The organism is Rathayibacter sp. PhB186 (assembly GCF_003751825.1).
GTDB lineage: Bacteria > Actinomycetota > Actinomycetes > Actinomycetales > Microbacteriaceae > Rathayibacter > Rathayibacter festucae.
The window spans coordinates 1-54,322 of the sequence record NZ_RJKO01000010.1; the positions used below are offsets into that span (position 1 = coordinate 1).

Here is a 54,322-nt window from a genome sequence, read left to right on the forward strand (position 1 = left end):
GGGAGCGTAGCGACCGCGTCCGGAATGGGTGGCACGGAGCCGGTGGAGCGAAATAGGTTGAGACCGCGGAGAGGTGAAGAAAACGGGTAATCGGGCCGCGTAGCGGCTTCCTTTTGGCGGTGCTCCGTCGCCGCTGCGCGGGCGGAGCTCGTGCCCCCGGAACGGGGAGGCCGGGGAGTGTGAGGGGGTCGCCCCTCACGGGCCGGCCCGAAGGCCGGCCCTCGCCCCCTCAGCTCGCCGCGGCCGTCTGCGCGACTGCCTCGCGGGCCGCGTCGAGTTCCGCGGCGGTGCGGTGTCCCTGCACGTCGGCGTAGGCGACGGAGTAGGCGCGCGTTCCGGCGTTCCAGTCCAGGGCGACGGTCACGGTCTTGGGGTTCACGCGGGTGACGAGGCTCCACCCGAACTTGTGCTTGATCGCGTCGCCCTTGGCGATCGTGTCGCGGCTGTGGATCGTGACTTGTCCGGCGGCGGCCTGCGCCTCGCGGACGTCCGACCAGTAGTCGCGCTGGTCCTCGAGCTGCGCCCGCTGGGTGAGCAGCCGCTCCCGGTAAGCGCCAGTCGCGGGGGCGGTCGTCTCGACGTAGCCGCCGCCGAAGTTGTGCGAGCTGCCCTCGATCTTCCGCGTGTAGCCGCGAATGTCGGTGTCGAGCCGGTCGATCCGGCGGGCGACCATCCCCGGCGCGTAACGGTGTTCGGTGGTGTGGGCGGCGACGTCCGCGCGGGCTCGGGCGCGGGTCGCCTCGCGGTCGGCCTCGACGCTGCGGCCCATCGCGTTGTGGGCCTTCTCGATCGCGTTGCGGTGCCGAGTCTCGGAGTGGTGGCCGATCTTGATCGGCTCGCCACCCTCCGGGAGCCGGTCGAACGCGCGGCGCGCGGCCGCGTCGGCGGTGTCGGCGTCGACGGCGCGGCGGTCGGCCTTCGCGTCGAGTGCGTCGACGCGGGCGGCCTGGCGCTCGAGGGTCGCCGCCTCGGCCTCGGCGGTCGGGCGGAACGTCTCTTCCGCCTCGATGGTGACCTCGTGTCCGGCATCGCGCAGGGCCGTCGCCGCGCGGTTGATGGTCCACCACTTCGGCAGGCGGTCCCGGGACTGCGGGACGTACCAGGCGCCGATGGAGCGGCCCCAGCGCCAGCCGGACGCCTTGAGGATCTCGGCGGTGCCGTCGCCGCGGCTGGTGCCCTCGATGATCGTTCCGGCTTCGGGGGTGTGGGTGATGGTGAGCATGCTCTGTCTCCTTCTCGCGTCGGGGGGGGTCAGTCGTTGGTGGAGTAGTCGGCGGGGGTCTCGCTGCGGTCGTGCAGCGCATACGCGGCCGGGAACAGGTCCAGCGCCCGCGCGACCGCGACCGGAACGACGACGTAGGCGCCGGAGGCCATGTAGCCGACGCGATCCGCCGGCACCGGGTCGACCGGCTCGAAGTGCTGCAGCGTCACCCCAGGAAGCCCCGCGCGGCCCTCGCGGGTGACCAGGTGCACGGCCGGGGTCTGCTCGGTCACGGGGTCGCGGCCACCGGCGCCGACGATGACCACCTGACGCGCGGTCCGGCTGATGCCCTCCACGCCGGGGCTGTGGGTGGTCGTGGTGATGACTTCGGTACGGGTGCCGCGCTGCTGGCTCATGGTGTGTCTCCCTCTGGCTGATCGTTTTTCTTTGCCTCTCCGGCGGGAAGAACCGTTTGAGTGAAGGCGGCGGAGTGACGCCGATTCCGGGCGAAATAAGCCCGTAGGGCGCGTCCGGGATCGGTGGCACGCAGCCGCCGGAGCGAAATAGGTTGAGACCGCGGAGAGGTGAAGAAAACGGGTGGAATGGGCCGCGCAGTGGCCTCCGACCTGCGGCGCTCCGTCGCCGCTGCGCGAGTGCAGCTCGCGCCCCGGAACGGGACGCTGGGGAGCGTGAGGGGCCGCCCCTCACGAGCCGGCGCCGCCGGCTCACCTGCCACTCCCCCGCGCAGGTCCCGCTGATCAAATACTCATGGCGTCATTCACTCATTTGAGCTAATGAGTAAATGAGTTAGTCTGTATCAGCCACTGGGACGATGGAGGCATGTGGGAGCTGGCACACCGGACGCGCGCGGAATCGGCATCAACGGTGGTGCGCAGCAGCGCGGCGACGAGCGCCGCGGCGATCGCGGAAGTGCGCGCCGCGATCCCGGAAGATCACGTCATCCTCTACGTGCTTCGCATTGAGAACTGAGCGGGCGGTCTACTCCGCCGCGGTCGCCGCGGCGCGGCGGTTCGCGGTCGTGGTGACGACGGCGGTCGCGCGGGTGAGGTTGGGACCGACGGCGTCAGCTTCGAGGACACGGCCGGTGCGGCGGCTCTCTCCTTCACCCCAGGCGACGGTGCGCTCGTAGCCGACGACGATCACGCCGTCACCCTTGTGGAGGGATGCGAGCACGTGCTCGCCAAGCTCGAACTTCGCTTCCACGAAGTGCGTCGTCGGCGCCTCGTGCGCGGTCCACTCTCCCCCGCGGAACTCTCCGGTGTTCTCGATGACGCGTAGCTTCACGATCTGCAGGCGACCCGCCTGTACCGCCTCGGGGTCGGCGGCGAGGTTGCCGGTGATGGTCCTGGTGCTCATCTGTCGTCTCCTGCTCGTGCGGTTCGTTCGTCCCGTCGACGTCGACGGGATCTCCCCCGCGGCGTCAGCCGCAGGGGTGTCGATGGGGGCCGGCTCGATGCCCCAGGACGCCAGAGCGTCGCGCCGGGTGACCTCGACCGGCGGCTCGGACAGCGCTCTGCGCTGTTCGAGCTCGGCGCGCGTCGAGACGTAGGCCGGAAGGCGTCGCTCGTCGCCGTAGGCGGCACGGTAGAGCCGGTCGGCCAGGAAGTCGAGCGCGTCGATTTCTCCCTGCCGATCGGCCTGCCCAGCGAGATACCCGGCCCGGTACTCGTCGCTCGAGGCGTCCGGTCCGGTCATGCCGCGTGCTTTTCGATGAGGTCAGGGCGGAAGCCCGACCAGTGGTCCTGGTCGCTCGCGACGACCACGGGGGCGGCGGAGTAGCCCAGCTCCTCCGTGACGTAGGCGAGCGCTGCGGGATTGGTCGTGATGTCCACGACGGTGTATTCGATGCCCTTCTTCTCGAGCACCCGGTAGGTCATGGTGCACTGCACGCACGACGGCTTCGAGTAGACGGTCAGCGCCATGAGTCTCACTCTCCTTCCGGGTGGTGGGCGTCGCCCTCGTCGTCGTCGGTCGCGTGCTCCCTGATCCACAGGTCCGCGGCCTCGTCTCGTCCGAATGCTCGCAGGAGTCCAGCCAGCGCGTCGACCTCACCGCAGGTCAGCCGCGGGGCCAGCTCTTCGGCCAGCTCCCCGTGCGAGAACACGGACACGAACTCGGCCAGCGCCTCGGGAAGGGTCGGCGTCTGCATCGTGGTGGTGGTGGTGGTGGTGGCGCTCATGGTCTGTCCTCTCTTCGCCTCTCCCCCACGTTTTTTTGCCGTGATTCTCAATCAGATTTGTCAAGCCAGCGGGGGTGGTCTTGCTCGTCTGTTCTTCCTTCTCTCCCAGCGTTTTTTTGCCTGGAAGGCACGTAGTGCCGAGCAGGGTCGGAGGCGGGAGCGCAACCCGGAGGGCGGAGGAGGAGATGTTGTCGGCGCGATGTGAGGGAGCGCAGCGACCGCGTGCCGAGAACGTCGGAGGAGCCGGCCGCGCAGCGGCTTGCGTGGACGCCGCAGGCCCGTACGCTGCCGAAGGCTTCCAGGCAAAATGCGCGCAGCGCTCAGCACCGCCGCCGACGGAGGTCGGCGTCCGCTCGTGTCCGTGAACCGCGACGCTCGTCGCGGCGGCTCTCAGTGGTCTTCGGTGAGGTGGCGGTAGATGGTGCCGCGGGAGACGCCGAAGGTCTCGGCGATCTGCTGGACCGTGTACGTCTTCTCTTCGTACATCGCGCGCGCCTGCTTCGCCTTCGTGGGCGTCATCTTGAAGCGTCCGCCGCCCTTGCGACCGCGGGCTCGAGCGGCGGCGAGGCCGTCGTGGGTGCGCTCCACGATGAGGTCGTGCTCGAACTCGGCGATCGCGGCGAGCATGTGAAAGAACAGCCGCCCGCCCGGAGTGGTGGTGTCGATGCCCTGGGAGAGAGCCTTCAGTCCGACGCCGCGCTGTTGGAGGCCGTCGGCCACCTCTTTCAGGTTCCGCACGGACCGTCCGAGGCGGTCGAGCTTGGTCACGACGAGGGAGTCGCCCTCGCGGAGGTAGTCGAGAGCGTCCTCGAGCGCGGGACGCTTCGCGAGCACTCCGGAGGCGTGCTCCACGAAGACCTTCTCGCAGCCGGCGGCCGTGAGCGCGTCGGTCTGAGCGTCAGGGTTCTGGTCTCTGGTCGAGACGCGCGCGTATCCGATCGCAGCCATGAGCTGACTGTACTGCGAACGTAGGTCACGGGTCATAGGTCTCGGACACGAGTTGTGGAACACGACGCGCCGATCGCGGCGGTGCGCTGCCCGGCCGTCTCGTGAACGATCGTTCGCGAACACCTCGGCAGTGGTCGCTCAAATCGATTTCTGTCGATAACATCGGTGCATGCCGATTGATCACGTGCGGGGCACCTCTGCCGCCGTCTCCCTCTTTCACTCTTTGGCCGACCCGAAGCGTCTCCAGATCGTGCGGCGACTTCAGCACGGTGAGGCTCGGGTCAGTGATCTAGTGGCGGAGCTGGGCGTGGCGCAGTCGACGGCTTCTGAGCACATGAGCTGCCTGCGCGAGTGCGGCCTGGTCGTGGGGCGTGCAGAGGGACGGCAGGTGTTCTACTCGTTGGCCCGTCCGGAGCTGATCGATCTTCTCGAGTCCGCTGAGGCACTTTTGGAGGCGACGGGGTTCCAAGCGGATCTGTGCGGCACGTTCGGGGCGGAAGCACGGAGCGCACGTGACGTGGACGCTGCCGCATCGGAGGTCCGTCGGGGCGTGGAAGTGGCGCCGTGATCGGCACTATCGCGGCGGCAATCGGACTGTTCGCTGCGACGAACATCGATGACATCGTGGTTCTGACGGTGCTGTTCCTCGCGTCCGCCCGTGGCTCGCTGCCGGGCTGGAAGGTTGTGGCGGGGCAGTACCTCGGCTTCGCGACTCTCGTCGCGATCAGCGTCGTTGCCGCCGCCGGGTTGACGATCATCCCGGATGAGTGGGTGGGGCTTTTGGGCCTGATCCCGCTGGCGATCGGTCTGTACGGGCTCATCCGCACCCTGCGCAGCAGGGGCGATGATGACGACGACGATGACGAGAGTTCGATCAGTGCGGTCGGGCTGCTGGGCGTTGCGGGGATCACGATCGCGAACGGCGCGGACAACATCTCCCTCTACACGCCCGTATTCCGCACGAGCCCGATCGCGGACACGGTGGTCACGATCATCGTGTTCTTCCTCCTCGTCGCGGTGTGGTGCCTGATCGCTCGCGTCGTCGGCACGAACAAGACGGTGACCGAGCTGTTGGAGAGGGTCGAGCACTGGCTCGTGCCTGCCGTATTCATCGGCCTGGGTCTGTTCATCCTGATCGAGTCGGGTGTTCTGCCTCGACTCCTCGAGCTGTTCTGATGCCCGCCACGCGCAGGCTCGTCCTCCGAGTGGCTTTCATCGCTGCGCTGATTGCGGCCGCGTTCGGTCTTGATCAGCTCACGAAGAGCTGGGCCCTGACAGCGCTGGAAGACGGACGCACGATCGAGCTCGCTCTCGGAGCGCGGTTCGAGTTGATCTTCAACCCCGGCGTCGCCTTCGGGATGGGCTCCGAGCTGGGACCTGCACTGGCGGTCGGACTGATCGTCATTCTTGTGACCCTCACGGTGTGGGTGTTCGTGCGGACCATCCGCGGGGCTCCGCTGGGTGGACCGGCACTTCTCGCTCTCGCCGCCGGCGGTGGCGCAGGGAACATCTGGGACCGCATCAGCCGAGCCGCGGACACGCCGCTGGGCGGAGAGGTCGTCGACTTCATCGCGGTCGACTGGTTCGCGATCTTCAACGTCGCCGACATCTTCACCACCTGCGGCATCGCCGGCTGGGCCCTCCTGCAGGTCTTCGGCAGAGCGGACGCGCCCCAACCACAGACGAGCGAAACCTGATCGAGGCGCAGCCCTGAGCCTCACCGTTCGCCGGATCACGGCGCCGTCCCCTTGTTTCTGCCGACCACCGGCCTGACAGAAAGCACCACCCGTGAAAACCAGCACCAAGGTCAACCTGATCGCCATCGCCGCGGCTGTCTTCGTCGTCGCGGTCATCGCCGCGATCGCGATCTTCCGGCCCTTCTCCGCCTCCCGCGAAGAGGTCGCCGCCGCGACGCCCGTCCTCGAGCAGAACACCCACATGCTCGATCAGGCGGAGGACGGGAAGGTGACGCTGGTCGAGTTCCTCGACTTCGAGTGCGAGGTCTGCGCGGCCGTCTACCCGACCATCGAGCAGCTGCGTGAGGAGTACGCAGGCCGGGTCACCTTCGCGACCCGCTACTTCCCGATTCCCTCGCATCGCAACTCCGAGAATGCCGCTCTCGCCGTCGAGGCAGCAGCGCGGCAGGACCGGTTCGAGGAGATGTACGACCGGATGTTCCAGACGCAGGCGAGCTGGGGCGAGAGCCAAGACTCCAAGGCCGACGTGTTCCGCGGCTTCGCGGAGGAGATCGGCCTCGACCTGGAGCAGTACGACGCGGATGTGGCCGACCCGTCGACGCTCGAGCGGGTGCGCTTTGATTTCGAGGCGGGCAAGGACCTGGGGGTGCAGGGCACGCCGACGATCTTCGTCAACGACGAGGCGATCCAGCTCGAACGCCTCGAAGACATCCAGGCCGCTCTCGACGCCGCTCTCGCCTCGTGAGCGCCCTCAGCCGCCGCGCCCTGCTGGCCCTTCCCCCGCTCGCGATGATCGGCATCGGGACCAGCGGATGCGCGCGGGACGACCTCGCGGAGCAGTACCGCGGCGGGTCGAACAAGAACTACGTCGCCGGTGACGGCACCGTCATCGAATGGCCTGTCGGCAGCCGCGGCGAGCCGGTCGACTTCGCCGGAACGAGCGAAACGGGCGACGCGATCAGCTCCGAGGATTACCGCGGGCAGGTGCTCGTCGTGAACTTCTGGTACGCCGCCTGCGCCCCCTGCCGCGCCGAAGCACCCGACCTGCAAGCGCTGCACGAGCAGTACGACGGGAACGGAGCGGCGTTTCTCGGTGTCAACGTTCGCGACCAAGCCGACACCGCCACCTCGTTCGCGAACACCTACGGCATCACCTACCCCTCGATCATCGATACCGACGCCGCCGTGGCCCTCGCGTTCTCTGGGAAGTTCGCCGCGAACGCCGTCCCTACCACCCTCGTGCTCGACGTCGACGGCCGACCCGCCGCGCGGATCCTCGGCCGGGTCACCGCCCGCTCCATCCTCGACACCCTCATCGCGGACACCATCGCGGAGGCGGCCTCGTGAACTGGGGAGAGGCTGTGTTCAGCGGCCAACTCCTGCTCGCCGCGCCCATCGCGGTCCTCGCCGGCCTCGTCTCGTTCGCGTCCCCGTGCGTGCTCCCCCTCGTCCCCGGCTACCTCGCCTACATCGGCGGAAACCCCGACCTCGCCACAGGCAGCCGGCGCCGCCTCGTCGCCGGAGTGGGCCTGTTCATCGCCGGTTTCGCCGTCGTCTTCATCGCCTACGGCGCCGCGTTCGGCGCCCTCGGGACATGGCTGCTCGAATGGCAGGACACCGTCACCCGCATCCTCGGAGTGCTCGTGATCCTCATGGGCGTCGTGTTCATCGGGCAGGTCCGGTTCCTGCAACGCACCATCCGCCCCCGCTGGAAACCCGCGACCGGACTCGCCGGAGCACCCCTGCTCGGTGTCGTGTTCGGGCTCGGCTGGACACCCTGCTTCGGGCCCACCCTCGCCGCGATCTCCGCGCTGAGCCTGGACGGCGCCTCCGCCGGCCGCGGCGCGTTCCTCGGCCTGCTGTACTGCCTGGGCCTGGGACTGCCGTTCCTGCTGATCGCCCTCGGATTCTCCTGGGCCGCCACCGCGACCAGCTTCCTCAAACGCCACATCCGCACCATCAACCTCCTCGGCGGAGGGCTACTCATCCTCATCGGCACCGCCATGGTCAGCGGCCTGTGGACCCAGTTGATCTACCGCCTCCAGAACCTGATCAACGGATTCGTCCTCCCCATCTGACCCGTCACCCCCGCCCCGAGAGGACCACCGAATGAGCGCACTCACCCCCGCCGAGACCGAACAGCTGACCCGACGCGGGCTGCGCCTGGCGCAGTTCACCGTCGCCTACAACGTCATCGAGGGCATCGTCGCGATCGCGGCCGGTATCGCCGCGGGACTCGTGTCCGTGATCGGGTTCGGCATCGACTCCGGCATCGAGTCGATCGCCGCCGTGCTGGTAGGGCTGCGCCTGGCGGCGCGGCTGCGGCATGGTGAGGCGGACGAAGCGAAGGAGCGGCGCACGTTGAAGTTCGTCGCCGTGACGTTCTTCCTCCTCGCCGCCTACGTGAGCATCGAGGGCATCCGCAGCCTGATCGCGGGTGACGCTCCCGAGTCCTCCCCGGTCAGCATCGTGCTCCTGATCCTCTCGATCATCGTCATGCCGGTCCTTGCGGCGGTGAAAACGCGTGTCGGGAAGAGGCTCGGAGACCCCCTGATCCTCGCGGACGCAGCGGAGACTCGGATCTGCGTGCTGTTGAGCGTCTCCACCCTCGTCGGGCTCGTCCTCTACGCCCTCACTGGAGCCGCGTGGCTTGACCCGGTTGCAGGGTTCGTCATCGCTCTCTTCGCCATTCACGAGGGACGCGAGGCCTGGGAAGGCGAGCTCGTAGAAGACGACGATGACGATGACTAGAGCGGGCGCCGACAGGCGAGCCACGAGCGGGCTGACGATCGATGTTCCGGGGCAGACACCCTCAACCTCAGAAGTGCTCTCCTCGGGTGCGACGCGCACGGCGGGAGGATGATCGGAGAATGATGATCGAGGTTCTTCACATCGACGACTGCCCGAACTGGAAGGACGTCGGCCCTCGCCTGGACCAGGCGCTGAAGTCCACCGGCCACTCCGACATCCCCGTCACCTACCGGCTTCTGGCGACACCGGAGGACGCCGCCGGCGTCGCTTTCGCGGGTTCCCCGACGATCACCCTCGACGGGGAAGACCTGTTCCCGTCGGGCGGGCGGACCACGGATCTTGCCTGTCGGATCTACTTCACGCCGAGCGGGCTGGCGGGTCTTCCGACGACGGAGCAGCTCGTGGAAGCGATCGCTGCCCGTGAACCCTGATTCCTCCGTCACCTGTTCCTGCTGCGGACGGGCCCGCCGTCGACGTCAGGTTCACGCACTCAACGATGGCGCCGCGTACGTGTGCCGGCGGTGCGGGCTCTGGATAGCGCTGCGCCCGGGCAGCGATCACCCCCGCGCCTCCTCATTGTCTCGGCGCTGACACGCCGGAACTCAACGCCGGTCAGGTCGTTCGGGTTGCTCTCAGCCCGAGCCGGGTGCGGCCGCGAGGCTTGAGGACGGACAGGGCGGTGATAACCACGAGAACGACGGCGCCGCCGGCGGTCGCGACGACCAGTTGCGTGCGGGTTCCCTCGAGCGTGGAGGGAATGAGCCCGTGGCGGGCGGCGAGGGACATCGTCTCGATGAGGCGCGTGTGCAGCAGGAGGACTGCGGTTGCGAAGACACTCAGCCACAGCTTGATCGCCACCCAGTAGTGGCGCACCAGTCCCCAGTGCGTTCCGAGGCCTTGCAGGATTCCGGTGGCGAGGGAGGCGAGGGCGAACGGGATGATGACGAACGTCCCCAGCGGGTCCAACGCCAAGTAGGCGCTTCGGACCGTGAAGGGGTCGCTGCTGGTCGCTCCGACGAGCGCGATCGCGAGGAACGCGCCCACCGCGCCGAACCAGCCCACGGACACCAGGACGTGGACGGTGAGGGCGACTCGGCGAGCTCGCGGGCCGAGCATCATCAGTGATTCATCATCTGCGCCCCGCCGCCGGTGAGCAGGTGCACGACGATGAAGCCGATCGCGAGGACGACGACGACGACCATGAACACCTTCACCCAGCGGGGGCGCTCCGGGACGGGCGACGGCGTGCCAGACGGGTTGGAGTCACTCATGCGCTCAGCCTAGGCACCCGCCCAACCCATCCCGTATCGATGTGGTGCGTTGCCCCTGCCCCGACATCTTCGGTCAAGTCGGGAATCTTCCGCCCGATCACCCCGTTGTCTGATACCCCCGGGGGGTATACCGTCGGATCAGGCCGGAAGCGGCCGGAAGGAGTCATGATGGCGCAGCACCACCTGCACGATGACGAGCACGAGAGTGCTCACCGCACCGTCGAAGCACGCGACGTCGACGCGGGAAGGACAGGTCATCACGTGAGTACGGCCCCTGACGGGCACGCCGGGCACCAGATGCGCGGAGCGCCTGATCCTCACGCAGGCCACAACATGACGGCGGGCGCTGCCGGCCACGGCGGCCACGGCGGCCACGGCGGCCACGGCGGCCACGGCGATCATGTCGGCCAGTTCCGGCGGTTGTTCTGGATCATGCTGGTGTTCGCGGTGCCGGTGGTCGTGTTCAGCGGCATGTTCTCGATGATCCTGGGCTACTCCCTCCCCGACGTTGCGGGGGTCGGCTGGATCTCGCCGGTGCTCGGGACGGTGATGTACGTCTGGGGCGGCCGGCCCTTCCTGCAGGGGGCGGTGTCGGAGCTGCGCTCGAGGACGCCGGGGATGATGCTGCTGATCGCTCTGGCGATCACGGTCGCGTTCCTCGCGTCGTGGGGTGCGAGCGCGGGGCTGCTGGATCACGAGCTGGACTTCTGGTGGGAGCTGGCGCTGCTGATCGTGATCATGCTGCTCGGGCACTGGATCGAGATGCGCTCTCTCGCGCAGACGTCCTCGGCGCTGGACTCTCTCGCGGCGCTGCTGCCGGATGAGGCGGAGCGGGTGCGCGAGGGTGAGGTGGAGAAGGTGTCTCCCGCGGACCTGGTGCAGGGGGATGTCGTGGTCGTGCGTCCCGGCGGCCGGGTGCCGGCGGACGGCCGGGTGCTGGAGGGCACCGCGGACGTGGATGAGTCGATGATCACCGGGGAGTCCCGCCCGGTCAGTCGCGGCCCGGGATCGATGGTCGTGGCCGGCACGGTCGCCACGGACACGGCGTTGCGGGTGGAGGTGACGGCCGTCGGAGACGACACCGCTCTCGCCGGCATCCAGCGCCTGGTCACGGAGGCGCAGAACTCGTCCTCCCGGGCGCAGCGCATCGCTGATGTTGCCGCCGGGTGGTTGTTCTGGTTCGCGTTGGGCGCGGGAGTGATCACCGCGATCGTGTGGTCGCTGCTGGGCAGTCCCGACGAGGCGGTGATCCGCACCATCACGGTTCTGGTCATCGCGTGCCCGCACGCGCTGGGACTCGCGATCCCGCTGGTGGTGTCCATCGCGACCGAGCGGGCCGCGAAGGGCGGCGTCCTCGTCAAGGACCGTCTCGCGTTGGAGAGCATGCGCACGGTGACCACGGTCCTGTTCGACAAGACGGGCACCCTGACCAAGGGCGAGCCGACGCTCGCCGCCGTGCACACTGTCGACGGGGTGAACGAGGAGCAGCTGCTCGCGGTCGCTGCGGCGGTCGAGGCGGACAGTGAGCACCCTCTCGCTCGGGCGATCGTGGCAGCCGCGAACAGCCGCGGCGTGCGGGTGCCGGCAGCGACCGGTTTCCAGGCGTCGACCGCTGTCGGCGTCACGGCGCAGGTCGAGGGGCGTGCGGTGAGCGTGGGCGGTCCGTCGATGCTGCGCGCGCACGACGCTGCCGCGCTCGAGCAGACGCGCGCGTGGGAGGCGGAGGGGATGATCATCCTCCACGTCCTCGCCGGCGGTCGGGTCATCGGGGCTCTCGGGCTCGCGGATGAGGTGCGGGAGGAGTCCCGGCAGGCTGTCGACGCGCTGCACGCGATCGGCGTGCAGGTGGTCATGATCACCGGCGACGCGGAAGCGGTCGCCCGCACCGTGGGCGAGGAGCTCGGCATCGACCGGGTGTTCGCCGGCGTGAAGCCGGAGGACAAGGCCGCGAAGGTCATCGAGTTGCAGCGCGAGGGCCGACGGGTCGCGATGGTCGGTGACGGCGTCAACGACGCTCCCGCTCTCGCGCAGGCCGACGTGGGAATCGCGATCGGCGCAGGCACCGATGTCGCGATCGCATCCGCCGGGGTGATCCTGGCCTCCGATGACCCCCGGTCGGTGCTGTCCGTGATCGAGCTGTCCCGGGCCAGCTACCGGAAGATGAAGCAGAACCTGTGGTGGGCGGCCGGCTACAACCTCCTCTCCGTCCCCCTGGCCGCGGGAGTGCTCGCGCCGATCGGGTTCGTGCTGCCGATGTCGGTCGGGGCTCTGCTGATGTCCGCGTCCACGGTCGTCGTCGCCGTGAACGCGCAGCTGCTGCGCCGCCTGGAGCTGTCCCCGCAGGCCAGCACCCGCGCCGCGCGCGAACGCGACACCAGCCCAGTCCGTCACGAGGAGGGCCGCAGTACCGTCCAGGTGCGCCCGTAGTCGCCGGAGGCGACCACTCCGCGCTCGTCGGCGGCAAGGACCCACTGTTCTTCGCCGTCGACGAGCGCGAACGCCTCCGGCTGCCCCTCGAGGGTTCCGTGGCTCTGCCAGGAGCCCTCGAGAGTTCCCGTCCACAACGTCCCGTCGACGTCGACACCGACCAGCTGCCCGCCGGCACTGCCGTCCACGAGGAACAGGGCGGGCGCGCCGGAGACGGGCCGGAACGTGACCGCGGCGTCCTCGCTGACCTGTAAGCCCGTCTCGGTCGTCGCGAACACCCGGTCGGGACGCTCGGGGTCCACGGTCAGATCGCGCAGCGGCAGTTGCGCAGACGGGGTCCATGCGGCGCCGGAGTCGTCGCTGCGGAGGATGACGCCGCGGCTCGCGTCGTACCCGTACACGCGGGTCGCCGCATCGGTGAGAGCGACGGTCGCGAGGTCGTGGAAATCCGTCTCCCCACTCAGGGACACCGGCTCCCAGGTCGCGGCCGCATCGATGCTGCGGATCAGACCCAGGTTGGGTCCTGGCGCGGACCTGTCGGCGGGGTCGGGATGCCCGGAGGCGTAGAACACTCCCTCCGGGGTGATCGTGAACCCCATCGTGTCCTGCGCCCGGCCGGCGACCGGCCCTCCGCCCGCTTCGTCGTCGGTCGGGGTGGGGCTGGCCGGGTAGGTGTCCGGGAGGGTGTCGGTGGGGATCACCCACACTCCCGAGTGCGCAGCCGCGTAGGTGAGCCCGGTCACCGGATCCCAGCCCAGCCCGTGCACGTGCTCCAACCCTGCCGGCGCGGCCACGAGCGCGCCCGTCTCCACGCGGCCTGACGAAACGCAGCCGGTGAGCAGCGCCACCGTCACGGCGGCGCCGACGATGACGGCGAGACGCCGCGTGCGGCGCGAGCGGTGCCCGCAATGCTCAGCCAAGGCCGACACCCAGATCGCTCATGAAGCCTTCCGGGTCCACGGGGCTCCCGTCCACGCGCGTTTCAAAGTGCAGGTGACAGCCGGAGGAGGCGCCGGTGGAGCCCACGAGAGCGATCAGGTCGCCGGCGGCGACCGTGTCACCCACGTCCACGAGCAGGTCGCTGTTGTGCGCGTAGCCGGTCTCGATGCCGTCGCTGCTCGCCAGCAGGATCCAGTTGCCGTAGCTGCCGGCGTAGCCGGCTTCCTCGACCGTGCCGCCAGTCGCTGCGACCACCGGGGTTCCGCAGGGGGCGGCGAGGTCGGTGCCCTTGTGGAACGCGCTCACGCCCGCGACCGGGGCATCCGGGCGAGGACCGAACGTGCTCGAGATGCGCCCCGCGACCGGCACCCGCCAGGTAGCGGACGCGACCTCGCTGTCCTCAGTGGATGCGGCGGACTCTTCTGATGCGTCGTCCACGAGTTCCGTGGCGACGGCGGCGGTCACCAGCACCTCGGGTTTGGCTTCCGCGCCGAACGTGTCCCGGGTGACGGTGAGCTGCACCGCGCCGGCCGCGACGAACGTCTGCGGCTGCGCCTCGCTGACGGCCAGGGTCGTGGTCTTGGTCGGGGTGCCGTCGACGGCGAACGCGGGCATGGAGGAGGTCACCGCGATCATCGTGACGAGAGTCATCGCGGACATCCCAGCCAGGCGCGGCCGCATCGTGGCCGTGCCCGGCGGGGCCGGGCGCGGGCGGGCCGCGACGCGGGCGGCGTGCTGCAACGCCTGCGCGTCGGCTCGCGAGGGCGCCGTGTACGTCACCCGGCGTCCGAGCGTGAGCGCAGCCTGCCGCGGGGAGGCATCGCGGGTGCGGGTTCGGGTGCGGTGCACGTCGCGGCGGCGCGGGTCGCTCGTCGGCGTCGACGCGGCGCTCACCGGGCGACTCCCGAGCGAAGCGGACGGGGGTGAAGAGGAAGGCGGTGCATAGGGGGACGTTTCTGGTTCGAGCGCCCTCAGAGGGCGCGAAGAAGTAGAGGGTGGGGATCGCCAGGTACGGCGACCCCCACCGGGGCGCGGCGGTAGCGCGCACGGGCGCGACGCAGCAGCGCTCCGCCTGCCCAGGAGGGGGAAGGGGCGTCAGAAAGACGGGTCAGCGGGACGCGAGGAGATCCTGCATGGTTGCGATCTCCTCGGTCTGGGTCTGCACGATCGTGTTCGCCATGTCGATGGCGTCCGCGTTCTGGCCCTCGTCGACCTCGGTCTGCGCCATCTCCACGGCGCCCTCGTGGTGCATCATCATCTGCTCGAGGAACAGCGTCTCCGCCTCGGCGCCGGTCGCGCTCTCCAGCGAGGACATGTCCTCGTCGGACATCATCCCGTCCATGCTGTGATCCATGCCCGACATCGAGTCCTCAGCGCCCCACGCGCTGATCCACTCCTCGAGCTGCGCGATCTCCGGACCCTGCGCTTCCTTGATCTGGGTCGCGAGGTCGGTGACGTCGGTGCTGATGCCGTCCTTCGCGAGGATCATGTCGGCCATCTCCACCGCCTGCTCGTGGTGGGGCTTCATCATCTGCGCGAACATCACGTCCTGATCGTTGAAGTCCGCCTCCGCCGCAGCAGTCGAAGACGGCGACGCGGACGCGGACGAGGAGGAGCTGCTGTGGTCCATCCCCTCCATGCCGCCCGTGCCGGAGCTGTCCGAGCAGGCGGCCAGAGTAATTGCGGTCGCCAGAGCGAGAGTCGAGGCGAGAAGAGTGCGCTTGGTGTTCATGAGTGTCGTATCCGTTCAGTCGGTAGCAGGAATCGCCGGAACCGCGCCCTGCGGGCGCGGTGATGAGGTCGCAGCGGACGCTGCGACGACAGGCGAATCAGGTGCGACTGATCGACAACACCGTCAACGACGGCAGATACACATGGAACTTCGCGCGCGGAACGAGCAGCAGAAGACGCGGACCCGCGTCGAGCACGCGCGCGAACAGCGCCGGCACCCGGGCCAGGAGGATCAGGGACGCGAGGAAGAAGACGATGACGCACGTCGCCGCCATCAGAGCGCACCCCATCGCGCAACTGTCATCACACGGCACCATCGGCACGACCGCGCCCTGATCGGCGCCAGCCACGAGAGCCATCCCGCCTGTCGACGCAGCTACCGGGTCGGCGTGAGCATCGGTCTGCGCATGCGTGTGTCCTGCGGACACAGACGCGTCGGAATGGCTGCCCATCATCGAGTGCATCGCGAACACGCCCAGCAGCAGAGCCGCCAACGTCAGCACCACGACCACCGCGCGCATCAGCGGCGCGGACAGCTTAGAAACGACGCTGTCGCTCATGATCCACACCTCCGACACTGCTCGTCACTCGTCCGAGGGCATCAGAAGGGACGCCCATGCATACCCCCCTAGAGTATGCAGAAAGCAGCCGGAGCGGCTGAAAACCCCCTCCGTACCCGTCCGCCCCGCGCAGCAGCGGACGAGCTGCACCAGCACCCGGGGGATGAGGACACCGTGACCGAGCAGACGAGCGAGCAGACCGACATCACCGGCGCCCACGGCTACATCTCCGACAAGGACCAGTACCTCCGCCGCCTTCGCCGCATCGAGGGGCAGGCTCGCGGCCTGCAGAACATGGTTGAAGACGAGCAGTACTGCATCAAGATCCTCACCCAGATCTCCGCGATGACCAGCGCCCTCGAGTCCGTCGCGCTCGGTCTCCTGAACGACCACCTGAACCACTGCGTCCTCGAGGCCGCCGCAGCCGGCGGCGACGAAGCGAAGATCAAGCTGCAAGAAGCCTCCGACGCCATCGCGCGGCTCGTCCGCTCCTGACGTTCAAGTGCGCAACCCGCCCTGAATGACGCCGGCGGTCCTCGACGCAGCGGGATACCGGCGCCCTGGCTAAGCGTTCCCGCTTGTCCTTCGACGGCTTCACGGCAGTTCGATCCGCTGCGATCCGTGGGATGAGGCGAACGAACACGACCGCAGTAGCGCCGCAGCCTGGCGCAGGCGTGCCGAGGTGAGCGATGACATCGGCTATCGGGGCAGCAGTTCGGTTCGTAGGGTCGGACTTATGGAACCGTCTCGACAGCTACCCGCCATCGGCGCCCCGGCCTCCCGCGCGCTCGAGGAAGCGGGCGTGCACGATGCGGACGACCTGCGGCGGGTGGGCCTGGACCACCTCGCGACCCTCCATGGGGTAGGACCTAAGGCTCTCCGACTTCTCCAGCAGACCCTCGACGCCGACGCGCGCAAGCGGTGACAGCCGATCGATCGGGTGCTCTCCATGCACCCCGAGCATGTGTGTTCCTGCGACATGCTCGCGCCTTTGAGCTGTCCGGAGCGGCCCGTCCGGGCTGTTCTGCCGCCAGTGGTGGCGGGGGTCGCTGACATGATGACGGGGTGCTGATCGCGTACCTGGACGAGTCCTACACACAGGACTTCTACTTCATCGGCGCTGCCGTGACGACACAGGAGAAGTGGGAGCAGCTCGAGCACGGCTACGCCGCTCTCCGGGAGCAGATCGCCGCGGATCACGGGGTGCCGGCGGATGTCGAGTTTCACGGGCACGAGCTGATGGGCGGCGCCGGCGAGTGGGCTCCTCTGCGCGGGAAGCATCGTGAGGCGGCGGGCATCTACGCGGCCGCGCTGCGCATCGCGCAGGAGGCAGAAGTCCGCTACCTGTTCCGGGGCGTGGACGTGAAGCGCCTGAACGCCCGGTACCGGTACCCGGAGCAGCCGCACAAGATCGTGCTGCAGCACCTGCTCGAGCGGGTGAACGAGTACCGCCGTGACGTCTTCTCCTTCGATACCGAGGAGGTGATCGTCGTCGCCGACGAGATCGCGACGCAGGAGGAGCACCGGCGGCAGTTCGAGAGCTACCGGTCACTGGGCACGCCGGGCTACCTGACGAGCCGCCTTAACCTGATTTCCTCCCCGATCCAGTTCGCGTCCTCGAGGAACGCCGCCGGGGTGCAGGCGGCCGACCTCGCGATCTACCTGCACCGGCGTCGGCAGACGGTGACGGAGACGCACCCGAAGTCCGCGGCGACGATGACGCGCCTGGGCGCTCTGATCGACGCGTCGACGTCGCACGACCGGATCTGGACGCCTTAAAAACGAAGACCCCGCTAGGCGGGGTCTTCGGCTGGCAACGTTCCGGGAACCGGCCCGTTGTGACGATCACGATACACGCGGATCCTGGACGAGTCACGGCGTCACGGGCGCCGCCGCTCGATGAGGATCGTGTCGCGCCAGCGGCCAGCCTCCGGCCCGTACGTCATCTGCGCGATGCGCTCCCGGATGCCCACACGCCGGAATCCAGCGCGGTCGTGGAGGGCGAGACTGGCGGTGTTCTCGGGGAAGATGCTCGACTGGATCGTCCACAGGTCCGCGTCGTCCGCCGCGGCGATGAGCGCGGCCAGCAGCCTCGATCCGACGCCGCGGCCACGTGCAGCGGCGGCGATGTAGACGGAGTGCTCGACCACGCCCCGGTAGACGGGGCGGGCCGAGACCTTCGACAACGCGGCCCAGCCGAGGATCTGTTCTCCGTCGACGGCGACCAGGCGCCCGACGTCGAGCTTCCCCGCGTCGAACGCCTCCCGCGTGGGCGGTTCGGCCTCGAAGGTGGCGTGCCCGGTCGCGATCCCCTCGCGGTAGATCGTCTCGACCGCCGCCCAGTCTCCGGGGGTCATCGGCCGGATCGCGGTCATGAGCAGCAGCTCCCTCCGGCGGATCCGATGTCGGTGGAGCAGACGCCGGTTTCGGGGAGCACGAGCTGGACGCGCCGGGCGGCGGCGTGATCGCCGGCGAGTTCGTCCGCGATGGAGCGGACCTGCTCGTAGCCGGTGGCGAGCAGGAAGGTCGGCGCACGGCCGTACGACTTCATCCCGGCGATGAAGAAGTTCGGCTCGGGGTGGGCGAGTTCCGCGACGCCGTGGGGGTCGACGGTGCCGCAGGAGTGCAGGTTCGGGTCGATGAGCGAGGCGAGGGCGCGGGGTGCTTCCACGATCTCGTCCAGGGAGACGCGGATCTCGCGCAGCATGTCGAGGTCGGGCCGGAACCCGGTGGCCTGCACCACGACATCGACTTCCACGCTCTCGCGCTCCTTCCGGCGGCGCCCCATCACCGTGACGCCGCCGGAGGGGGTCTTCTCGAGGCGGTCGATTTCGAAGCGGTCCAGGAGGGTGATCGCGCCGTCGCGGACGAGCTGGTGGACGGTGCCGCCGAGCTTGCCGCGCTCCTCGAGCTCGTCGTCGCCGGAGCCGAAGACGCGCACCGGGCTCGTGCCGCGGATCGCCCACGTGATCCTCGTCTCCGGTTCCTCGCGGGCGAGTCGAGCGAGCTTGATCAGGGTGTTCGCGGCGGAGTGGCCGGCGCCGACGACGAGGACGCTTTTCCCGGCGAACCGGGCACGGTCCGCACCGAGCACGTCCGGCAGTGCGTGGCTGAGGTGCTCCGCGACATCAAGGACACCGATTGGGTCAAGGCCCGCGGAGGCGAGCGCGTTGGGCGTGGAGTAGGTGCCGGAGGTGTCGATGACCGCGCGCGCGGTGACGTCGACGGCGCCCTCCGGAGTGTCCAGGCGCAGCAGGAACGGGGTCGCAGCGCGGCCGGTGGAGCGGGTGCGATCCATGCCCTCACGAGAGACGGCGGTGACACGGGAGCGGTAGCGGATGACCGGGGCGAGCTCCGGGGTCGCGGCGAGAGGAGCGAGGTAGTCGCGGACGAACTCGTGCCCGGTGGGCAGCTTCTTCGCTGCGGGGGCCTCCCAGCCGGCGGCGTCGAGCAGGCGCCCGGCGGCCGCGTCGACCAGGAACTCCCACGGGGAGAACAAGCGAGTGTGACCCCACTGCTGCACAGCGGCACCTGCGCTCTCACCCGCCTCGTAGACGATGACGTCGAGGCCGCGCTCGAGCAGCTGCGCGGCGGCGGCGAGACCCACGGGGCCGGCGCCGATGACGGCGACGGGCAGGCCGGTGAGGCGGCGCTCGTCGGTGCGGGGCGGGACGGTCAGCAGCAGGGTCATCAGGTGCACTCCTCAACATCGACGGTCATCGATGGATCGAGTCTGCCCCGGCATATCGATGGCTGTCAATGTGTGGGAGGGTGGAGGCATGGCGACGACCGAGCTGACTCTCACCGCGGCGGCGGCCGCGTGCTGCGCGCCGCTCGCGCGCGAGCCGCTGAGCGCCGAGGGCGCGGAGCTGCTGGCGCGAGCGTTGAAGGCGATGGCGGATCCGGCGAGGCTCCGCCTGGTGTCGATCGTGGCGTCGAGCAGCTCGGGCGAGGTGTGCGTGTGCGACTTCACGGAGCCGGTCGGGCTGAGTCAGCCGACCGTGTCGCACCACTTGAAGATCCTCGTGGACGCCGGGATCCTGGCCCGCGAGAAGCGCGGCACGTGGGCGTACTTCTCCCTCGTCCCCGGCGCGCTCGACTCCCTCGCCGGGATGCTCACCCGCGTCTGATCAGGCGGCCGTGACCCTCGCCGCGAGAGCGTCGACGCGCGCGGCGAGCTCGTCGTAGGCCGCATCGAACGCGGCATCCGTGCCGGCAGGTACCGGGTCGGGGATCGACCAGTGCAGCGCGTCCGAGCCGAGTTCCTCGTGCGCGGCGTCGCAGACGGTGATCACGAGGTCTGTGTCGGCGGCGACGTCCGCGAGCTGCTGCGGGGCTCCTTCGGGTAGCGGGAGGCCGTGGCGTTCGGCGGTCGCAATCGCTCCGGCGGCCACCGCGGCGGCCGGGTGGGTGCCGGCGGAGGCGACGGGGATGGGGCTGCGCTGCGCCCAGAGCTGCGCGGCGAGCTTGGAGCGGGCGGAGTTCGCGGTGCACACGAACAGCACTCGCCGCGCTGCGGCGGTGGTCGAGGGCCCGAGCTGGTCGAACGCCCCGGGGATCAGATGGACGTAGCTGCGGCGCCGGTCCGCCTCCGAGCGGCGACGGAGGATCATGCCTTCGCGCTCGAGGACGGCGAGGTGGTGCGCGACGAGGTTCGAGGGCATCCCAAGACGGTCCTGCAGCTCCCGCGGCGCGAGGTCTCCGAGGGTGAGCAGGTCGGTGATCCGCAGGCGCGCGGGGTCGCTGAGGGCGGCGTGCCGGGCGGCGCGCGCTTCGAGTTCGGTTCGCTCGGTGTTCATTGACTCAATCTTGACTGAGTGATCGTGAGCGGTCAAGATGGCCGACGACATGGACACCACTTCCCCTCCTCCGCTCGCTCGTCGGGCCGTGGCCGAGTTCCTCGGCACCGGTCTGCTCGTGGCGATCGTCGTCGGCTCCGGCATCGCCGCTCAGACGCTCTCCCCGGACGACGTCGGTCTGCAACTGCTGGAGAACTCCCTCGCGACCGCGCTGGGGCTGGCGGTGCTGATCCTCACTCTCGGCCCGGTGTCGGGGGCGCACTTCAATCCGCTCGTCTCCGCCGTGGACGCGGTCCTCGGTCGTCGCGACCGCACCGGCCTGCTGGGGCGGGAGCTGGCGGTGTTCGTGGGCGCGCAGCTGCTCGGAGGCATCGGCGGCGCGGTCCTCGCGAATGCGATGTTCGAAATCCCGTCCTCGATCGCGACGACGGAGCGGGTCACTGCCGGGCACCTGCTCGGGGAGGTCGTCGCCACCGCGGGCCTGGTCCTCGTGATCCTCTCCCTCGCCCGTACGCACCGAGGCCCGCTCGCGGCGGCCGCGGTCGGCGCGTACATCGGTGCCGCGTACTGGTTCACGTCCTCGACCTCGTTCGCGAATCCCGCCGTGACTCTCGGCCGCGTCTTCACCGACACCTTCGCCGGCATCGCCCCCGCCTCCGTCCTGCCGTTCGTCGCTGCGCAGCTCGTCGGCGCCGCGATCGGCGTCGGCATCGCCGTGTTCCTCTTCCCGGGCGCCGCCCGGGCCGCCGGGGACCTTGTGGTCCCGGCCACCTCGACCTCTTCACACGTCTGATTCGAAAGGCCCATCTGATGCATCTCGTCGCTATCGGCGGCAGCGACGCGGGGATCTCCGCCGCGCTGCGCGCCCGCGAGCTCGACCCGTCCGTCGACGTGACCGTCGTCGTCGCCGACTCGTACCCGAACTTCTCCATCTGCGGGATCCCGTACTACTTCTCCCGCGAGGTGCAGCCATGGCAGTCGCTTGCGCACCGCAGCCACGCCGATCTCGAAGCCACCGGCATGACCCTGCGCCTGGACACCTTCGCGACGGACATCGACGTCGCCGGGCAGCAGCTCACCGTCCGCACCCCCGACTGCTCGCTCGACCGGATCGGGTACGACGAGCTGATCGTCGGCACCGGCGCCCTCGCCTCCTCCGCCGGCATCGCGGGAGTGGACGCACTGGGGCCGGAGGACGGAGTGCACGTGCTGCACTCGATGGGCGACACCTTCGCGCTCGAGCGGTTCCTCGACAGTCGAGACCCGCAGACCGCGATCATCGTCGGCGCCGGCTACGTCGGCCTCGAGATGGCCGAAGCCCTCACCGTCCGCGGCCTCCGAGTCACCCAGCTCCAGCGCGGCCCGGAAGTGCTCTCCACCCTCGACCCCGAACTCGGCGCCCTCGTCCACACCGAACTGACCGAGCGCGGCGTCGAGGTTCTCACCCGCACCACCGTCGCCTCGATCGAGAAGACCGCCACCGGCCTCGCCGTGCACGCCGACCACGACGGCACACCTCTCACCCGCACCGCTGACGTCGTCCTCCTCGTCGTCGGCGTGAAGCCGAACACCGACCTGCTCGCCCGCGCCGGAGCGTCTCTCGGCGCCGGCCGCGCGGTCGTCGTCGACGAGGCGATGCGCACGGGCCTGCCGCACGTGTTCGCGGCAGGCGACGGAGTGACCACGCACCACCGTCTGCTCGGCAGCACCTACCTGCCGCTGGGCACCACGGCCCACAAGCAGGGACGGGTGGCCGGCGAGAACGCTCTCGGCGGCGATGCCCGGTTCGCCGGCTCGGTCGGCACGCAGGTCGTGAAGGTCTTCGACCTCGTCGCCTCCCGCACCGGCCTTCGCGAGCACGAGGCCCTCGCCGCGGGCTTCGCGCCGGCGACGACGAGCGCGGTCGCGGACGACCACAAGCGCTACTACCCGGGCGCGCAGCCCATCACGATCCGCATCACCGGCGACACCCGCGACGGACGTCTGCTCGGCGCGCAGCTCGTCGGACGCCTCGGCACCGAGACCGCCAAGCGCGTCGACACGTACGCGACCGCCCTGTTCGCCGGGCTCACCGTCGAGCAGGTCTCCGACCTCGACCTCTCCTACACACCCCCGCTCGGCTCCCCCTGGGACGCCGTGCAGATCGCCACCCAGACCTGGACCCGCACCACCACCGGAAGCAGCATCCCCGCATGACCGAGAAGCCCACCGTCCTCTTCCTCTGCCAGCACAACGCCGGCCGCTCCCAACTCGGCGCAGGCCTGCTCGAAGTCCTCGCCGGCGACCGCTACACCGCCACCTCCGCCGGTCTCTCCCCCGCCGAGACGGTGAACCCCGCGATCGCTGCGACCGTCGCCGAGCTCGGCCTCGACATCAGGAACCACATCCCCCGCGCCGTCACCGTCGAGGACCTCGAGAACGCGGACATCGTCATCACCATGAAGCCCGGCCTCACCCTCCCCGCAACGCCGACCGGCCGATTCCTGGAGTGGAAGTTCCCCGACCCGACCGACTGGAGCACCGAGAACGTCCGCCCCCTCCGCGAGGCCGTCGCCGCCCGGATCCAGACCGAACTCCTCACCTAGACGCGTCAGGCGGCCGCAAGGGCGATGGTGGGTCTGCTCCTCGATGGCGACTCTGGACCGTGCTGCAGAAGCGGGGTGACGGGATCGTTCGGCCGGGGCGGGGTGGGGTTGAAGGTCGTCTGGTCACGGAAGATCGCCCAGATGACGTTCATACGGCGCCGGGCGAGAGCGATCAGAGCCTGCTTGTGCGACTTCCCCTCCTGGCGTTTCCGATCGTAGAACGAGCGCGAGACCGGGCAGTTCCTCGACGCGATGAACGCCGCCTGGAAGCAGGCGTTCAACAGCCGCCGGTCATAGCGACGTGGCCGGTGATGGTTGCCGGAGATCTTCCCGGAGTCCCGCGGCACGGGAGCGAGACCCGCGAAGCTGGCCAACCGGTCGGGCGTCTCGAACGCGGCGAGGTCAGTACCGGTCGCGGCAAGGAAATCCGCGGCGAGCCTGCGCCCGAACCCAGGAATCGACACCAGAAGATCCGCGGATCTGCTGTCCTGCAAAGCGGCTTCGATCTCCCCGTCGAGCTCGGCGACCTCGTCGCGGATGCGGAGGAGATCACGCGCGGACCGGCTCACCAGCCGAGCCGCTGCCCCCTCCCCCACGACGACCGATGTCTGCTCGCGCGCGGCTTCCACCGCCGTCTTCGCGACCGCCGCGGATTTCCAGCAGCCCTGTCCCTTCAACCACGCCGCCAGCCGGCTCTCCCCCATGCGCCGGATCGCACCGGGGGTCGCGTACCGGGTGAGCAGCACCAGAGGTCCCCTGGTCGTCGCGTAGTTGAATGCCCCCTCGAGCGACGGAAAGTAGTGGACCAGGATGGCGCGCAGGCGATTCACGGCGCGGGTGCGATCGTGCACCAGGTCTTCTCGTCGCGCCGAGAGCAGGCGCAGTTCCGCCGTGACCTCGTCGGCCTGGCGCATCAGCGTCACGTCTCGCCGGGTCCGCGCTTGGTCGGCGATGATGACCGCGTCCTTCGCGTCTGTTTTGGCTTCGCCGCGGTAGGCGCCCGAGGCGTGATGCACGACGCGGCCTGAGATGTAGAACAGCGGCTGCGCATGCGAGTGCAGGAGCGTCTGCAGCAGCCCTGTCCCGCCGTGGTTGAGGTCCGTTGCCCAGGCGACGTCGGTGCCGCCTGGCAGGGAGGCGACGTCTCCCATCAGGGTCAGGATCGCCGTTTCTCGGTTCTTGAACCGTTGGGAGAGCAGCTTGGTTCCGTTGGCGTCGATGACGACGCAGTGGTGTTCGGTCTTGCCGGCGTCGATACCGGCCCAGAGTTGGGGCACGCAGGGTCCTTCCGTTGAGGGTGCGGTGCGCCGTGAACGACCTTGCCGGCATGTCCTTACGGGGCGATCTGGTCGCGTTTCTCAATGAGCGGTCCTGCCGTTGCGGGGTCCCGGGCGGCTAATCACGGCGTGCCATCAGTCGGCTGAAGGCGGTCAGCCATACCCGGGACCCCTGGCGCGTTCCGGAGCCTACAACTGCCCCGGATCCACGGAAATAACGGTAAGGAAGGCGGTTCTCCGCCTGAGCAACCGGAGGGCGCAGTGCAACCCGCAGGGCGGCGGTGGAGAAAGTTTCGGCGCGATGTGAGGGAGCGCAGCGACCGCGTGCCGAAAGTCTCGGAGGAGCCGGTGGCGCAGCCACTTGAACGGAGCCCGTAGGTAGCTACGACCGCAGCGAAGCGGAGGGAGCCGCCGAAGGCTTCACGGCAAAAAAGGGTGTGAGCCCGTAGGGCGACCAACGGCGGCCGGCGCAGCCGGGCGACCTTTAGGCGGTGCTCCGTCGCCGCTGCACGAGCGCAGCTCGCGCCTCCCGGAACGGGATCCCCGGGGAGCGTGAGGGGCCCGCCCCTCACGGGCCGGCCCGCAGGCCGGCCCTCGCTCGATCAGCTCGCGGCGGCCGTCTCGGTGGCGGCGGTACGGGCTGCCTCGACCTCGGCGGCGGTGTGGTGTCCCTGCACGTCGGCGTAGGCGACTTTGTAGGGGCGGGTTCCGTCGTTCCAGTCGAGCGCGACGGTCACGCTCTTGGGGTTCACGCGGGTCACGACGTGCCAGCCGAAGCGGTGCTTGATCATGTCGCCCTTGGCGATCGTGTCGCGGCTGTGGATCGTGACCTGTCCGGCGGCGGCCTGCGCCTCGCGAACGGCGGTCCAGTAGTCGCGCTGGTCTTCGAGCTGCGCGCGCTGGGTGAGCAGCCGCTCCCGGTAGGCGCCGGTGGCAGGGGCGGTCGTCTCGATGTAGCCGCCGCCGAAGTTGTGCGAGCTGCCCTCTATCTTCCGCGTGCAGCCGCGAATGTCGGTATCGAGCCGGTCGATCCGGCGGGCAACCATTCCCGGCGCGTAGCGGGATTCGGTGGTCCCGGCGGCGACGTCGGCGCGGGCGCGGGCGCGGGTGGCCTCGCGGTCGGCCTCGACGCTACGGCCCATTGCGTTGTGGGCCTTCTCGATCGCGTTGCGGTGCCGCGTCTCGGAATGGTGGCCGATCTTGATCGGCTCGCCACCCTCCGGGAGCCGATCGAACGCGCGGCGCGCGACCTCGTCGGCGGTGTCGGCGTCCGCGGCTCGGCGGTCGGCCGTCGCGTCGAGCGCGTCGACCCGGGCGGCCTGGCGTTCGATGGTCGCCGCCTCCGCCTCGATGGTCGGGCGGAACGTCTCGTCGGCTTCGATGGTGACCTCGTGTCCGGCGTCGCGCATGGCGGTCGCGGCGCGGTTGATGGTCCACCACTTCGGCAGGCGGTCGCGGGACTGCGGGACATACCAGGCGCCGATGGAGCGGCCCCAGCGCCAGCCGGACGCCTTCAGGATCTCGGCGGTGCCGTCCCCGCGGCTGGTGCCCTCGATGACCGTTCCGGCTTCGGGGGTGTGGGTGATGGTGAGCATGTCGGTTCTCCTTCTCGGTTCGGGGGGTCAGTCGTTGTCGCGGTAGTCGGCGGGCGTCTCGCTGCGGTCGTGCAGCGCGTAGGCAGCCGGGTACAGGTCGAGCGCTCGCGCGACGTCGACCGGAACGACGACGTAGGCGCCGGAGGCCATGTAGCCGACGCGATCCGCGGGCAGGGCCTCCACGGGCTCGAAGTGCTGCAACGTCACCCCGGGAAGCCCCGCGCGGCCCTCGCGGGTGACCAGGTGCACGGCCGGGGTCTGCTCGGTCACCGGGTCGCGACCACCGGCGCCGACGATGACGACCTGACGGGCGGTCCGGCTGATGCCCTCCACCCCGGGTCCGTGGTGCTCGCTCGTGATGACCTCGGTACGGGTGCCGCGCTGCTGGCTCATGGTGTGTCTCCCTCTGGCTGATCGTTTTTCTTTGCCTCTCCGGCGGGGAAGACCGTTTGAGTGGAGGCGGCGGAGTGACGCCGATCACGAGCGATGTGAGGGAGCGCAGCGACCGCGTTCAGGATCGGTGGCACGCAGGCGGTGGAGCGAAATAGGTTGAAACCGCGGAGAGGTGAAGAAAACGCGCAAGAACGGGCCGCGCAGCGGCCTTCGTCCCCCGGCTTCGCCGGTGCCGCGTCTCGCGGCCCCCGGAACGGGTAGAGGAGGGCGCGAGCTGGTGACGTGCGCCGCCGGCGGTGGGTCTAGCGGCTTCGGTCGCCGCGGTCCGGCGCCTGCGCCGGCGTCGTGGGGAAGCTGCGGGTGACGGTCGCTCGTGCTTGCGCGAGGGCCGTGACGATCAGGGGTTCTCCGAACGCGGTGCGCGACTTGTCGACGTCGAGCGTGCGCGGCTGTCCTTCGGCGGGCGTGCTGTAGCGCCGGTAGCGCATGACCGTCGGGCCGGTGTGGGCCAGCTGCTCGGCGGCGACCTCGGGGAGGGAACGGCCGACCGGGCCGGCGTAGACGCCGCGGGCGTACTCGCTGGGCACCCATCGGCCGCCGAGCTCGTCGGCGCCGTCGAGGGCGCGTTCGTAGGACTGCTGCCAGCGGCCCGCGATTCGCGATTCCGACAGCTCGAACGGGACCTCCACGTCGATGACCTCGACGCCGTAGCCGACGGATCCGAGTCGCTGCCCCAGCTCGACGGCTTTCTCGGGTGAGGAGAGCACGGTGTCGATCACGAGGTTCAGCCCGTCCCGCACCGCTTCGTTGCGGAGGCGGATCGCGAGCTGGGAGGACTCCTCGTGAACGAGGGAGGCCAGCTCGAGCGGGAAGAACCGCTCCCCCGCCGCCTCGGCGGCGCGGACCTCGGGCGGCATGATCGCGCGGTCGTAGCTGCCGTCCTTGATCGCCTCGGTGAGCAGGGCGCGCTTGAACTCGTCCGCGTCGACGGTGATCCAAGCGCCGCGGTCGGCGCCGAGTACGTCCGCGAGGACGGTCGACTTCCCGGCCCCGGGCGGGCCGGCGAGGATGATCGCCTTCCGCTCTGCACGGACGTCGGGGAACTCGTCGCGGTAGGAGGCGACCAGGCGGTCGTGCAGCTGCCGGCGCGCAGCTCGCGGCCGGTCCACGCCGTCAGGGCCGCGGACGAACCAGTCTCGGTTGTTGACCGTCGCCCGCTCGCTGGCAGGGCTCAGCGGGCCGCCCGCCCGAGCCCACTCGCGCACCGTCTCGCGGTGCGCGGCGATCGCTGACGAGTCCTCGCCCGTCACCGACCTTGCTCGCTGTAGCGGGTCAGGATCTCGTCGTACATGTCCGCGTCGATCAGGTGCTCGCTCAAGGCGCGCTCGACGTCCTCGAACTCCCCCGCGTCCGCGGTCGTCCAGTCGAAGCCGTCGCTGGGCGATCCGGGCCGGTAGGACCAGCGGCCGAGCTCGTCGATGGTCTGCTCGCGCGTCAGCTCGCCGGCGTCGTAACGCTGGGCGATTTCGTAGGTGGTGGCGCCGGAGAAGCCGGGGCGCACGTCCGGCACGGCGGCCGCGGACTTCAAGGCACTGTTCACGGAGGGCTGAGAGATACCGATCAGACGCGCGAGCTGCCTCTGCGTGGTGTCCTGCGCGGCCCGGCGCAGCTCCCGGAGGTACGACACTCTCGTCACGACCTGACGGCTGCGTAGCCGGCGAACGGTGTCCCCATCGGGCCTCTGAGCGATCGCCATGGCAACCACCTCCTATAGATCATTCTATCGAAGGACCGTCACGGTCAGTGAAAATACCCGAGCGGAGGGCACGCTCAAGGAAGGCGGCCCTGGAGGTCTCTCCCCAAGTCTGTTACTTACAGACCAACAGACTTCCGAATCTCGGCCTCCGACCCGCCCGCGATCTGTTCACTTCTCTCGAGAAGAAGATCGATCGCCACTCGGATGAGGGTGTTCTCCGTGATTCGCTCGGTCCCGGCGGGCCTGGTTCGCGTGAGTCGACGCGCGTGCGCAGTCAGCGCGGTGTACTGATCGTCTCGGATCTTCGCTTCTTTCCTGGCGAAGGACCGGTAGCCGGCTCCCTCAGCCGGATCCTGTCGAGTTGCAGAGGCGTCGTCTTCCACTCCCGGCGACTTCGACGGCTGAAGAGGCTTCACCACCTCTGGGGATGCTTCGGGAGGAGTGAGAGACAGATCCGCCTGAGACGGCGTAGACAGCATTGCGCTGAGGTCCTGACGGGCCATTAGGAGCTCCTCGTGGTCGAGTGCGCCCAGATGGAGGTGAGCTCCAGGGCGACTGCGTTGTAGTCGTAGATCGCATTGGCGGTTTGCCTGGTGTCGGGGTACTGCGTCACAACGTCTCCGGTGAGCGGCGAATCGCTGATCGATTTGTACTGTCGGATGTGCTGCTTGAAGCGAGGGAGCTTGAGGCTTACATCTACGAGATTGACCCAGTCTTCGAGGAGGTTCGGTACACGCATGTCCACCTTGCCGAGCAGGACTCGGTACGGAACATCTCGCGGCTCGATGAGCTTGCTGATCGTGTTGCGCGTCGGATCGACAGCAAGCGCTTCTGGAACCATCGGCACGATCGCGAAGTCGGAGACATCGAGAACGGCACCGAGGATCGCCGTATCAGTCAGGTTCCCTGGTGTATCTACGAAGACCACGTCGTACGGCAGCTCCCGCAGGCGTGTGAGCGTGTTGGGGTCGGTATTCTCCGCGAAGTCGAAGGGCAGCCGCTCCCCCGCCCGAGCCGCCCACATGGTGGTCGACTGTTGGGGGTCGACGTCGACCACGAGCACTCGCGCGTTCTTGGCGGCGACGGCCGCAAGGTTCATCAGACTCGTCGTCTTCCCGACCCCGCCCTTCTGATTTGCCAGGGACACGATGCGCATGGATGCTCCTCTCAATTCCGTAGTTACAGACTACCGAAGTTCGGCTCCAGATCCCAAACTTCGAAAGTCTGTAACTTACGAAGTACGTGGTCGACCGCTACCCTCGACGATCCGAGTTGCACCTGGCCGCCCTCCGAGCAGCGCTGGGCCATCGACGGATGCTTGCGACGCAGGTCTCTTCTAACGCTTGAGCTCGGTTCGTTCCACTAGGTCCAGGCGGCACGCGGAACTTCCCCGCTGCCGCTACCGGCAACTTCGGTCGTCAGCTAACCCTGTAATATACAGAATTACAGAGTCTGTAACTCTGGAGATGGTTCCTCCTCCGTCTCCCTGACACACTGAGCTCCCGTCTTACGAAGTGACTTACAGAGTTCGTGATTCTGAAACTTACAGACGACGGCATAGCAGCGTGAGAACAAAGTTACAGACTTTGGATTTCTGGATCTTCCGAAGTTCGGAACTCACTCCGCAACGTGGTTCGCGTCTCCGTACGCCTGCAGCTGCGGTCAGTGCGCGAACGCCGTCGCCAGTTCGCCCCAAGAGGTTGTGGAGCGTCGGGAGAGCGCGCCGCGCTTCATCGTCCGGACGGGTCCCTTGGGGATCCCGGCGAGTCCGAGGCCGACAGCGGAGCGGCCGTGGCGCTTGGTCACGGCATCGATGGTCGCGCCGAGGCCCTTGGTGTCGAGGGCGGTGTCGAAGACGTCGAGGAAGGCGTGGGAGTTCTTGGGGGAGAGATTGGTGAGAATGACGCTTGCGCTGTTCAGAGCGCACGGTGGAGGTGGTGGAGGCAGACGGTGACGACGCCCCAGATCTGGAGGTCGCTGAGCTCGGGGACGAGGATCGGCGGGTACTCGGAGTTCTCGGCGCGCAGGATGACGCCGCCGGGGGAGAGTTCGAGGCGTTTGACGGTGAGTTCGCCGTCGAGGATCGCGACGACGACGTTGCCGTGCTTGGGGGAGAGGGAGCGATCGACCACCAGTTCGTCGCCGTCGCTGATGCCGGCGCCGATCATGCTCTCCCCGGAGACGCGGACGATGAAGGTCGACGTCTTGTCGCGGATGAGGTGGTCGTTGAGGTCGAGGGAGCCGTCGAAGTAGTCCTGCGCGGGGGAGGGGAACCCAGCGGCTACCGCGTCGCCGGCGACGAGGAACGCGATCGCCACGGCGTCCAGCGCCGGAGTCGAGATCCGCTCCACGATCGTCACAGTCATCCCGATACCTCCTGACGCGTTCGAACGTATGTTCTATGAAGGTCGAGTGTAGGTCGGAGGGTCCGACAGCGCTCGTGTGCGCCAGTCGTTCGGCCGGTCAGCCGAGCCATCTCGGGCGCGTCGAGCTCATCGGGGATCCGCGCCGACCTCGAGAGTCAGCGTCGGCGCTAGGCAGCGGTGGAGGACCACCAGAGCGATCCGGGGGCGAGCATGCCGGTGCGTCCCCAGTGCAGCGCTTCTCGGTGATCGCCGCGGCCGGCGGCGTCGCGGGGGTAGAGCGGCCAGACGCGCTCACCGGGAGTGGTGTCCTCGAACAGGGGTCGGCTCGTGACGTGTCGGCGTCGAGGGCGTTGCCTGGGGGAGGAGGAGCGGTGGGTCAGCTCGGCTTGCCACCAGGCCCACACCTCGCGCTCGACGTCGTAGCGGTGGGCTCGATCTGCAAGGGCTCCGTAGACACCGAGGGTGCGAGCTGCGGCAGTGCGGAGGTCGCGCTTGGCGCGGGTCCACCCGGTCGTGTGCTTGATGATCAGCCGGTGTGTGCGCAGGCGGGAAAGTGCGGTGGCGGCGGTGCGGGTGGTGACTCCGAGCAGCGTGGCGGCGGCGTCGAGGGCGAGGGTCCCTTCGCGGCGCAACAGCGCGTAGGTCTTCCCTGCCAGGTGTCCCAGGCCGGCGCGGGTGAAGAGGTCGTGCCGGGTGTCGGTGAGGTCGGCTTCGAGCATGGTGAGGAGCATGGTTCGTTCGGTGAAGAGCGGCCCGGGGGGGCGGGGGTTATTAGTGGTTGTGACCGGACCTTGCAGTGAACCTGTGGAAAAGTGCTCGGACAGTCGCCATTCGCTGGCGTTCGAGCCGTCCGCGCGGACGACGAGCTGCACGTAGCCGTCCTCACGCAGCGTCCGCAGGGCGCTGGCCGCGGTCGTTCGGCCCAGGCCCGCGAGGAGGGCGAGGTCGCGGATGGACGCGGCGACGGTGCGCTTGCCGGTGTGCAGGGTGAGGTAGGCCAGAGCGGTGAGGATCGTCTTCTCCGACGTCGCCCGCTCACTGCAACCCCACCGGCCCGGGCTGACCCGGAACCGCTCGAGGAGGGCGCTGACGGAGCCGACAAGGCTCTCCAGCTCCACCAGGTCACCGGGCTCGCGCGCGGACGGGAGAACCGCGTGCAACGCCGCGTACTGAAGCGCCTTCTCCCACTGCCGTGTCAGGCGCTCGGCCGCTTCGTCGCGCGAGCGCGGGCGGCGGTGACCGCGACCGGTGTTCTTGGTCCGGTAGTGCTCCATCCCGGGAGCGGTCCGGGCGGCGTGCTCGACGTCGGTCAGGGACCAGCCGGCGTGAGCCGCGGAGAGCAGACACATGAACGCCGTCCACGACGGATTCGCGCCGCCACCCGCCGTCGCCATGTGCCCGGCGCCGGCAGCGCTGAGCTGGCGGTGCGCCCGATGCGCAGTCGTCGCGGCGACCGGGGGAGCGGCGTCGACAGACCGGGGCGGGCGGGACGCTTGCAGCGCAGTAGTCACGGACTCGACCGCGGCCACGGTGACGGTCGCATCCAGCAGCTCCTCCACGCGACCGCGCAGAACGCTCGAGAAACTGCCGTCGCGGTGCGGGGACAGCGGCGGTCGAGCGGCGCCGGTGCGGGGATTGCAGAGCATCCCGTGATCCAGCGTGCGGAAGTTCGCGCGAGCGGCGATCGCCAGCCGAGCCACCAACTCGGCCGGAGCACCCTCGGCGAGTGCGATCCACAGGTGCCGGCCGCCAGTCCCGGAGGACTGGCACACCAGGTGGGCCACCTGGTGTGCGTCCAGAACGGCGGAGAGAGCGTCACAGTCGTCCGCAGCCTGCTCCATGAGGTCCGCGTCGACGCCGTGGGAGTCCTTGCCGTCGAAGTCGAAGCACAGCAGCCGGAACAAGCCGGCGTGATCTGCGAGGTAGATCGCCCAGGGTGCGGTTGGCGCGACAGGGGAGACGAGGAACCCGGCTGGGTAGGAGTTCTCAGGCAGGCGCCCGTAGGCGTCTCGGCGCATCGTCCGCACGTGGTCACGCGGGCTCAGCCGACGCGACAATGACCATGCCTCGCCCGCCATCGTCGGCGTGATTTGGCGCGCCGGGCCTGTTGGTGCAGATTCGGCAAAATTGGGTACTATGAGGTCACCTCCTCCTCGCGGGGGTGGGTACAACAGAGGGCCGGCTGGTAACCGGATCGCTGTTGGAACTAGCTCGAACCTCTGGGCCTGGCAGCTGTGAGGGTTTGAGCTACGGAACTTGATGGGCCCGCCTAACGGCGGGCCCTTTTCGTTTAAGCGACTTGGGCGATCGGCCACTCCTGCTGCTCGTAGTCGTGATCCGGGGCGATCTCAACCGGGGCAAGTTCAGGCGCGCCAAGGGCATGGCACAGGTACGCCGCGGCAAGATCCCCGTACGGAATCCCCCTGCGGTCAGCTTCTGCCCGGATACGTGCACCGACAGTCATCGGTGGACGCACCTTCATCGTGTCGCGATCGCCCTTCGACGGTCGTCCGATCTTCGCGCTTGCCATGGACCCATTAACACCGAAGTTCCGGGAACCGAAAGGATTGACGAGGGCGTGTCGCATCAAGACTCCCCTCCCGGCTCGCTCACGCGACCTCGTTCGGCGCGCAGGGACGATTCTAGCCATGCCTAGCCTCGGGGATCTAGCGAAACAGCTGACGCACGGATGCCACGCCCACGACCACCGAGGAGCCCGTGTGAGAGCGCAGGTTGGGCGGTCGCTCCGCCCCAATTTGGCTCAGTGCCTCATGGTGGTGGCCTCAGCCGGCGCGGTGAGCGGCCCAACACACAGCTATCCGCGCGAAAGAAGCGCCACGGCTCGGCGTAACAAGCCGTGGCGGAACGCGCGCGCAAGGCTCGTCTCGCCGTTGCAGAACCGGAAAAAGTAGTTGGCTCCGAGTCTCGAGTGAGCGGTGACGAGGTGGACGAGCGCGGAGCGCTTCTCGAAGAAACGGAGAAGCGACGATCCTGCACTGATCTCCGGTTCGAGCTCTCGGGTGATCTGCACGGAGTAGTCGGCCAGGGCAGCACCGTCGCCGGCCGCTGCGGCCGCGGCCGCTGTGCCGGCCCAGGTCCCGGAGCGCAGAGCAAAGCTGATGCCTTCCCGAGTCCACGGCTCGAGGAGACCTGCCGTCTCTCCGGCCACGAGGACGTGACCACGGTAGGACGGCGTTCCCACCTTGCGCCATTGAGTCAGGTGCCCGCTCTCGTGCAGCGGGGGAGTGGTCGCCATGCCGAGCCGAGAGAGCCACTGGTTGAGGTACTCGCGGGTGTGCGGAGCAGTGCCTTTGGCCTCGATGACGCCGACCGTGAGGGAGTCCTTTTTGGGGAACACCCAGGCATAGGTGCCCGGGCGAGGACCCCAGTCGAGCAGAGCGGTGTTGCGCCAGTGCTCGCCCTTGGGCATCGGGATTTCAGCTTCAAGGCCGAGGTCGGCCTGTTCAATCTCGACCCCCACGTATCGGCCGATTCGACCGCCGGAGCCGTCTGCGCCGACAACTATGTTGGCCGTGAAAGTGCCCTTGTCCGATGTGAGCGTGACGAGGCTGTCCGCCTCGCTGATCGAGCGGACATTGACACCATCACGGAACTCGGCGCCGGCCGCAATGGCGGCATCGACGTTCTGCTGGTCGAACGTCTCCCGCTGGACCATCACGAGCGCGGCGTCCGGGCCAGAACGTCGAGTGATGCGGCCCATGTGTCGTGAGAACCCGACTGCGCCGATGCGGCGGTCGAAGTCGTAGGAGACACCCGGCGCGAGGTAGTTGCGGGAGACCCCGATGAGACCGCCTCCGCATGTCTTGTAGCGAGGAAAGCGGGCCTTGTCGAGGAGGAGCACCCGTGCTCCATGATCGGCGGCGACGCGTGCTGCGCTGGCGCCTGCCGGCCCTGCACCGACGACGACGACGTCCCAGTGATTGTCGGCGGTCTCGTGTGTCATGGGGCAGAAGTCTATGGCGGCGAGCTTCCAGGCTTCGGTCAACTCCACCGTTGACCTAGGCATGGCTATAAAGTTGCAGCTTGCTCGTTACCGAGACGTGATGAGCGACGAACCAAGCGGGGAGTGTCAGATGAACCACCGGCAGCGCAGAGCAGAGGTCCAGCAGCTCGTCAGGGATCGTGGCATCCCGGAGGCAGTGAGCTTCGAGGAGCTGGTGAAGCACGTCGAGCGGTACCGAGGGACAAAGATCCGTTTCAAGCAGGACCCTCGCCTCAACGGCGAGCGAGTGTGTGGCGCGTGGACCGGCGATCCGACAACTCGCATCGACACAGTGCATGTTCCGGCTGACGCGAAGACCGAAGTGCAGCTCTTCATCGCTGGTCACGAACTCGGTCACATGCTGGCTGAGACGCCTGGCGCCGAAACTAGGCTCGGTGACGATCCGCGTGTGCAGGAGTTCCTCGCATCTGTGCTCAACCCGGGCAGAGTGGTCCCCTATGCATTCCACGGCATCGACGACCTCACGAACGAGCGCGAAGCGCGGGCTGAGGCGATCGGGGATCTGCTGGTGCTGCGCATCCTTCGTGGGCGTCGACGGCACGCGAATCGCGACTTCAAGTTCGAGCAAGTCTTCGCCGGATGAGCGTTGTCGACGCCGCAACGAGCGTTGCGACGTGGCTTGGCCGGATGAGCTTTATCGACGCCGCGACGATCGCGGTCACCTGGGTGGCCGCTGCTTCGACCCTTCGGAAGAAGATGCGCGAGAAGCGCTCCATGCTGCCGTCGGGCGTCGTGCTGTGGACCATCGCCTGCACCTTGCAGGTCGACGTTGTCTACGACTCTGTTGACACCTGGCTCGGCGGATCGAACATTACGAACCTGATCTACCGAGCACTCGTCATCATGGCTCTGGGGTGCCTCGAGGTGATGGTGATCCGAGCGACGCGAGGACGCGGAACCCCTTGGGAAGCGCTCGTCGCAGCAGTGGTCGTGGCGATGGTCGCCCTACAGAGCCTTCTCTTCGTTCTCAGCTCTTGGCCGATCACCGACACTTACCTGTCTGCGTACGGCGGGGAGATCGGCCGCGAGCTGTTCTGGAACGTGATGCCTATCTGCATCGGTGCTTTCTCCGTCCACGTGATCCTCACCGTGGGAGCCGAGTGGCGGGCGCATTCGATCCGGGCGACACGCTGGGGGCTGGCGCTGATCGGCGTCGCAGCGGCCCTCGACCTGCTGTGGCTCGCGGAGAACCTGGCAACAAGCGCGTACCGCGTAGTGGGGGATCCGGGGTTCTTCCTCGGCCCGAACGGCGATGTTGTCGGCGCATGGCTCGTCGGTACGATGATCGCCTGTACAGGGTTAGGAGTGGCCGTCGCATCCGCGGAGACCCTCGTAGATCACCTGTGGATGCGTCTACTACTGGTTCGGGCCACTCCGGTCTGGCGCCGGGCCATCAAGTCGGCACCCGAGCTGACAATGACGGGTAGTGCGGGACTGGCGAGCTCGATCTTCACCCTGGAAGTCGAGCACGTCCTCTATCGAAGGTGGAAAGAGATGCTCGACTGCGAAAGAGCGGGAAAATTCGTTCCGACGAGCGCGGAGCGCGAACTCATAAACGAGATTGCGCGGACGCTCGGTGGCACCACCGAACGGACTCCGCAGCGCGAGCACGCTGGCATCAGCGGGCTTCTGAGCGTAGGGCGAGCGTGATGAGCGACACCGACTGGTACTCGCCAGAGCAGCGGCACGAGAGAGCAGAGCTCGCTCGTAAGCTGAATCTGCTCATGGACGTCATCGTTGCGGACGACGGCAAGCCGACGAGCTATCGCGCTCTCGCCACGTTCCTAGAGGCACGCGGCATCAAGCTGAGCCGCGCGCGCTGGACGTACATGACGAGCGGCAACCGCTACGTCGTCAACGACACGAAGCTACTGAGCGGCATCGCGGAGTTCTTCGAGGTCGACCCGAGCTACCTGATCGGGTCGGACAACGACGAGATCCCGGCGAAGGTGGAGGCTGCGTTGCAGTTCGTGCGCGCGGAACGTCTCGGTGCCGTGCGTCTGTTCGCTGCGCGCAAGCTCGGTGAGGTGTCCCCGGAGACGTTGGCGAAACTGACAGCGATTCTGGACGAGGCAGCTCAGGGAACCGAACGGGCACCCTCCGTCGATTAACTTCAAAAGTGTTTGCTAGGCATGCCTAGAAGGCGCCCTAGGCATGGCTAGGAGCTGTTAAGCTCACTCCCGTAGGCCGACAGCAGGGGACCCTCCCGCGCCGCGCCCACAGCGATGGGAGCGGCAGCCGATGGTCCGACTGAGCCTGAATTCGCGTGCGACGGCGGGGGCCGTCCTCGGGCTCGTCTCGGTACTGGCGCTGTCGGGCTGCACCATCGCACCTACCCCCGTCGACGCGGCTGACCCGAACGCGCCCGCGTCGACGGGGACGACCCCAACCTTGTCAGCGGTGAACGCTCCGACGTCGACACCGGAGACGCCGATAGGCGGCGATCACGACGAGTCGGCGCCCCACGATCACGACGTTCCCACTGACCACTCCGCAGAAGCGGACACGACGGCACTCGCGACGCGAGCGACGTCGCTGTACTGCCGGCCTGGACTCGACTACGACACCTGGATCAACGAGCTGTATCCGGTGCTCTCGCAGCAGGCGGCCGTTGCCTACGAAACGGTCGACCCGGCGAACGTGCCCTGCACGAGCCTCACGGGCGCTGCAACAGTTCGAGACGGTGACGGTGCGTTCACGATGCGCATTCTCGTTCCTACCGACGCGGGGGAGTACTCCGTGTACGTCCACCGCCCCACGGAGAGCACTCCCTGGGCCGTCGAGCAGATCACCCCCTTGGGCTCGGACTAATCCGGTGGCGAAGGGGGGAATGGGAGTTCTTGCAGCGGTCCTGGCACCGCTTCTCGCGATCGCGCTACTGCTGTGGCTGCTGTTCTTCGGCGCTGCTGAGGACGCTGCAGCAGCCTGCCTGCCCGGAGGAGGGCCGGTGAACGTGTCCGCCATCCCTGCGAATGCGCGGGTCGGCGCCTACGGTCACGACCAGCTCGTGAACGCTGCACTGATCGTGAACGCGGGAGCGGCGAAGGGGCTCGGCGCGGACGGGCAGACGCTCGGCGTGCAAACGGCGATCGGGGAGTCCTCCCTGGTGAACATCAGCTACGGAGACGGTGCGATCAACCCGGACGGGTCGGTCGCTGACTCGATCGGCCTGTTCCAGCAGCAGTCGAGCTGGGGCACCGTCGAGCAGCGCATGGACCCGACGACCTCGGCGGGCTTCTTCTACGACCGCCTCGCGGCCATCGAGGGCTGGCAGTCGATGGAGCCCTCCATCGCGATCAACAAGGTGCAGCGCAACGCCGACCCGAACCACTACACGAAGTACCGCGCCGACGCCGTGGCGATCATGACCTACCTGGGCAGCCTCGGCAGCAGCACCACCGCCCCCACGACGGCCACCGCACCGGTTAGCGTCCCATCGACACTGACCAGCACCACGCCAACGACGGCGGCGCCGATCGGTGGATGCGTCGCCGTGTCCGGCGACGCGCAGGCCCTCGCAGCCGCACTCGTCACGGCGATGGAGGAGGGCCGGCTGCGCCTGCTCGATGACCGCTACGCGCAGCAGATCCGCGACATGGCCGCCGGAACCGCCAAGGAGAACTGCGGCATCGACGTCCGCATCCTCCAGATCATCACGATCGCGCTGAACACGTTCGGGAAGGTCGGCGTTTCCGACCTCAACCGACAGTGCACCGGCTCACTGCTGGGCGCCGGCACCGGCTCTTCTCACTGGATGAACGGTGGCGGGAACGCGGTCGACTTCTTCTCCTTCGACGGCACGGCCACTACCGGCTGCGACGCGAACGCCCTGCAACTGCTGACGGTCCTGGACCCGCAGGTGCCTCAGGGCTCTCGCGCCGGCCAGATCCAATGCCGCTCGACCACGTATCAGCACATCACTCAGTTCGGTGACACCCCGAACCATCTGCACTTCGACGTCGCCTACGCCGACGGCCCCCTCACCACCGGATAACCGGACCCTTTCGACGTCGCGACCGCGGCGCCGATCACCCCGCACCACTCACCACGAAACGGAGCACACACCATGTCTTTCCTCATCTCGGCTACTGCCGACATCCTCACCACCGCAGGTGCGCTCGGCGCCGTCGTCCCCGACCCGGGCCCCGGGGGCATGCCCCCCGGATTCGAGGCCTTCACCACCGTCATGGGCTGGGCCAAGTGGGTCGGCCTCGGCGTCGCCGTCGTCGGCCTGATCATCCTCGGCGTCACCATGACCGTCTCCGCCCGCCGCGGCGAAGGCGGAGAGATCGGCGGCTGGCTCGGCCGACTGCTCGTCGGCGTGATCATCGTGTCCGCCGCGTTCACCATCGTCGGCTTCCTGATGGGCGCCTAGCGTCCCCGGGAAACCGACATCACCAACAGGAAGGCAAGGGACGTCATGAACGACTCCGAACCGCGTAACCCGTTCACCACGAAGGGCTTCATCATCGGAGCGAGCGTCGTCGCAGCACTCGCCCTCGCAGGCATCGTGCTCGGCGTGACGTCCCTGGGAGCCGGGGGAGGCGACACCACCGCCGCCACCCCCGGCACTCCTACCCCTTCCTCCACCGTCTCCGCCGATGCCGAGAGCGTGTGCGGGCTTTCCGGCTACGAGGAGAGCGGCGCCCTCACCGCACCGCCGACGACCGGGTGGACCATCGTCGGCACCATGGCCGCTCCTAGCTCCGCTGAGGCCGGCCCTGGGGAAACGGACAGTGACGGAGTGCGCACGTGCTATTCGCACACCGTCGAAGGTGCTCTCTTCGCTGTCTCGAACCTGTGGGCCATGGGATCGGACGCTCGGCTCGCACCGCTCGCAGTGGAACAGCTCACGGCACCGGGACCTGGACGCGATGCCGCTATCGCCGCCGATACGCAGCAGAGCAATACCGGCACGAGCGTGCAGATTGCGGGCTTCAAGGTGCTGTCGTACGACGGAGAGAACGCGACGATCGACACCGCGTTCGAGCTGAACACAGGCTCGCTGATCAGCTTCCCGTCCGCGGTGAAGTGGATCGACGGCGACTGGAAACTCGTCGTCACCGACGAGGGACAGCCGCCCTTCCGCCCCACCACGTTGCAGAACCTCGGCGGCTACATCGTCTGGGCGGGTGTCCAATGATCGCGACCGCCACAACCGGCGGTGGAGAGGCGTGCCTCCCCATCGACGTCCCCTGCTGGACCGGTGTCGCGGTCGGCAACGTCGTCTCGAAGGCATCGAACGATGCGCTGCAGCAGTTCGTCAACAACATCCTCGAGGGCTACGGCAAGGCCATCGCCTCTCTCGGCACCGTCTGGATGAACGTGCCCTCCCCGGTCACGGTCGTGGACCAGGGCGGCGGCGTCAACGGTGGCGGCACACCGCCGCTACCGGAGGCGTTCGAGACGATCCTCGGCTACGTGACGTGGGTCTCCGCGGGCCTGGCCGTGATGTCCCTGATCGTCTCTGGCGTGATGATGGCGAGCCGTCGTCGGCACGGGGACGGCGAAGCTCACATGGGCCGCATCGGCGTCATCCTCCTGGCCGTACTGCTGCTCTCGTCCGCCTCGGCGCTCGTGACCGGGTTCCTGCCTCTGGCGATGCACCTGAACGAGTCCTCCTCGGTGGTCGGCTGGGTGCAGGGGCAGTTGCAGTGGTACACCGGGGGCCTGGCGATCCTCGCGATTCTCGTCGCCGCTGGCCGGATGGTGTGGACGCAGCGCGCGCTGCCGCTGCGCGAGCTCGCGGGATCGGTCCTGACGCTGATCGCCGTGGCCGGCGCAGGGCTCGTCGTCATCCGCCTGGCGACCCAAGCGGGCGATGCGTTCTCGATCTGGATCCTGAACAACTCGACCGACTGCGACGTGTCCCAGCAGGGCGAGAGCAACTGCTTCGGCACCAACATCTTCGCGATGATCAGCCTCACCGCGACCTCCGGAATCGGCCTGATCGGTCTCTTTCTGCTGGGGATGCTCGCGGTGTTCATGACCTACGTGCAGATCGCGCTGATGGTCTTCCGCGGCGCGATGCTCGTCGTCCTGGCCGGCATCTTCCCCCTGGCAGCTTCGTTCACGAACACCGAGATCGGTCGGCAGTGGTTCAAGAAGGCGATGGCCTGGACGATCGCCTTCATCCTCTACAAGCCCGCGGCCGCGATCGTGTACGCGATCGCCTTCCGAATGACCGGCACCGACCTGTTCAAGTCGGACGGCACCGGGCTCTTCCAGATCGTCACGGGCCTCGCGCTGATGCTCATCGCGCTCGTGGCCCTGCCCGCGCTGATGCGCTTCCTCGTCCCGGCTGTCTCCTCGGTCGGCGGCGGAGGAGCGGCGGGCCTACTCCTGGGTGCCGCTGCCGTCTCGGCAGCGGGTGACATCGCGACCGGCGCGATCCGTGCCAGCAACAACGGCGGAGGCGGGAACGGCGGCGGGGGAGGCGGGGGAGGCGATAACTCGTCGACCGACGGACCGACCGGCAGCAGCAGCTCTCCTGGATCACCGGCGTCCTCGACGCCGGGCGCCGATCCGTCCGGTTCCGCAGCCGCCTCGAGCGGCGGCGCCGCGACCAGCGGGGCGGGCGCGGGCGCCGGAGCGGCGAGCAGTGGTGCCGGTGCCGGTGCCGCAGCAGGCGGCGCAACGGCGGCCGCCGGTCCGGTCGGCGCCGGTATCGCGGTCGCGACCAAGGCCGCGGAGGGCGCCAAGAACGCCGCGCAGGCCGTGAAGGCCGGCACCGAAGAGGCCACCGGCAGCAACGAGAACGGGAGCTAACCCATGACTACTACCGCTACTGATCCGGTGAAGGCCCGCACGTACGGCAACTGGCGAAAGCCCCAGACTGCCGGCCTCGGCGGCCTCGGTCAGGTCGCCACTCTCGTGATGTTCGTGGGCATCCTCTCCTCGATCGTCGCGTCCATGTTCGCCGGCCTCGGTCCCGCACTCCTCGTCGCCGGGATCTTCGGCGGCATCCTCCTGACCGTCTCGGTCAAGGACAAGCACGGGCAGTCAGCCCTGGGAAGGACAGTGGTCCGCGTGAACTGGTGGCGCACCAAGAGCAAGGGAGCGAACATCTACCGCTCCGGCCCGACCGGACGTGCGAAGTGGGGCACCTTCCAACTCCCGGGCCTGGCCGCACCCTCGCAGCTCACCGAGCACGAGGACTCCCACGGCCGACGATTCGCGCTGATCAGCACACCCATGACGAAGCACTTCACCGTGGTCCTCGCGACGGAGCCGGACGGCGCCGCGCTGGTGGATCAGGAGCAGATCAACAACCAGGTCGCGGAATACGGCATCTGGCTCGCCAACCTCGGAGACGAGCCCGGCATCGAGGCCGCCTCCGTCACCGTCGAGACGGCCCCCGACACCGGCACGCGCCTGCGCGGTGAGGTCGAAGGATCGATGGACCCGGACGCCCCGCTGTTCGCTCGAGCAATGCTCCAAGAGGTCGTGGAAACCTACCCGGTCGGGTCCGCGACCATCCGCGCCTACATCGCTTTGACGTTCACGGCGACGGCCCGCATCGGCGGGAAGCGCCGCAACGCGAAGGAGGTCGCCACCGACCTCTCCGCCCGCATCCCCGGGCTCACGTCCTCGCTCGCGGCGACCGGCGCTGGCGCTGCACGCCCCCTCAACGCGCAGGAGCTGTGCGAGGTCATCCGCACCGCCTACGACCCCGACGCGGCAGTCCTGATCGACCAGGCCCGCGCAGCGGGGGAAACGGCCGACCTGTCCTGGACCGACGTCGGCCCCGCCGCAGCCGAAGCGCACTGGGACTCCTACCGGCACGACGGTGCCGTGTCGACGTCGTGGACGATGACCGCCCCGCCTCGCGGCGTCGTTCAGGCCGGGATCCTCGCCCGTCTGCTCGCCCCGCACCGCGACATCGCCCGCAAGCGCGTCACCCTGCTCTACCGCCCCATCGACCCCGCCCGCGCCGCAGCGCTGGTGGAGGCGGACCTCAACGCCGCCCAGTTCAACTCCTCCGCGTCGACCAAGCCGACAGCCCGCTCGACGCTCTCGACGCGCTCGGCGCAGGCGACAGCCGCGGAGGAAGCCTCCGGCGCCGGGCTGATGAACTTCGGCCTGATCGTCACCGCGACGACGATGCAGCGCACGCAGGAGCCCGAAGCGCGCGCCGCGATCGACTCCCTCACCTCGGCCGCCCGACTGCGGATGCGGCCGGCGTTCGGGTCGCAGGACTCCGCCTTCGCCGCCGCACTCCCGCTCGGCCTGGTCCTCCCGCGACACCTGCGCATCCCCAACGAGGTCAGGGAAGCCCTGTGACGGACACCGCCACCACCAGGACGGCACTGGACACACGTCCGGTGCCGTCCCGGCTTAACCCTCAGCCCTCGCCCGTCTTCGCCGTCGTTTCGTCCCTTCTTGGAGGCCCCCAGTGAGCATCGCTACCAAGCTCTTCTCCCGCCACCGCGACGCCCCGCCCGTCGACGCGATCGCCGTCGAAGGCGACGAGCTGCCCACCGGCGCCGCTGACGTCGACCGGATCGACGACAACGGCGACATCGACGCGCTCGACACGACCGTCCCCACGGGAGCGATCGGTGCACCGTCGACGGACGCCGCGGAAGCGGCGACGACGGACAGCCGCGCAGTGTCCCACCGGACCCGGAAGGCGCAGGAGGACGCCGCCCTGGCCCGCGCTGCGGCCTCGCCGCTCGCCCGCGACAAGCCCTCGAAGCGGTCGCGGAAGAAGCGGGCGATCCCGCACCAGGGCGGGAAGCAGAAGATCGAGAAGGAGCCGGCCCCCAAGCGCCCGATGCGGCCGACGCCGACGGGATGGCTGGGCCGCGGCGGCGGGCAGGCCGTCTCGATCCAGCCCGCCGATGAGTTCCGTGCAACGACCGTGCAGGTGTGCGGGCTGTACCCGTTCTCGGTCGGCACCGGAACACCGATGATCGGCGTGCCGCTGGGGAAGAACCTCGCCACCGGCGCGTCAGTCCTCTGCGATCCGATTTCGTGGTTCCAGAGGGCGCAGCTCATCTCCAACCCGTCGATGTTCGTCCTTGGCAAGCCGGGCCTGGGGAAGTCCTCGCTCACCCGCCGCATGGCGACCGGGCTCGCCGGATACGGCACCCTCCCGCTGGTCCTCGGGGACTTGAAGCCCGACTACGTGGACCTCATCCGGGCGATGGACGGGCAGGTCATCACCCTCGGCCGCGGCCGTGGCTACCTCAACATCCTCGACCCCGGCGAGGCGACCACCGCCGCAGCGCGCCTGCGCGCCGACGCGGACTCAGCGCTCGAGCGCGCCGTCGAGCTCGACGCTCACGGCGAGAACTCGACAGAGGAGCGCAAGCACGCCGTGAAATCCCAACGCCTCGCATCTCAAGTGCTCGCGGACGCTCACGGCCGCCGGCACACCATGATCGCCGCGCTTCTGACGATCCTCCGCTCCGAGCCGCCGACCGACCGGGAAGAGACGATCATCGACCGGGCGCTGAAGTACCTGGACGAAACCCACGACGGCATCCCCGTCCTCGCGGACCTCCTCGCCGTCATCCAGGCAGCACCCGACGAGATCCGCCAGGTCGCCCTCGACCGCGGCGACCTCACCCGCTACAAGGCGATCACCGAGAACCTCGAAGCGTCCCTCATCGGCCTCACCACCGGCGGTCGGCTGGGAGAGATCTTCTCCCGCCAGACCACCACCCCGATGCGGCGCGACCGGCCCGTGGTCTACGACGTGTCCTCCATCGATGACTCCGAAGGTGACCTGCAAGCCAGCATCCTCCTCGCCTGCTGGTCCGCCGGATTCGGAACCGTCAACGTCGCCTCCGCTCTTGCAGAAGCCGGGCTGGAGCCGCGTCGGCACTACTTCGTGATCCTCGATGAGCTGTGGCGGGCGCTGCGCGCGGGCAAGGGCATGGTCGATCGCGTCGACGCGCTCACCCGCCTCAACCGCGCCCGCGGCGTCGGCCTGGCGATGATCAGCCACACCATGTCCGACCTCCTCGCGCTCGCATCACAGGAGGACCAGATGAAGGCCAAGGGCTTCGTGGAACGCTCCGGCATGGTCATCTGCGGCGGCCTCCCCGGCGCTGAGATGCCCCTGCTCACGTCGGCCGTCCCGTTGTCGAACGCGGAACAGTCGATGCTCACGAGCTGGCAGGACCCGCCCGCCTGGGACCCGGTCTCCGGACACGAATCGGAGCCTCCCGGGCGCGGCCGGTTCCTGATCAAGGTGGGCGGCCGCCCCGGCATCCCGATCCGGGTGCAGCTCACCGCCGCCGAGCTCGACGTCAACGACACCAACAAGCTCTGGCACACCACCTCCCGCGCCGGACGCGCGAACGAGCCCCTGGCGACCGATCCGGTCGTGGTGGAGATCCTGCCGTGAGCGTCCTCGTCGCCCTCGGCGCGAGCTGCGTGGCGGCCGGCGCGGCCGGTGCCGCGATCGTCAGCGTGATCGCCGCCCGCAGTCAGGGGGCGGCGGAGCGCGATCGGTTCCTGCTCACGGGCTGCTGGACCGGGATCGCCCTGATGGCGGGCTTCGTCGCCTGGGACCAGTGGGACCGGGTGATCGTATGAGCTGCACATCGACGGTCGTCTACGACGGATACCTCTGGGGCTGCTCGATGACGACGACGCTCCCGCACTCACACCACATGACGGACCTTCCGGTCGAGTACGCCGACAACGGCCAGGCCGTCCTCACCTGGGGCTCGAGCTGCGAGGCCGCGACAGCCGATGCGACGCCGCGCTACGACGGGCCGATCTACGAACGGTGCGAGCCGCGCCGGTTCCTGCCGGCGCCCGTTTCGCTGCTCGAGCTGGCGACGTCGTGATCGGCGCCCGCGCCCGCGCCGCCCTGCTTCGGGGTCTGCTCGGCCAGGCCGGCGCCGTCGCCGGGCTCCTGGCCGTCGCGGGCTTCGTGGCCTCCGCAGCAACGGTCTCGTTCACCACGACGGTGCAGCGCGTGATCCCCGCGCCGCCGACTCTCACTACGACCGCACAGATTGAAGGAGTTGCACCATGACCGCGACGATGAACAACCGCCGACGCGAGCCCGGGAAAGCTGGCAACGAGACGCTGATCCTCGTGTCGGCGGTCGCGGCGATTATCGCAATCGTCGGCTTCGCGGTGTCGATGAAGATCGGCTCCGACATGGACGGCGTGAACACCGGGATCACGGCGGATCCGTTCTCGATGATCGAGGGCCTGCGGAAAGGCATCTACTCGTGGCCCGCATCAGGGACGATGATCGCCGCGGTCTTCGGTGGCGTCCTCGTCCTGATCGGGGTGTGGGTGCTGTGGATGCGCGCGATGGGAGCGAAGGGCCGCACGAACGTCGATCACGCCGCCCGCTACATGGCGCCGGTCCGGGATCTCGCGTCGATGCAGGAGAAGGCTGCGTTGAAGAAGTCGCAGCGCCTGGGCATCACCGGGAACCCGGGCGTTCCGATCGGGAAGATGCTGATGGGCGCGAAGACCGTCTACGCCTCGTTCGAGGACATGATGATCCTGATCGCCGGCCCGCGCGTGGGGAAGTCAACATCCCTCGTCATCCCCGCGATCACCGCCGCTCCCGGCGCGGTGGTCACGACATCGAACAAGCGCGACGTGCTCGACGCAACTCGCGACCCGCGCGCAGCCGTGGGTGCGGTGTGGGTGTTCGATCCGCAGCGCGTCGCGTTGGAGGAGCCCACCTGGTGGTGGAACCCGCTCTCCTACGTCACCGACGACACCAAGGCGGCGAAGATGGCGCAGCACTTCGCCTCCGGCACCACGGCGCCGGGCGCGAAGACGGATGCTTACTTCGACGGCAAGGGCCAGAACCTGCTGGCCGCATTCCTGCTCGCGGCCGCGGTCGGCAACAGGCCCGTCACCGACGTGTACGAGTGGCTGACCAACGTCTCCCGCACCCAGCCGGTCGAGTACCTGGAGCGCGCCGGCTACCGGCGGATCGCGGAGAGCGTCAGCGCCGTGCAGCAAGCCACCGAGAAGCAGCGCGACGGCATCTACTCCTCCGCCGAGCGGATGGCCGCATGCCTGAACAACTCCGGCATCGAACGGTGGGTGAACCCCGACCCGTCCCCGGTCACTCCGCGGCCGCAGTTCGACCCGCACGAGTTCGTGAAGGGCACCGGCACCCTTTACAGCCTCTCCAAGGAAGGCGCCGGCACCGCCGGCCCGCTCGTCACCGCGCTCACCGCCGCGACGATCGAGGCGGCTGAGGAGCTGGCCGCGCAATCACCCGGCGGCCGGCTGCAGACTCCGCTACTAGGACTGCTGGACGAAGCGGCGAACGTGTGCCGGTGGACCGACCTCCCCGACCTCTACAGCCACTTCGGCTCGAGGGGGATCCCGATCATGAGCGTGTTCCAGTCCTACAGCCAAGGCATCGCCGTGTTCGGGCAGGACGGGATGCGGAAGCTCTGGTCGGCGTCCAACGTGAAGGTCTACGCGGGCGGTGTCTCCGAGCCGGCGTTCCTGGGCGAGATGTCGGACCTGATCGGCACGTACGACCGCGAGACGACCTCCGTCAGCATGAACAAGGGAGTGCGCTCCACGTCCTCCGCGTTGAAGCGAGAGAAGATCCTCGAAGTGCAGGAGCTCGCCGACATGCCCCGCGGCCGCGCGGTGATGTTCTCATCCGGCAACCGCGCAGCGCTGCTGCGCACCGTGCCCTGGTACAGCGGCACGAAGGAGAGCGTCGCGGCGATCAAGGCCTCCATCGCCGCGCACGAGCCCGGCCGGAGGACGGCATAGCGATGGGCGTGTACGACTTCGGTACAGAGTCCGACGCGCAGGACGTCGACGAAGATGAAGCGCCCGAACCGGACGAGGAGGCGAGGGAGGATCCGACGCCGGAGCTGTTCTTCGGTTCCGCGGACGAGTTCATGCGCAAGCAGCTCCGGTACAAGTACCGCCGCGCGATCACCCGACCCGGACGCGGCAACTTCCGATGGCGCGCGTCCTGGTGGAAGAGCGAAGAAGCCATCAGCCGGATCGAATCACTCTGGCGGGCGTGGGAGAAAGCGCGCCAGGACCCCGCCGCGATGAGCGACTGGTGGCTGACGCACTGCGATCGCCAGATGGCCGTGTTGCTCTCCCCAGACGGGCCGTTCGCGGGCTCGGAGGATGAGAGCAAGCCGGGTGACCCGCTGCCTTACACAGCACCACCCGACGGCTACTTCCCACCCGATAAGCAATCGGACGCGCTCGTCTGAGCAGACAGGAACCTGGGCCCATTCCTCCCAATGCTCGAGCTGCCGCTCTCCCACGCGCTCTTGACCCTCGAGCTTGGCCAGGCCAACTCAGATGAGTGTGCGAGCTGCGGAGCTGAGGCGCTCGAAGGCGGCATCGACCAGCGCGCCGAGGTCGACGTTGTCCTCGATGGCCCAGCGTTCCCAGGCGACGTCGATTGCTGCGAGTGCAGCGTTCGCGAGGACCCGTGCGGTGAAGACGTCGGGGATGCGCTCAGCGAGGGCGTCTGCGAGCGCAACGGCACTTTCTGCTCGACGCTCCCGCAGCCGGGAAGTGAGCGCAGGCTCGCCCATGATCAAGCGGAGTCGAGCTCGGTACCCGTCTGGGTCGTCTGCGGCGACGACGATGACCGGTTCGATCGCGAGGCGCACCAGCTGCCAGCCGGACATTCGGGTGTCGGCGGGCAGAGCCCGTAGCGCCGCTGCGTGGTCAAGGCTGTTGCTCTCCACCGCGGCGATGACGACGTCCTCTTTGCTGCCGAAGTAGCGGAAGAAGGTCGCCCGCGACATCCCGGCCTCCCGCGCGGCGTCCTCGACCGTGACGGTGGAGTAGCCGCGCTGGAGGAACACCTCGAGTACCGCCGCGGCGAACTGCGCGCGCAGGAGGTCTCGCGCTCTATTTCTCACCCCTCCGGTCATAGTTCGAGCATAGGATGTGAGACGCGGTATCAGTGTAGATACTACGTATCATTCGGACCATTCGAGCCAGGAGAACCGATGACTGCAACCGCTGCTGAACCACTCGCCTCGCGGAGGAAGCTTCGCCCGAATCTCGTGATCGCCGTCCTCGCCTTCGCGGGGATGGGGGCGTCGTTCATGCAGACGATCCTGATCCCGATCCAGGCGCAGCTCCCCGAGCTGCTCGACGCGAGCCGCGATGACACGGCCTGGGTGATCACGGTCACGCTGCTGGTGTCGGCGATCTGCACGCCCGTCTCGGGGAAGCTCGGCGACATGTACGGCAAGCGCCGCGTCGCGATCGTGCTGCTCTCCCTCCTGATCGCGGGATCCGTGATCTGCGCGCTCTCGCCGACGGTCGTGCCGCTGATCATCGGCCGAGGCCTCCAGGGCACTGGCATGGGGGTGATCCCGCTGGGCATCTCGATCCTCCGCGACGTCCTGCCCAAGGAGCGACTGGGCTCGGCCATCGCTCTGGTCAGCGCGACTCTCGGCGTCGGTGGAGCCCTTGGCCTGCCGATCAGCGCCCTCGTCACCGAGAACTTCGACTGGCACGCCCTTTTCTGGGTCGCCGCCGCGATCGGCGCCGTCGCCCTCGCCCTCTTCGTCCTCGTCATCCCGGCGGGCGACTCGAACGCGCGGGGAAGGTTCGACTTCGGTGGCGCTGTCGGGCTCGCGATCGGCCTCGTCGGCCTGCTCCTCGCGGTATCCCGCGGCAACGAGTGGGGATGGACGAGCGCGCCGACGCTGATCAGCGCCGGAATCGGAGTCGTGGCCCTGCTGCTGTGGGGCTGGTACGAGCTGCGCCGCAGCAACCCGCTGGTCGACCTGCGGGTGAGCGCTCGCGGCCCCGTTCTGATGACGAACCTCGCGTCCGTCGCCATGGGATTCGCGCTGTTCTCCTCGAGCATCGTCTTCCCCCAGCTGCTGCAGCTCCCGGAGACCACGGGCGGCCTGGGCCTGCCCCTGCTCGAGGCGAGCCTGATCCTGATGCCCTCGGGCCTGGCGATGCTCGCGATGTCGCCCGTCGCAGGCCGGGTGGAGAAGCGGGTCGGCCCGAAGCCGCTGCTGGTGGCCGGGGCCGTCATCATCGCCCTCGCCTACCTCGCCGCCGTGGTGCTCGAGCCGACCATCTGGCTCGTGCTCGTGATCAACGTCGTGATCGGCATCGGGATCGGCCTGGGCTACGCGGCCATGCCGACGCTGATCATGCGCGCGGTCCCGATGAGCGAGAGCGGCGCGGCGAACGGGCTGAACACGCTGATGCGTGCCCTCGGCACGAGCATCGCCGCGGCCGTCGTCGCCGCCGTGCTCGCGAACTCGGCGGTCAGCGGTTCCGGAGGCTCGGTGCCCTCCGAGTCGGGTTTCACCCTCGCGCTCCTCTTCGGCCTCGCTGCTGCGATCCTCTGCGCTGCCCTCGCGGTGTCCATCCCGAAGCCTCGCATTCTCGCGGAGGAAGTGCCGGCCCTTCCTGGTGAAGTACTGCCAGCCCTCGAGCCGGCTCATCGGTGATTTCTACTGCAGACGCAGTAGCCGCACCGCCGTGCCTGGACGACGCCACCCGGACGGGGATCGGCGATTCTGAGACAGCGTCGCGCCCCTCGCGGGGAACGACGTTCCCGAGACGAAGGAGAACGACATGCTCACCTCGAAGAACACCCTGCAGGAATGGCTCGACGACACCGTCGGCGGCCCGCTCCTCCGGGAGATCCTCGCCCAGGGCGGCCAGTCGGCCGAGGACCTGCGCCCCGCGTCCGGCCTGAGCCTGCGAACGCTCGTCGAGCTCGGCGGCGGACGGTTCCCGCAGGAGCTGGTCGACACGCTCGTGAAGCAGGCCAACGGCGGCGTCATTCCCCTCGAGGAGACGCAGGAGGAGTCCGTCGGCGACGGCCGGTTCACCGGTCGGACGGTGATCGTCACCGGCGCCGGCTCGGGGATCGGCCGCGCCACCGCGCGCCGCATCCTCCGCGAGGGCGGCCGCGTGATCGCCGTCGACGTGGTGCCCAAGGGCATCGACGAGCTGGCCGCGTCGTCGCCCGAGGGCACAGTCGTCACCGTGACGGCGGACATCACCTCGACGGACGGGGTCGCCGAGATCCTCGCAGCGGCGGGGGAGCGGGTCGACGGCCTCGCGAACATCGCAGGGATCATGGATGGGATGACGCCCCTGCACGAGACCGAGGACGCCCTTTGGCGCCGAGTGTTCTCGGTGAACGTCGACGGCACGTTCGCGCTCAGCCGCGCAGTCCTGCCGTTGATGCTGGAGCAGGGCCGGGGCTCCGTGGTCAACATCGCGTCGGAGGCGTCACTGCGAGGTAACGCCGCCGGCACCGCGTACACCGCGTCCAAGCACGCGGTCGTCGGCATCACCAAGAGTGCCGCGTTCCTCTACGGACCCTCCGGCATCCGCACCAACGCCGTCGCGCCCGGTCCGACCGCTACGGCGATCGAGGGGAGCATGGCCTCCGACTTCGGTCGTGAGCGTCTCGCGCCGTTCTTCACCCTCATCCCGCCGGTGGTGTCAGCCGACACGATGGCGGCCTCGATCACGTGGCTGCTGAGCGACGATTCCGCGAACGTCAACGGCATCGTGCTCGCCTCCGACGGCGGCTGGTCGGTCCAGTAGCGGTCAGGGGCGCGGTCCGCGCAGCTCCCGGCTGATCGCCCGGAGCCCGGTCTCAAGAGCCTCGAGCTCCTCCTGGCTGAGGCGGGAGAGGACATCTTCGCCCAGCTCCGGCCGGGCGGCCATGAGCTCGCGGACCACCGCTCTACCGAGGTCCGTCGCGTGGATGCGGCGAACCCGATGATCCACCTGGTCTTCCGCACGGAGGACCAGACCGGCCGCCGCGAGGCGGTCGACGAGCTTCGACATCGACGGCATCGAGACGCCGAACGCCTGAGCGAGTCCGCCTCCGGTCGCGCCCTCCTCGGTCGTGACGACGACGGTGAGCGCCTTGAGCTGCTGAATCGTCAGGTCCGTCGTCATCAGTGGCTCGAGAACCCGCGGGATCGACCGCACGGTGATCGCAATGGACAGCGCCTCGATGCTCGACATCGTGCGTGCGCGGTCGTCATCGGTTCGCATTCGCTCACCGTAGATGTCAGCGGACACCCAGCACAAATACTTAGCTCAGCACTAACCTTTTCAGAGTAAGTGATCGATCCGGAGTCGTGTCGGCGCGTTCACGGAGAAGACGGGAGAACCCCGCTTCTGCGTGGATGTCCGGGAAGATCGCGGGCGTCGCGCCGCACGGCGCGACGAAAGCGAGAGACGATGACCGACAGCACCGACACCCTCGACCTCGAGGCCGCCCGCGAGAAGTACCGCCACGAGCGGGACCGCCGCCTCCGACGCGACGGCGCCGGCCAGTACACGCGCGCCGCCGGCGAGTTCGGGTACTACGCGAAGGACCCCTACACCGAGCGCCTCGAGCGTGAGCCGGTCGAGGGCCGCGTGGAGGTCCTCGTGATCGGCGCCGGCTTCGGTGGGCTCCTCACTGCTGCACGGCTGCGAGAGGCCGGAGTGGAGTCGATCAGGCTGATGGACGAGGCCGGCGACGTCGGCGGCACCTGGTACTGGAACCGCTACCCAGGGGTCCGCTGCGACATCGAGTCCTACGTCTACATGCCGCTGCTCGAAGAGGTCGGCACGATGCCGAGCGAGCGCTACGCGCCGGGGGAGGAGATCCGCCGACACTCCGTCGCGATCGCGGAGCACTACGGGCTCTACCGCGACGCGCTCTTCCAGACCCGTGCGACGTCACTCGATTGGGACGAGGAGTGCGACGAGTGGATCGTCGGCACCGATCGTGGTGACCGCTTCCGCGCTCGTTTCGTCGTCACCTCCTCGGGCACGATGACGCAGGCCAAGCTCCCGGGGATCCCCGGGATCGAGACCTTCCGCGGCCATACCTTCCACACCAGCCGCTGGGACTACGGCTACACCGGAGGCTCGGCCGACGGCGGCTTGACGGGGCTCGCCGACAAGCGCGTCGCGGTGGTCGGTACCGGAGCGACGGGACTTCAGGTCGTTCCGCACGTGGGCGCCGATGCTCGCGAGCTGGTCGTCTTCCAGCGGACTCCATCGACGGTAGATCTCCGCGACAACCGGCCGACCGACCCCGAGTGGGCGGCGTCCCTCCAGCCCGGCTGGCAGCGCGAGCGAATGGAGAACTTCCTCGCAGTCCTCGCCGGTGAGCCCGTCGCGGAGAGCCTCGTCCAGGACGGCTGGACCGCGACGACGGCCCTGCAGCGGCAGATCCTCACCGGCGCGGTCGACGAGAGCCTCTCGCTCGAGGAGCGCGAGCAGCGCGACGAGCTCGACGACCTGGCGACGATGAACCGCCTCCGCGCGCGCATCGACGAAGTCGTGGACGACCGCGCGACCGCCGAGGCCCTCAAGCCCTGGTACCGCTACATGTGCAAGCGGCCCGGCTTCAGCGACACCTACCTCCCGACCTTCAACCGGTCGAACGTGACCCTCGTCGACACCGCGGACGCGGGCGGCATCACCCGGGTGACCGAGACCTCCGTCTTCGTCGGGGACGCCGAGTACAAGGTCGACTGCCTCATCTTCGCCACCGGCTTCGAGGTCGGGATCTCCGGGGTCATGTCGGGCACTCTGCCCGTCACCGGTCGCGGCGGGCGCACTCTGCTGGAGGCGTGGACGCGAGGCCCGCGGACCCTGCACGGGTTCTCCTCGCACGGCTTCCCGAACCTCTTCCACCTCAGCGGCATCCAGAACGCGAACTCCGTCAACTTCGCGCACATCCTGCTCGAGCAGGCCGAGCACATCGCCGCCGTCATCGCCCGCGGTCGGGAGGTCGGCGCTCGGTACCTCGAGCCGTCGGCCGAGGCCGAGGAGGCGTGGGTGCGCACTGTGCACGAGACCGCCAGCGACACCCGGGCGTTCCAGGCCGGGTGCACGCCCGGCTACTACAACGGCGAGGGCACCCGCTCGATCGCCGGCGCCGCGTACAGCCCGGGACCGATCGCGTTCCACCGACTTCTGCGCGAGTGGCGCGAAGACGGCATGCGGGACGTACTCGTCGGCGCGACGGTCGGAGCCTCGCGATGAGGCGCGCGCTCGTCTCCCTGGCGGTGCCGTCCGTGCTGCTACTCACGGGGTGCACGGCGGCCGCAACCCCGGACGACACCGATGCGCCAATAGCAGCGGAACAGATCGCTGAACGCGTCATGCAGGTGACGGACGTCCATGAGGCAACCGGGATGACCCTCTTGGAGGGGCCGACCTTCGGCCCCGACGGGAGCCTGTATGTCGTTGACGTGGTGGCGCCGGCGGGGGAGGGCAAGGTTCTTCGCGTGGACGTCGAGGACGAGAGCGTCGAGACCGTCTATACCGATGACACGAGCGTGTTGACCTCCGCGCAGTTCGGCCCGGCGGACGGCCGCCTCTACGTGACCGACTTCGTCGGCGGCGCGGTGCGCAGCATGACCACCGATGGCACCGATGTCCGCGAAGTCTTCGCCGGCCCGGTCGACGGGGCGCCCATGCAACCCGATGACATCGCGTTCGGTCGCGACGGCGCTCTATACGTCACCGATGCGGCAGGTGCGACGGCGCCCTACTGGGAGGCGAGCGGTCGTGTCATCCACATCGATCCGGTGACAGCGCAGGCGACCGTGCTGGCCTCGGAGCTGCCCTCGCCGAACGGCATCGGCTTCTCACCCAAGTACGACGCACTCTGGGTGGGGCTGAACACCGGCAACCGCATCGATCGGCTAACACTGTCTCCTGGCGGGTTGGAGGTCGCTACTGCTCACCCCGCGATCTTTGCTTCCGCGGGCGTGGGCCAAGTCGATTCGATCGCGGTGGATTCGGACGGCAACCTCTACGTCGGGGTGCACAACCGTCCGGAGATCCTGATCTACAACGTC

General features: G+C 68.7%; 62 protein-coding genes (1 of these 62 cut by a window edge). 34 read left to right on the top strand and 28 right to left on the bottom strand.

What is annotated here, in order from left to right:
* Window positions 1-229: 229 nt before the first annotated feature.
* Window positions 230-1,222, bottom strand: a complete 993-nt coding sequence (locus EDF45_RS18650; RefSeq protein ID WP_123737475.1) for a DUF3560 domain-containing protein — start codon at window positions 1,220-1,222, stop codon at window positions 230-232.
* A 29-nt stretch (window positions 1,223-1,251) separates the two neighbouring features.
* Entirely contained in the window at window positions 1,252-1,617 is a 366-nt protein-coding gene (locus EDF45_RS18655) for a hypothetical protein (RefSeq protein ID WP_123737474.1), read from the bottom strand.
* A 424-nt stretch (window positions 1,618-2,041) separates the two neighbouring features.
* Here EDF45_RS18655 and EDF45_RS21460 point away from each other — a divergent pair, with 424 nt between their 5' ends.
* Window positions 2,042-2,191, top strand: coding sequence for a hypothetical protein (locus EDF45_RS21460; protein WP_185020275.1), 150 nt, complete (start codon window positions 2,042-2,044; stop codon window positions 2,189-2,191).
* 9 nt (window positions 2,192-2,200) lie between these two features.
* On the opposite strand, the gene EDF45_RS18660 is transcribed toward EDF45_RS21460, so the two are convergent.
* The 4 genes from EDF45_RS18660 to EDF45_RS18675 all read right to left on the bottom strand — a co-directional run bounded on the left by EDF45_RS18660 (window position 2,201) and on the right by EDF45_RS18675 (window position 4,349).
* Complete coding sequence (locus EDF45_RS18660; RefSeq protein ID WP_123737473.1) at window positions 2,201-2,917, bottom strand: single-stranded DNA-binding protein; 717 nt, start codon at window positions 2,915-2,917, stop codon at window positions 2,201-2,203.
* A complete protein-coding gene (gene nrdH / locus EDF45_RS18665; protein ID WP_123737472.1) occupies window positions 2,914-3,144 on the bottom strand; it encodes a glutaredoxin-like protein NrdH in 231 nt (76 codons plus the stop codon). Before nrdH ends, EDF45_RS18660 begins: the two co-directional genes overlap by 4 nt.
* A gap of 5 nt (window positions 3,145-3,149) precedes the next feature.
* Complete coding sequence (locus tag EDF45_RS18670; protein ID WP_221181161.1) at window positions 3,150-3,401, bottom strand: hypothetical protein; 252 nt, start codon at window positions 3,399-3,401, stop codon at window positions 3,150-3,152.
* A gap of 390 nt (window positions 3,402-3,791) precedes the next feature.
* Window positions 3,792-4,349: a recombinase family protein gene (locus tag EDF45_RS18675; RefSeq protein ID WP_055794451.1), complete on the bottom strand. Its 558-nt coding sequence runs from the start codon at window positions 4,347-4,349 to the stop codon at window positions 3,792-3,794.
* Window positions 4,350-4,518: 169 nt separating this feature from the next.
* On the opposite strand from EDF45_RS18675, the gene EDF45_RS18680 reads away from it, so the two are divergent.
* The 8 genes from EDF45_RS18680 to EDF45_RS18715 all read left to right on the top strand — a co-directional run bounded on the left by EDF45_RS18680 (window position 4,519) and on the right by EDF45_RS18715 (window position 9,228).
* Entirely contained in the window at window positions 4,519-4,917 is a 399-nt protein-coding gene (locus tag EDF45_RS18680; RefSeq protein ID WP_055794452.1) for a helix-turn-helix transcriptional regulator, read from the top strand.
* Window positions 4,914-5,525, top strand: coding sequence for a cadmium resistance transporter (locus tag EDF45_RS18685; protein ID WP_055794455.1), 612 nt, complete (start codon window positions 4,914-4,916; stop codon window positions 5,523-5,525). The genes EDF45_RS18680 and EDF45_RS18685 overlap by 4 nt, the downstream gene beginning before the upstream one ends.
* Window positions 5,525-6,046 (top strand): signal peptidase II, encoded by a 522-nt coding sequence (locus EDF45_RS18690; protein WP_055794457.1) that lies wholly within the window; start codon window positions 5,525-5,527, stop codon window positions 6,044-6,046. Before EDF45_RS18685 ends, EDF45_RS18690 begins: the two co-directional genes overlap by 1 nt.
* 91 nt (window positions 6,047-6,137) lie before the next feature.
* Window positions 6,138-6,791: a thioredoxin domain-containing protein gene (locus EDF45_RS18695; protein WP_082481720.1), complete on the top strand. Its 654-nt coding sequence runs from the start codon at window positions 6,138-6,140 to the stop codon at window positions 6,789-6,791.
* Window positions 6,788-7,393 carry a TlpA disulfide reductase family protein gene (locus EDF45_RS18700; RefSeq protein WP_104233615.1) on the top strand — a complete coding sequence of 202 codons (606 nt, stop codon included), beginning with the start codon at window positions 6,788-6,790 and terminating at the stop codon, window positions 7,391-7,393. The genes EDF45_RS18695 and EDF45_RS18700 overlap by 4 nt, the downstream gene beginning before the upstream one ends.
* A gap of 14 nt (window positions 7,394-7,407) precedes the next feature.
* Complete coding sequence (locus tag EDF45_RS18705; protein WP_374952936.1) at window positions 7,408-8,124, top strand: cytochrome c biogenesis CcdA family protein; 717 nt, start codon at window positions 7,408-7,410, stop codon at window positions 8,122-8,124.
* Window positions 8,125-8,155: 31 nt separating this feature from the next.
* Window positions 8,156-8,797 carry a cation diffusion facilitator family transporter gene (locus EDF45_RS18710; RefSeq protein ID WP_055794460.1) on the top strand — a complete coding sequence of 214 codons (642 nt, stop codon included), beginning with the start codon at window positions 8,156-8,158 and terminating at the stop codon, window positions 8,795-8,797.
* A gap of 119 nt (window positions 8,798-8,916) precedes the next feature.
* On the top strand, window positions 8,917-9,228 hold the full coding sequence (locus EDF45_RS18715) for a hypothetical protein (RefSeq protein ID WP_055794463.1): 312 nt from the start codon (window positions 8,917-8,919) through the stop codon (window positions 9,226-9,228).
* A gap of 181 nt (window positions 9,229-9,409) precedes the next feature.
* On the opposite strand, the gene EDF45_RS18720 is transcribed toward EDF45_RS18715, so the two are convergent.
* A complete protein-coding gene (locus EDF45_RS18720) occupies window positions 9,410-9,916 on the bottom strand; it encodes a DUF2269 domain-containing protein (protein ID WP_219812359.1) in 507 nt (168 codons plus the stop codon).
* A 317-nt stretch (window positions 9,917-10,233) separates the two neighbouring features.
* Between EDF45_RS18720 and EDF45_RS18725 the strand changes: the two genes are divergently transcribed.
* Window positions 10,234-12,495 carry a heavy metal translocating P-type ATPase gene (locus tag EDF45_RS18725; RefSeq protein ID WP_104266539.1) on the top strand — a complete coding sequence of 754 codons (2,262 nt, stop codon included), beginning with the start codon at window positions 10,234-10,236 and terminating at the stop codon, window positions 12,493-12,495.
* On the opposite strand, the gene EDF45_RS18730 is transcribed toward EDF45_RS18725, so the two are convergent.
* The 4 genes from EDF45_RS18730 to EDF45_RS18745 all read right to left on the bottom strand — a co-directional run bounded on the left by EDF45_RS18730 (window position 12,456) and on the right by EDF45_RS18745 (window position 15,725).
* Window positions 12,456-13,415: a F510_1955 family glycosylhydrolase gene (locus EDF45_RS18730; protein WP_146078441.1), complete on the bottom strand. Its 960-nt coding sequence runs from the start codon at window positions 13,413-13,415 to the stop codon at window positions 12,456-12,458. The two genes, EDF45_RS18725 and EDF45_RS18730, sit on opposite strands and share 40 nt — an antisense overlap.
* Window positions 13,408-14,085 (bottom strand): M23 family metallopeptidase, encoded by a 678-nt coding sequence (locus tag EDF45_RS18735; RefSeq protein ID WP_146083184.1) that lies wholly within the window; start codon window positions 14,083-14,085, stop codon window positions 13,408-13,410. The genes EDF45_RS18730 and EDF45_RS18735 overlap by 8 nt, the downstream gene beginning before the upstream one ends.
* 457 nt (window positions 14,086-14,542) lie before the next feature.
* On the bottom strand, window positions 14,543-15,166 hold the full coding sequence (locus tag EDF45_RS18740; protein WP_055794475.1) for a DUF305 domain-containing protein: 624 nt from the start codon (window positions 15,164-15,166) through the stop codon (window positions 14,543-14,545).
* A 97-nt stretch (window positions 15,167-15,263) separates the two neighbouring features.
* Entirely contained in the window at window positions 15,264-15,725 is a 462-nt protein-coding gene (locus EDF45_RS18745; protein WP_146078443.1) for a hypothetical protein, read from the bottom strand.
* 174 nt (window positions 15,726-15,899) lie between these two features.
* On the opposite strand from EDF45_RS18745, the gene EDF45_RS18750 reads away from it, so the two are divergent.
* Together EDF45_RS18750 and EDF45_RS18760 are read left to right on the top strand one after the other, a co-directional pair.
* Window positions 15,900-16,220: a metal-sensitive transcriptional regulator gene (locus EDF45_RS18750; RefSeq protein WP_055794478.1), complete on the top strand. Its 321-nt coding sequence runs from the start codon at window positions 15,900-15,902 to the stop codon at window positions 16,218-16,220.
* A gap of 570 nt (window positions 16,221-16,790) precedes the next feature.
* Window positions 16,791-17,504 carry a DUF3800 domain-containing protein gene (locus EDF45_RS18760; RefSeq protein WP_055794482.1) on the top strand — a complete coding sequence of 238 codons (714 nt, stop codon included), beginning with the start codon at window positions 16,791-16,793 and terminating at the stop codon, window positions 17,502-17,504.
* Between the two features lie 101 nt (window positions 17,505-17,605).
* Here the strand turns inward: EDF45_RS18760 and EDF45_RS18765 are convergent, their stop codons facing one another.
* The gene (locus EDF45_RS18765; RefSeq protein WP_055794483.1) at window positions 17,606-18,100 is read right to left on the bottom strand and encodes a GNAT family N-acetyltransferase; all 495 of its coding nucleotides are present in this window, start codon (window positions 18,098-18,100) and stop codon (window positions 17,606-17,608) included.
* A complete protein-coding gene (locus EDF45_RS18770) occupies window positions 18,097-19,416 on the bottom strand; it encodes an FAD-dependent oxidoreductase (RefSeq protein WP_055794485.1) in 1,320 nt (439 codons plus the stop codon). The genes EDF45_RS18765 and EDF45_RS18770 overlap by 4 nt, the downstream gene beginning before the upstream one ends.
* 88 nt (window positions 19,417-19,504) lie before the next feature.
* On the opposite strand from EDF45_RS18770, the gene EDF45_RS18775 reads away from it, so the two are divergent.
* Entirely contained in the window at window positions 19,505-19,855 is a 351-nt protein-coding gene (locus tag EDF45_RS18775) for a helix-turn-helix transcriptional regulator (RefSeq protein ID WP_055794488.1), read from the top strand.
* On the opposite strand, the gene EDF45_RS18780 is transcribed toward EDF45_RS18775, so the two are convergent.
* Window positions 19,856-20,524 (bottom strand): helix-turn-helix domain-containing protein, encoded by a 669-nt coding sequence (locus EDF45_RS18780; RefSeq protein WP_055794490.1) that lies wholly within the window; start codon window positions 20,522-20,524, stop codon window positions 19,856-19,858.
* A 49-nt stretch (window positions 20,525-20,573) separates the two neighbouring features.
* Between EDF45_RS18780 and EDF45_RS18785 the strand changes: the two genes are divergently transcribed.
* Genes EDF45_RS18785 through EDF45_RS18795 form a run of 3 tightly spaced genes read left to right on the top strand, consistent with a single transcriptional unit; the run spans window position 20,574 to window position 23,109 of the window.
* Window positions 20,574-21,317: an MIP/aquaporin family protein gene (locus EDF45_RS18785; RefSeq protein WP_181028834.1), complete on the top strand. Its 744-nt coding sequence runs from the start codon at window positions 20,574-20,576 to the stop codon at window positions 21,315-21,317.
* A gap of 17 nt (window positions 21,318-21,334) precedes the next feature.
* Window positions 21,335-22,720 (top strand): FAD-dependent oxidoreductase, encoded by a 1,386-nt coding sequence (locus tag EDF45_RS18790; protein WP_055794493.1) that lies wholly within the window; start codon window positions 21,335-21,337, stop codon window positions 22,718-22,720.
* Window positions 22,717-23,109, top strand: a complete 393-nt coding sequence (locus EDF45_RS18795; protein WP_055794495.1) for a low molecular weight phosphatase family protein — start codon at window positions 22,717-22,719, stop codon at window positions 23,107-23,109. The genes EDF45_RS18790 and EDF45_RS18795 overlap by 4 nt, the downstream gene beginning before the upstream one ends.
* Before the next feature lie 5 nt (window positions 23,110-23,114).
* On the opposite strand, the gene EDF45_RS18800 is transcribed toward EDF45_RS18795, so the two are convergent.
* The 12 genes from EDF45_RS18800 to EDF45_RS18850 all read right to left on the bottom strand — a co-directional run bounded on the left by EDF45_RS18800 (window position 23,115) and on the right by EDF45_RS18850 (window position 34,460).
* A complete protein-coding gene (locus EDF45_RS18800; protein WP_235577278.1) occupies window positions 23,115-24,386 on the bottom strand; it encodes an IS110 family transposase in 1,272 nt (423 codons plus the stop codon).
* Between the two features lie 602 nt (window positions 24,387-24,988).
* Window positions 24,989-25,981, bottom strand: coding sequence for a DUF3560 domain-containing protein (locus EDF45_RS18805; protein ID WP_123737471.1), 993 nt, complete (start codon window positions 25,979-25,981; stop codon window positions 24,989-24,991).
* A 27-nt stretch (window positions 25,982-26,008) separates the two neighbouring features.
* A complete protein-coding gene (locus EDF45_RS18810; RefSeq protein WP_123737470.1) occupies window positions 26,009-26,374 on the bottom strand; it encodes a hypothetical protein in 366 nt (121 codons plus the stop codon).
* Window positions 26,375-26,676: 302 nt separating this feature from the next.
* The gene (locus tag EDF45_RS18815; protein WP_123737469.1) at window positions 26,677-27,684 is read right to left on the bottom strand and encodes a zeta toxin family protein; all 1,008 of its coding nucleotides are present in this window, start codon (window positions 27,682-27,684) and stop codon (window positions 26,677-26,679) included.
* Entirely contained in the window at window positions 27,681-28,130 is a 450-nt protein-coding gene (locus EDF45_RS18820) for a helix-turn-helix domain-containing protein (RefSeq protein WP_123737468.1), read from the bottom strand. Before EDF45_RS18820 ends, EDF45_RS18815 begins: the two co-directional genes overlap by 4 nt.
* A gap of 116 nt (window positions 28,131-28,246) precedes the next feature.
* Complete coding sequence (locus EDF45_RS21620; protein WP_221181160.1) at window positions 28,247-28,633, bottom strand: hypothetical protein; 387 nt, start codon at window positions 28,631-28,633, stop codon at window positions 28,247-28,249.
* Entirely contained in the window at window positions 28,633-29,286 is a 654-nt protein-coding gene (locus EDF45_RS18830) for a ParA family protein (RefSeq protein ID WP_056045660.1), read from the bottom strand. Before EDF45_RS18830 ends, EDF45_RS21620 begins: the two co-directional genes overlap by 1 nt.
* 506 nt (window positions 29,287-29,792) lie before the next feature.
* Window positions 29,793-30,095 carry a DUF4113 domain-containing protein gene (locus tag EDF45_RS21980; protein WP_123737467.1) on the bottom strand — a complete coding sequence of 101 codons (303 nt, stop codon included), beginning with the start codon at window positions 30,093-30,095 and terminating at the stop codon, window positions 29,793-29,795.
* Window positions 30,047-30,496, bottom strand: coding sequence for a LexA family transcriptional regulator (locus EDF45_RS18840; RefSeq protein WP_123737466.1), 450 nt, complete (start codon window positions 30,494-30,496; stop codon window positions 30,047-30,049). The genes EDF45_RS21980 and EDF45_RS18840 overlap by 49 nt, the downstream gene beginning before the upstream one ends.
* Window positions 30,497-30,663: 167 nt before the next feature.
* Complete coding sequence (locus EDF45_RS18845) at window positions 30,664-32,574, bottom strand: hypothetical protein (RefSeq protein WP_148060333.1); 1,911 nt, start codon at window positions 32,572-32,574, stop codon at window positions 30,664-30,666.
* Between the two features lie 212 nt (window positions 32,575-32,786).
* A complete protein-coding gene (locus tag EDF45_RS21075; RefSeq protein ID WP_148060332.1) occupies window positions 32,787-33,026 on the bottom strand; it encodes a hypothetical protein in 240 nt (79 codons plus the stop codon).
* A gap of 285 nt (window positions 33,027-33,311) precedes the next feature.
* Window positions 33,312-34,460, bottom strand: coding sequence for a geranylgeranyl reductase family protein (locus EDF45_RS18850; protein ID WP_123737464.1), 1,149 nt, complete (start codon window positions 34,458-34,460; stop codon window positions 33,312-33,314).
* Between the two features lie 130 nt (window positions 34,461-34,590).
* Between EDF45_RS18850 and EDF45_RS18855 the strand changes: the two genes are divergently transcribed.
* The 14 genes from EDF45_RS18855 (at window position 34,591) to EDF45_RS18925 (ending at window position 47,710) form a co-directional block, all read left to right on the top strand.
* The gene (locus EDF45_RS18855) at window positions 34,591-35,103 is read left to right on the top strand and encodes a hypothetical protein (protein WP_148070844.1); all 513 of its coding nucleotides are present in this window, start codon (window positions 34,591-34,593) and stop codon (window positions 35,101-35,103) included.
* On the top strand, window positions 35,100-36,170 hold the full coding sequence (locus EDF45_RS18860) for a hypothetical protein (protein WP_123737462.1): 1,071 nt from the start codon (window positions 35,100-35,102) through the stop codon (window positions 36,168-36,170). The genes EDF45_RS18855 and EDF45_RS18860 overlap by 4 nt, the downstream gene beginning before the upstream one ends.
* Window positions 36,170-36,631: a hypothetical protein gene (locus EDF45_RS18865; protein WP_123737461.1), complete on the top strand. Its 462-nt coding sequence runs from the start codon at window positions 36,170-36,172 to the stop codon at window positions 36,629-36,631. The genes EDF45_RS18860 and EDF45_RS18865 overlap by 1 nt, the downstream gene beginning before the upstream one ends.
* A gap of 130 nt (window positions 36,632-36,761) precedes the next feature.
* On the top strand, window positions 36,762-37,331 hold the full coding sequence (locus EDF45_RS18870) for a hypothetical protein (RefSeq protein ID WP_123737460.1): 570 nt from the start codon (window positions 36,762-36,764) through the stop codon (window positions 37,329-37,331).
* 136 nt (window positions 37,332-37,467) lie between these two features.
* Entirely contained in the window at window positions 37,468-38,514 is a 1,047-nt protein-coding gene (locus EDF45_RS18875; protein WP_123737459.1) for a hypothetical protein, read from the top strand.
* Window positions 38,515-38,586: 72 nt separating this feature from the next.
* A complete protein-coding gene (locus tag EDF45_RS18880) occupies window positions 38,587-38,895 on the top strand; it encodes a hypothetical protein (protein WP_123737458.1) in 309 nt (102 codons plus the stop codon).
* Window positions 38,896-38,940: 45 nt separating this feature from the next.
* Window positions 38,941-39,663: a hypothetical protein gene (locus EDF45_RS18885; RefSeq protein WP_123741038.1), complete on the top strand. Its 723-nt coding sequence runs from the start codon at window positions 38,941-38,943 to the stop codon at window positions 39,661-39,663.
* On the top strand, window positions 39,660-41,288 hold the full coding sequence (locus tag EDF45_RS18890; protein WP_123737455.1) for a hypothetical protein: 1,629 nt from the start codon (window positions 39,660-39,662) through the stop codon (window positions 41,286-41,288). The genes EDF45_RS18885 and EDF45_RS18890 overlap by 4 nt, the downstream gene beginning before the upstream one ends.
* A 3-nt stretch (window positions 41,289-41,291) precedes the next feature.
* Window positions 41,292-42,803, top strand: a complete 1,512-nt coding sequence (locus EDF45_RS18895; protein ID WP_185020277.1) for an SCO6880 family protein — start codon at window positions 41,292-41,294, stop codon at window positions 42,801-42,803.
* Between the two features lie 112 nt (window positions 42,804-42,915).
* Entirely contained in the window at window positions 42,916-44,877 is a 1,962-nt protein-coding gene (locus tag EDF45_RS18900; RefSeq protein WP_397460064.1) for an ATP/GTP-binding protein, read from the top strand.
* Complete coding sequence (locus EDF45_RS18905) at window positions 44,874-45,068, top strand: hypothetical protein (protein ID WP_123737454.1); 195 nt, start codon at window positions 44,874-44,876, stop codon at window positions 45,066-45,068. The genes EDF45_RS18900 and EDF45_RS18905 overlap by 4 nt, the downstream gene beginning before the upstream one ends.
* Window positions 45,069-45,145: 77 nt before the next feature.
* Window positions 45,146-45,325, top strand: a complete 180-nt coding sequence (locus EDF45_RS18910; RefSeq protein ID WP_148060330.1) for a hypothetical protein — start codon at window positions 45,146-45,148, stop codon at window positions 45,323-45,325.
* A 187-nt stretch (window positions 45,326-45,512) separates the two neighbouring features.
* The gene (locus EDF45_RS18920) at window positions 45,513-47,249 is read left to right on the top strand and encodes a type IV secretory system conjugative DNA transfer family protein (RefSeq protein ID WP_123737451.1); all 1,737 of its coding nucleotides are present in this window, start codon (window positions 45,513-45,515) and stop codon (window positions 47,247-47,249) included.
* A gap of 2 nt (window positions 47,250-47,251) precedes the next feature.
* Window positions 47,252-47,710, top strand: a complete 459-nt coding sequence (locus tag EDF45_RS18925) for a DUF4913 domain-containing protein (RefSeq protein WP_123737450.1) — start codon at window positions 47,252-47,254, stop codon at window positions 47,708-47,710.
* Between the two features lie 87 nt (window positions 47,711-47,797).
* Here the strand turns inward: EDF45_RS18925 and EDF45_RS18930 are convergent, their stop codons facing one another.
* Window positions 47,798-48,385, bottom strand: a complete 588-nt coding sequence (locus EDF45_RS18930) for a TetR family transcriptional regulator (protein WP_123737449.1) — start codon at window positions 48,383-48,385, stop codon at window positions 47,798-47,800.
* Between the two features lie 78 nt (window positions 48,386-48,463).
* Here EDF45_RS18930 and EDF45_RS18935 point away from each other — a divergent pair, with 78 nt between their 5' ends.
* Window positions 48,464-49,936, top strand: a complete 1,473-nt coding sequence (locus tag EDF45_RS18935; protein ID WP_123737448.1) for an MFS transporter — start codon at window positions 48,464-48,466, stop codon at window positions 49,934-49,936.
* 127 nt (window positions 49,937-50,063) lie between these two features.
* Window positions 50,064-51,050 carry an SDR family NAD(P)-dependent oxidoreductase gene (locus tag EDF45_RS18940; protein ID WP_123737447.1) on the top strand — a complete coding sequence of 329 codons (987 nt, stop codon included), beginning with the start codon at window positions 50,064-50,066 and terminating at the stop codon, window positions 51,048-51,050.
* 3 nt (window positions 51,051-51,053) lie between these two features.
* Here EDF45_RS18940 and EDF45_RS18945 read toward each other — a convergent pair whose 3' ends face one another.
* Window positions 51,054-51,509 (bottom strand): MarR family winged helix-turn-helix transcriptional regulator, encoded by a 456-nt coding sequence (locus tag EDF45_RS18945; protein WP_148060329.1) that lies wholly within the window; start codon window positions 51,507-51,509, stop codon window positions 51,054-51,056.
* A 189-nt stretch (window positions 51,510-51,698) separates the two neighbouring features.
* On the opposite strand from EDF45_RS18945, the gene EDF45_RS18950 reads away from it, so the two are divergent.
* Together EDF45_RS18950 and EDF45_RS18955 are read left to right on the top strand one after the other, a co-directional pair.
* Window positions 51,699-53,501, top strand: coding sequence for an NAD(P)/FAD-dependent oxidoreductase (locus EDF45_RS18950; RefSeq protein ID WP_123737445.1), 1,803 nt, complete (start codon window positions 51,699-51,701; stop codon window positions 53,499-53,501).
* A protein-coding gene (locus EDF45_RS18955) for an SMP-30/gluconolactonase/LRE family protein (protein WP_123737444.1) crosses the window boundary here: on the top strand, window positions 53,498-54,322 show its 5' portion. 186 nt of this gene lie beyond the right edge of the window; only the first 825 of its 1,011 coding nucleotides appear in the window; the start codon lies at window positions 53,498-53,500; its stop codon lies off the right edge, out of view. The genes EDF45_RS18950 and EDF45_RS18955 overlap by 4 nt, the downstream gene beginning before the upstream one ends.

Excerpts from the sequence above, each read along its gene's own strand:
- EDF45_RS18675 (WP_055794451.1), bottom strand. The coding sequence starts at position 4,349 with ATGGCTGCGATCGGATACGCGCGCGTCTCGACCAGAGACCAGAACCCT.
- EDF45_RS18945 (WP_148060329.1), bottom strand. The coding sequence starts at position 51,509 with ATGCGAACCGATGACGACCGCGCACGCACGATGTCGAGCATCGAGGCG.
- EDF45_RS18930 (WP_123737449.1), bottom strand. The coding sequence starts at position 48,385 with ATGACCGGAGGGGTGAGAAATAGAGCGCGAGACCTCCTGCGCGCGCAG.
- EDF45_RS18690 (WP_055794457.1), top strand. The coding sequence starts at position 5,525 with ATGCCCGCCACGCGCAGGCTCGTCCTCCGAGTGGCTTTCATCGCTGCG.
- EDF45_RS18950 (WP_123737445.1), top strand. The coding sequence starts at position 51,699 with ATGACCGACAGCACCGACACCCTCGACCTCGAGGCCGCCCGCGAGAAG.
- EDF45_RS21460 (WP_185020275.1), top strand. The coding sequence starts at position 2,042 with ATGTGGGAGCTGGCACACCGGACGCGCGCGGAATCGGCATCAACGGTG.
- EDF45_RS18880 (WP_123737458.1), top strand. The coding sequence starts at position 38,587 with ATGTCTTTCCTCATCTCGGCTACTGCCGACATCCTCACCACCGCAGGT.
- EDF45_RS18885 (WP_123741038.1), top strand. The coding sequence starts at position 38,941 with ATGAACGACTCCGAACCGCGTAACCCGTTCACCACGAAGGGCTTCATC.
- EDF45_RS18810 (WP_123737470.1), bottom strand. The coding sequence starts at position 26,374 with ATGAGCCAGCAGCGCGGCACCCGTACCGAGGTCATCACGAGCGAGCAC.
- EDF45_RS18655 (WP_123737474.1), bottom strand. The coding sequence starts at position 1,617 with ATGAGCCAGCAGCGCGGCACCCGTACCGAAGTCATCACCACGACCACC.
- EDF45_RS18830 (WP_056045660.1), bottom strand. The coding sequence starts at position 29,286 with ATGCGCATCGTGTCCCTGGCAAATCAGAAGGGCGGGGTCGGGAAGACG.
- EDF45_RS18820 (WP_123737468.1), bottom strand. The coding sequence starts at position 28,130 with ATGGCGATCGCTCAGAGGCCCGATGGGGACACCGTTCGCCGGCTACGC.
- EDF45_RS21075 (WP_148060332.1), bottom strand. The coding sequence starts at position 33,026 with ATGGCAAGCGCGAAGATCGGACGACCGTCGAAGGGCGATCGCGACACG.
- EDF45_RS18895 (WP_185020277.1), top strand. The coding sequence starts at position 41,292 with ATGACTACTACCGCTACTGATCCGGTGAAGGCCCGCACGTACGGCAAC.
- EDF45_RS18715 (WP_055794463.1), top strand. The coding sequence starts at position 8,917 with ATGATGATCGAGGTTCTTCACATCGACGACTGCCCGAACTGGAAGGAC.
- EDF45_RS18840 (WP_123737466.1), bottom strand. The coding sequence starts at position 30,496 with ATGACTGTGACGATCGTGGAGCGGATCTCGACTCCGGCGCTGGACGCC.
- EDF45_RS18650 (WP_123737475.1), bottom strand. The coding sequence starts at position 1,222 with ATGCTCACCATCACCCACACCCCCGAAGCCGGAACGATCATCGAGGGC.
- nrdH (WP_123737472.1), bottom strand. The coding sequence starts at position 3,144 with ATGGCGCTGACCGTCTACTCGAAGCCGTCGTGCGTGCAGTGCACCATG.
- EDF45_RS21620 (WP_221181160.1), bottom strand. The coding sequence starts at position 28,633 with ATGGCCCGTCAGGACCTCAGCGCAATGCTGTCTACGCCGTCTCAGGCG.
- EDF45_RS18795 (WP_055794495.1), top strand. The coding sequence starts at position 22,717 with ATGACCGAGAAGCCCACCGTCCTCTTCCTCTGCCAGCACAACGCCGGC.
- EDF45_RS18680 (WP_055794452.1), top strand. The coding sequence starts at position 4,519 with ATGCCGATTGATCACGTGCGGGGCACCTCTGCCGCCGTCTCCCTCTTT.
- EDF45_RS18785 (WP_181028834.1), top strand. The coding sequence starts at position 20,574 with ATGGACACCACTTCCCCTCCTCCGCTCGCTCGTCGGGCCGTGGCCGAG.
- EDF45_RS18860 (WP_123737462.1), top strand. The coding sequence starts at position 35,100 with ATGAGCGTTGTCGACGCCGCAACGAGCGTTGCGACGTGGCTTGGCCGG.
- EDF45_RS18775 (WP_055794488.1), top strand. The coding sequence starts at position 19,505 with ATGGCGACGACCGAGCTGACTCTCACCGCGGCGGCGGCCGCGTGCTGC.
- EDF45_RS18855 (WP_148070844.1), top strand. The coding sequence starts at position 34,591 with ATGAACCACCGGCAGCGCAGAGCAGAGGTCCAGCAGCTCGTCAGGGAT.
- EDF45_RS18740 (WP_055794475.1), bottom strand. The coding sequence starts at position 15,166 with ATGAACACCAAGCGCACTCTTCTCGCCTCGACTCTCGCTCTGGCGACC.
- EDF45_RS18720 (WP_219812359.1), bottom strand. The coding sequence starts at position 9,916 with ATGATGCTCGGCCCGCGAGCTCGCCGAGTCGCCCTCACCGTCCACGTC.
- EDF45_RS18805 (WP_123737471.1), bottom strand. The coding sequence starts at position 25,981 with ATGCTCACCATCACCCACACCCCCGAAGCCGGAACGGTCATCGAGGGC.
- EDF45_RS18765 (WP_055794483.1), bottom strand. The coding sequence starts at position 18,100 with ATGACCGCGATCCGGCCGATGACCCCCGGAGACTGGGCGGCGGTCGAG.
- EDF45_RS18710 (WP_055794460.1), top strand. The coding sequence starts at position 8,156 with ATGAGCGCACTCACCCCCGCCGAGACCGAACAGCTGACCCGACGCGGG.
- EDF45_RS18660 (WP_123737473.1), bottom strand. The coding sequence starts at position 2,917 with ATGACCGGACCGGACGCCTCGAGCGACGAGTACCGGGCCGGGTATCTC.
- EDF45_RS18925 (WP_123737450.1), top strand. The coding sequence starts at position 47,252 with ATGGGCGTGTACGACTTCGGTACAGAGTCCGACGCGCAGGACGTCGAC.
- EDF45_RS18725 (WP_104266539.1), top strand. The coding sequence starts at position 10,234 with ATGATGGCGCAGCACCACCTGCACGATGACGAGCACGAGAGTGCTCAC.
- EDF45_RS18845 (WP_148060333.1), bottom strand. The coding sequence starts at position 32,574 with ATGGCGGGCGAGGCATGGTCATTGTCGCGTCGGCTGAGCCCGCGTGAC.
- EDF45_RS18865 (WP_123737461.1), top strand. The coding sequence starts at position 36,170 with ATGAGCGACACCGACTGGTACTCGCCAGAGCAGCGGCACGAGAGAGCA.
- EDF45_RS18850 (WP_123737464.1), bottom strand. The coding sequence starts at position 34,460 with ATGACACACGAGACCGCCGACAATCACTGGGACGTCGTCGTCGTCGGT.
- EDF45_RS18935 (WP_123737448.1), top strand. The coding sequence starts at position 48,464 with ATGACTGCAACCGCTGCTGAACCACTCGCCTCGCGGAGGAAGCTTCGC.
- EDF45_RS18940 (WP_123737447.1), top strand. The coding sequence starts at position 50,064 with ATGCTCACCTCGAAGAACACCCTGCAGGAATGGCTCGACGACACCGTC.
- EDF45_RS18770 (WP_055794485.1), bottom strand. The coding sequence starts at position 19,416 with ATGACCCTGCTGCTGACCGTCCCGCCCCGCACCGACGAGCGCCGCCTC.
- EDF45_RS18735 (WP_146083184.1), bottom strand. The coding sequence starts at position 14,085 with ATGACTCTCGTCACGATGATCGCGGTGACCTCCTCCATGCCCGCGTTC.
- EDF45_RS18870 (WP_123737460.1), top strand. The coding sequence starts at position 36,762 with ATGGTCCGACTGAGCCTGAATTCGCGTGCGACGGCGGGGGCCGTCCTC.
- EDF45_RS18790 (WP_055794493.1), top strand. The coding sequence starts at position 21,335 with ATGCATCTCGTCGCTATCGGCGGCAGCGACGCGGGGATCTCCGCCGCG.
- EDF45_RS18910 (WP_148060330.1), top strand. The coding sequence starts at position 45,146 with ATGACGGACCTTCCGGTCGAGTACGCCGACAACGGCCAGGCCGTCCTC.
- EDF45_RS18670 (WP_221181161.1), bottom strand. The coding sequence starts at position 3,401 with ATGAGCGCCACCACCACCACCACCACCACGATGCAGACGCCGACCCTT.
- EDF45_RS18780 (WP_055794490.1), bottom strand. The coding sequence starts at position 20,524 with ATGAACACCGAGCGAACCGAACTCGAAGCGCGCGCCGCCCGGCACGCC.
- EDF45_RS18920 (WP_123737451.1), top strand. The coding sequence starts at position 45,513 with ATGACCGCGACGATGAACAACCGCCGACGCGAGCCCGGGAAAGCTGGC.
- EDF45_RS18890 (WP_123737455.1), top strand. The coding sequence starts at position 39,660 with ATGATCGCGACCGCCACAACCGGCGGTGGAGAGGCGTGCCTCCCCATC.
- EDF45_RS18745 (WP_146078443.1), bottom strand. The coding sequence starts at position 15,725 with ATGAGCGACAGCGTCGTTTCTAAGCTGTCCGCGCCGCTGATGCGCGCG.